The organism is Allosphingosinicella sp. (genome assembly GCF_059502505.1).
The window spans coordinates 105932-163602 of sequence record NZ_JCACEU010000012.1; the positions used below are offsets into that span (position 1 = coordinate 105932).

Here is a 57671-nt window from a genome sequence, read left to right on the forward strand (position 1 = left end):
CGGCACTGATACCCATCCCCGCGATTATCCTACCGTCCAGGCGTTCCGCTATTTCGGCGATCTCATCGAGCAGCGCAGCGGCGGACGGTTGAAGCTGAAGCTGTTTCCGGGCGGACAGCTGGGGGCGGAGCGCGACACGCTCGAGATCACCAGCTTCGGCGGCCTGGACTTCAACCGGGTCAACCTGGCGCCGCTCAACTCGATCGAGCCGCTCACGATCGTGCCCTCGCTTCCCTTCCTGTTCGAAAGCGAGGAGCATCTGCGCCGCTCGCTGGACGGCGAGCCGGGACGCCGGGTGCTCGCATCGCTGGAGAAGCACGATCTCATCGGCCTGTGCTTCTACGATTCAGGCGGCCGCTCCTTCTACAACACAAAGCGCCCGATCCGGCGGCCGGAGGACATGCGCGGCCTCAAGATCCGGGTGCAGAATTCCGATCTCTACGTCTCGATGATCCGCTCCATCGGCGCCGATGCGACGCCGATGGATCTTGGCGAGGTCTATCAGGGGCTGGTCCAGGGCGTGGTCGACGGGGCAGAGAATAACTGGCCCTCCTATCAGAGCGGGCGCCATTACGAGGTCGCGCCCTATTACAGCCTCACCAACCACGTGATGGCACCCGAAGTGCTGCTGATGTCGAAGACCAGCTGGGACGATCTCAGCGCGGCCGACCAAAGCATCGTGATGGCGAGCGCGCGCGACTCCGTTCCGTACATGCGGCGGCTGTGGGACGCGCGGGTGGCGGCGGCACGCGCCGCGTTGCTGGGGGAAGGCGTCAAGGTCAACGAAGTCGACCGTGAGACCTTCCGTGCGAGCATGCGGCCGGTGTGGGAGAGCTTCGTGAAGACGCCGGAACAGCGCCAGGTGGTCGACGCGATCCTGGCCATGGGAGCAGCAAATGCTTGAGCGGCTGAGACGGGTGAATGCGGCGGCCAGCGCGCTCCTGCTCCAGGCGGGCGCCGTCGGGCTGATCGCGATGACCGCAATCATCGGATGGCAGGTGTTCGGTCGTTACGTGCTCAGCTCCAGCCCCGCCTGGGCGGAGCAGGCGGCGCTGGTGCTGATGATCTGGTACGCCTTCTTCGCCGCCGCCGCTGGCGTGCGTGAGGGGTTCCACATTCGCATCCTCGCGGTGGAATCCGTGCTCTCGCCGCGCGGGCGCCACATCATGCGCTTCATCGCGCATCTCGTGGTCGGCTTCAGCGGCGTCGCGATCGCGATCTGGGGCGGGGAGCTGGTCGCCCGGACCTGGAGCCACGTCATTCCCACGCTCGGCCTGCCGCGCGGCGTCGCCTATCTGCCGCTGCCGCTGTCGGGCGTGCTGATGACCATTTTCACGATCGAGCTGATGCTCGAGGACGCTGCCGGCGAGGAGAGCGCCGACCAGGAGATGAGCCGGTGGAGCTAGCCATTCTTCTGCTGACGCTGGTGGCCCTGCTGGCGATGGGCGTGCCGGTGGCGTTCGCGCTGCTCGGCGCCACCATTGCCGCCTTCTTGGCGCTCGACATCCCGCTGGTCGTCGCATTCCAGCGCATGGCGGCGGGCATCAGCGTGTTCAACCTCATGGCGATCCCCTTCTTCATCTTCGCCGGAGACCTCATGTATCGCGCCGGCATTGCGACGCGGCTGGTGCAGGTGGCGGAGGCGATGTTCGGCCGCGCCCGCGGCGGCCTTGGCCAGGTCAATGTCGGCGCATCAATGCTGTTCGGCGCCGTCTCCGGCTCGGCCATCGCCAGCGCCTCGGCGATGGGATCGACGCTGATCCCGCTGATGAAGGACAAGGGGTATGACAGCGACTATTGCGTGAACGTCACCGTGACGGCGGCCATCGTCGGACTGCTGATCCCGCCGTCCCACAACATGATCATCTATGCGGCCGCGTCCGGCACGGGCGTCTCGATCGGCGACCTGTTCCTGGCGGGCGTCGTGCCCGGTATTCTCACCGGGCTGCTCCTGATGGCGGTGTCGTGGCTGGTGGCGGTCAAGCGCGGCTACCCCAAGGGCGTTTTCCCCGGCTGGCGCCCGTTTGTGCGCGCCGCAGTGTTCGCGATCCCGGGCCTCCTCACCGCCGTCATCATCATGGGCGGCATCCTCAGCGGCATCTTCACGCCGACCGAATCCTCGGCGATCGCCGTCATCTACACGATCGCCGTGGGCGTGCTGGTCTACCGGTCGCTCGGCTGGCGCAACTTCATGGAAGCTGCGATTCAGTCGGTGAAGACGGCGGCGATGGTGCTCCTCATCATCGCGGCGGCTACCGGCTTCGGCTTTGCGCTGGCCATTCTTGAGGTGCCTGCGCAATTGGCCGGGCTGATCGGGTTCATCACCGAGAACCCGATCCTGGTCCTGCTGATCGTCAACGTGATCCTGCTGCTCCTTGGCACGTTCATGGACATGGCACCGCTGATCGTGATCACCACGCCGATCTTCCTGCCGATCCTGATGCCGCTGGGCATCGATCCGGTGCATTTCGGGATCATCATGATGCTCAACCTCGGCATCGGCCTGGTGACCCCGCCGGTCGGCTCGGTGCTGTTCGTCGGCTCTGCGATCGGCGGCATTCCGGTCGAGCGGGCGGTGAAGACGATCTGGCCCTTTTACGGCGCGCTCGTCGTCGCGCTGATGCTGGTCAGCTACGTTCCCGAGCTGTCGCTCGCACTTCCCCGCTATTTCGGATGAGGATCCTCCCGTGAAGATGCTGCTTCCCCTTGCTCTCCTCGGTCTCGCGGCATGCGGAGGGGAGGCGGCTCCGGGCGAGGCCGTCGAGAAGGTCGAGACTTCAGGAAAGCGGGACGTGGCGTTGGCCGATGTGCCCCAGGAGGTGCTGGCCGCCGCCGCCGCGGAGCAGCCCGGCTTCACCCCTGCCGAAGCGGAAGCGGAGACGCGGGAGGGGCGCCGCTACTTCGACATCGAGGGCAAGCTCGCCGACGGGTCCGAAATTGAGTTCGACATCATGGAAGAAGGCGGACGCTGGCGCGTCGTAGAGACGCAGCGCGATATCGACTTCTCAGCCGCGCCTGCGGCCGTCCGAGAGGCGAGCGCCGCCGCCGACGCGACGTTGCAGCCGACGCGGGTGATCGAGAGCAGGCAGCAGGACGGCGTCGTGATTTACGAGCTTTACGCGGCTGCCAATGGCGACCCGCAGGAGCGCAAGCTGGAGGTCAAATGGGACGGCCGGAAGGCCGAGACCCTGACGCAGGAGTGGGCGCACTAGGCCTGCTGAGGCCGCGCCGCCTCCAGACTGCATTTGACGCTGTAGGCCTCGCCGAACCGCGCCTCGACCAACTGTCCCGGAAGTGCGTCGTGCACGCCGGTGACCGCGCCTGAGGAGATCCACTGGCCCGGCTGCAGCGCGATCCCGCGCCGCGCCATCAGCTCGAACAGGAAGCGCGCGGCGCCGATCGCGCCGTCGGGAAATGAAGTGGCGCGTCCGGTGCCCACTTCCTTGCTATCGATCAAGGTGGTCACATCCCACCCCTCGAAGCCGCTGGAGCGCCAGTCGGCAATCTCGTCGCCGAGCACCAGGCCGTTATTGTTGCCGAAATCGGATATGACGGCGATCGGTCCGAGCTTGTTGATGTCGCCGAGGGGAGAGCTCGCAATCTCGATGCCGACATGCACCGCATCGATCAGGTCGGCGGCCTCGTCGAGCGTGAAGTTGCGCTTGTCGCGCGGCGGGGTGCGGCCGATCCGCAGCAGATATTCGGCCTCCCCGGCGGCGAACCCCTCTGCGAAGACCGGCATCTTCGGCTCTTGTCCGTTCGCGACCGCGGTCTGGGGCGCGAAAATCGGCCCGGCCAGGCGATCGGTGCCGAACTGCTCCGACAGAGGCGGCAGAATCCGGCCGACCTTCCAGCCGATCACGGGCTGCGCCCATGCGGCAATCGCCTCGTCCTGGATTCGATACGCATCTTCGAGAGTCGACGGGAAGACGCCGGGATAATCGGCCAGGCCGCCTGCTGCGCGGCGCGCGGACAGGAAACGGCCGGCGATCGTCGCCGCGTCGTCGGACAGCACAGACACCTCAGAGCCCCTCAACAGGTCGTTTTCCGGAAGCCTATTGGAAACCGGTGTCATATGCAACAACTCCTGCGCGGCTCCGGGATCAAGATGCTGGCTTCAAGGCGTTTGTCCGGAGCGCAGCGGCCACTGCGGCACGGCGCCGGATCGCCTCCGGCTCGACCGGCTGCCCCGAGGGGACGAGCCAACTCCCGCCGACACAGGCGACCGACTGAAGCGCCAGCCACTCCGGCGCCGTCTCGGCAGTGATGCCGCCCGTGGGGCAGAAACGGACGTTGCCGAAGACCGCGCTCAGAGCCTTGAGGGCGGGGAGCCCTCCCGATGCGGTGGCGGGGAAGAATTTGAGGCGGGAGAAACCGAGATCGAGGGCGCGCATGATGTCGCCCGCACTGGCGATACCGGGCAGGAGAGGAATGGGCGACTGGGCCGCTGCCTCACCGAGCGACTGCGTGAGGCCGGGGCTGACGACGAACTCAGAACCCGCCTCGACGGCGGCTTCGAACTGCTGGGGATTGAGCACGGTGCCCGCGCCTACGATGGCACCCGCCACCTGCTTCATCGCGCGGATGGCATCGAGCGCGGCGGGAGTGCGCAACGTCACCTCCAGCACAGGGAGACCGCCGTCGACCAGGGCACGGGCGATCGGCAGCGCGTCGTCGACCCGCTCCACCACGAGCACGGGAATGACCGGAGCCGCGGCGAGGATGCGGTCGATGTCAGGCATGGCTTTCCTCTCGCGGCGTGAGGCAGGATCTGGCGCCTTCCTGGCGCATGATACTGACCGATTGCGCGACCGCGGTTCGGAATTCCGGCCGCCCGGCAAGACGGGTTGGGAAGATCTGGCGGATCGCGAGCAACTCGTCGACCAGATCACCGGCCCGCGCGGCGGCGATCAGCTTTTCCGAGAGCGGGTCGACGATCTCGGCTCTGGCATTCGCCTGGCGCCTGATGAAGACCATCCAGGCGGCGATGGGTACGGCCAGCCGCGCCAACGGCCGGCCGTGGTCGAGTGCATCGGAGACGGTATCCAGCAGCCGGTAAGGAAGCTTCTGCGAGCCGTCCCAGGCGATCTGCGAGAGCTTGTGGTGGATGGCGGGGTTGCGGAAGCGCCGCAGTATTTCCCCCGCATAGCCGCCCAGATCGAGCGGGGAGGGCGCGAGGCTCGGGATGATGTCGTCCCGGATCAGCCGCTCGACGAAGGCGACGAGCTCGGCGTCGCGCATAGCATCAGCCACCGTCTCATAGCCGATCAGCAGGCCTAGATAAGCAAGTGTCGAATGCGCGCCGTTGAGGATGCGAAGCTTCGCCTTTTCCCATGCGCCGACATCCTTCGCCAGCACGGCCCCGACCGATGCCAGGGCCGGTGATCCTGCGGGCAGGATGTCCTCGATAATCCATGCCGCATAGGCCTCCCGGCGCACAGGAATGGCGTCGTCGAAGCCGGTCGCCGCCTTCACCATCCGGCGGAGCGCGTCGTCCGCTGCGGGCGTGATCGAATCGACCATGGCATCGGGAAAGGCGACCTCTCCGGCGATCCAGCGCGCAAGCTCCGGGTCGAGCCGCTCAGCATAGTCGATCACGGCCCGCCGCAGCTTCTTGCCGTTCGAGACCATGTTGTCGCAGCAAAGCGCCGTGAATGGCGCGAGCCGCGCCTCCCGCCGGTCCTTCAGCCCGAGCGTGAGCCAGCCGATGATGCTGACCGGTGTTTCCGGCGAGGCGAGATCGTGCACGATGTCGGGATGAGCGAAGTCGAGCGTGCCGTCGCCCGCCAGGCAATAGCCCTTCTCGGTCACCGTGCTGGATACGATCCGGATTTCGCCCTGGCCGAGCAACTGTCGGACCTTCCCGGCTTCCCCGGGTCCCAAGAAACGGTTGTGCGCTCCGATGGTGCGATAACTCGTCTGCTCGTCAAGAATGGCGAGCGTGTAGAGGCCGTCCTGCCGCATCAGCCCATCGACTGTCTCGGCCGAGCGGAGGGACACGGCGGCGATGCCCCAGCGGGGATCTCCCGCGAGTAGGCGGTCGATATAGTCGGCCTGGTGAGCGCGGTGGAAGGCACCGGGGCCGAAGTGCAGGATTCCGGTGCCCAGCTTCGATCGATCGTAGGCAAGGGACGTCACAGGGTGACGCCACGTTTCCAGATCGCGATCTCGCGTTCGCCGTTGCGCTCGGCGGCGGTCTGCTGGCCGGACGCGATGCCGGCGATGCGCTCGAGCAGGCTTCCGGCGACTGGCTCGATCCCCTCCTCGAGCACCCGTCCGGCGTCGAAGTCGATCCACCCGCGCTTGCGCTGCGCAAGGTCGGAATTCGAGGCGATCTTTACGGTCGGCACTGGGAAGCCGAGCGGCGTGCCGCGTCCGGTGGTGAAGAGGATGACCGTCGCCCCGGCCGCTGCGAGCGCGGTGCAGGACACCGCGTCGTTGCCCGGCGCCTCGAGCAGGGTGAGGCCGCGGCGGCGCACCCGTTCGCCGTAGCGCAGGACATCCTCGACCCGTGCCCGTCCGGCCTTCTGCACGGCGCCAAGCGACTTTTCCTCCAGCGTGGTGATGCCGCCCGCAATGTTGCCGGGGGAGGGGTTCTCCGACACCGGCTCGTTATGCGCCAGAAAGTAGCGCTTGAAGTCGTTCACCACGCCCACGATGCCGTCGAAGACGTGGCGGTCGCGCGCACGCGCCATGAGCAGCCGCTCGGCGCCGAACACTTCCGGGATTTCGCTGAGGATGGCGGTGCCGCCCGCGGCGACCACCTGGTCCGCCATGCGTCCGACCAGCGGGTTCGCGGTAAGGCCCGAAAAGCCGTCGGAGCCGCCGCACTTCAGGCCCAACACGAGCTCCGACAGGCCCACCTTTTCGCGGCGTGCCAGCGAAGCCGTGGCGACAAGCCCGTCCACCGAAGCGAGGCCTTCCTGCACCTCGTCCTCGACGCCTTGGGCGCGCAAGGTGCGGACCCGGCCGCGAAGGTTCCCGGGTATCTCCTCGATCAATCGGTCGAGCTGGTTCGATTCGCAGCCGAGGCCGACAAGCAGGACGCCGCCGGCATTGGGATGACAGGCGAGCGCGGCGAGCACCGAGCGCGTGCCGGCGAGATCGTCGCCGAGCTGCGAGCAGCCGAACGGATGAGTGAAGGCGTAGACGCCGTCGATCAGCGTAGAATGGCGCGCATGAGCGACGACGGCGATCTTGTCGGCCGTGCGGGCGACGCAGCCGACCGTGGGCAGGATCCAGATCTCGTTGCGGGTGCCGACCCGCCCGTCGGCGCGGCGGTAGCCGTCGAAGTGCAGCGTCGAGGGGCTGTCGAGCGGCTCCTCGGCGAGCGGCTCATAGCTATAGCCCTCCACCCCGCTCAGCAAAGTCGCTACATTGTGGTCGTGGACATGCTCGCCGGGCTGCACGTCGGCTTTCATGGCCCCGATAGGCCAGCCGAACTTGCGCACCTTTTCGCCGCGGGAACGGGCGCGGATCGCGATCTTGTGGCCGTAGGGGATAGCCTCCTGTGCCTCGATCCAGTCGCTGCCGATTTGCAGGCGCTCACCCTTCGCGATTGGCCGCAACGCGACGGCGACATCGTCGCGCCCGTCGAGCCGGAGCAGGCTGCGTGTCTCAGCGGAGCGCTCGATGAGGTCGGCGTCGGTCATCCATTGTCTCGATTGGTAACCGGTGTCATATAACTGCTGTTGAAACGGCGGACAAGGCGCGGCCTTGCTTTTGTTTGGGCGGCGGCTCGGCTATCCACTGCCGCGGGAGACGAAGCGTGAGCAGCAAGGCAGACCAGGACTGGAACGGGCGCCGCACCAGCAAGCCAACGATCAACGATGTCGCGAGGCTTTCGGGTGTGTCGAAGAAGACCGTGAGCCGCGTCATCAACCGCTCGCCCTTGCTCAATGACGAGACCCGCCAGCGAGTTCTCGATGTGATCCGCGAGATCGGCTACGTTCCAAATCCGCAGGCGCGCGGGCTGGCGCTGCGCACCAATTTCCTGATTGGCCTGATCCACGACAATCCCAACGCGCAGATGGTGCTCAATGTCCAGCAGGGCATCCTGGAGGCGCTGCAGGGCAGCGAATATGAGATGATCGTGCGGCCGGTCGACCGCGGCTCCTCGGCCATGCTGGACGACGTCCGCCACTTCCTAGAGCGGCAGCGGCTCTACGGAGTCGTGATCCTGCCGCCTATCTCCGAAAACGATGCGCTGGCGCGGCTCTGCGAGGAGCTCGGTTGCCGCTATGTGCGGATGGGTTCCGCCGAGCTCGACGATCCCGACCATATGGTCGCTTCGAACGATCGGGAGGCGGTGCGCTCGGCGACAGCTTTTCTGATCGAGCAGGGGCATCGACAGATCGGCCTCATTGCAGGCCCGCATGGCTTCCGTTCTGCCGTCGAGCGGCGCCACGGTTTCGAGGACGCGCTCAAGGCTGCCGGCATCAAGCTGCCAAGGAGCCTCATTGCGGAAGGTAATTACACGTTCGAGTCGGGCATCGCCGCTGCCGAGAAGTTGCTGGATCTGTCGCCGCGTCCCACCGCGATCTTCGCGAGCAATGACGAGATGGCGGCCGGCACCGTCCACGCCGCCCGGCAGCGTGGCATCCAGGTGCCGGAAGAGCTCTCGATCATCGGCTTCGACGACACGCCGATCGCCGCCCACATCTGGCCGCCGCTGACGACGGTGCGCTGGCCGATCATCTCGATGGCTCGATCGGCCGCGCTGAAGCTTTTGGCCGGGGACGGCGACGGGGATGACGATGTCGCAGAGCCCTCGCTCTTTATCTCCCGCCTGGTGAAGCGGGCGTCCGTCGCGCCTCCGCCGACTATTTGACCCTTCAGGTTCGGTCTTGCTCTTCTTACTGACACCGGTTACCGATTATTATTGCCGAGGTGACGGAGATCACCCGCGCTGAAGCGTTCAGGATAGCGATGACCAGGCCCCTCAAGCTCGATCCGGACAGGCTGTTCCCGGCGGACCCCACCACACGCTCGATCGCCCGCAGCCTCTATGCCAAAGTGGCGGGCCTGCCGATCGTCAGCCCGCACGGCCATATCGATCCCGCCTGGTTCGCCGGGAACGCGCCGTGGACGAACGCGACCGAGCTGCTGCTGGCGCCGGACCATTATCTCTATCGGATGTTCTACAGCCAGGGCGTTCCACTCGACCGGCTCGGCGTGCCGAGCCGCTCCGGCCCGTCGCCCGCAGATCCGCGCGAGGCATGGCGGCTGTTCGCGCAGCATTATTATCTGTTCCGCGGCACGCCTTCGCGCCTGTGGCTCGACCATGTCTTTGCCGAGGTGTTCGGGGTCGAGGTGGCGCTGGAGGCGGGCACTGCCGACCTCTACTTCGACCGGATCAACGAAGCGCTCGCGACGCCCGCCTTCCGGCCGCGTGCCCTGTTCGAGCGGTTCAACATCGAGTTCCTGGCAACTACCGAAGGGGCGGACGACCCGCTTCAGCACCACGCCGCCATCCGCGCGTCCGGCTGGCCGGGACGGGTGGTCACGACTTACCGGCCCGATGCCGTCATCGATGTCGAGCATGAGGCCTTTGCCGGCGCGTTGCAGCGTTTCGGGGAGCTGACGGGCGAGGACGTCCACAGCTGGCGGGGGTATCTGGAGGCTCACCGCAAGCGCCGCGCCGACTTTCGCATTGCTGGCGCCACGGCAACCGACCACGGCTTTGCCACAGCGCAGACTGCCAACCTTTCGTCCGCCGAAGCCGAAGCGCTCTTCGGCCGGATCGTTGGCGGCGCATGGAATGCCGCCGACGCCGAGCTGTTCCGGGCGCAGATGCTGACCGAGATGGCCAGGATGTCGGTCGAGGACGGGATGACGATGCAGATCCATCCCGGCTCCTTCCGCAACCACAATGCCTGGCTGTTCGACGCCTATGGCCGCGACAAGGGCGCGGACATGCCGACCCGGACCGATTATGTCCGCGCGCTGAAGCCCATGCTCGACGTGGTCGGCAATGAGCGGAAACTCACCATCATCCTCTTCACGCTGGACGAGAGTGCCTATGCCCGCGAACTGGCACCGCTTGCCGGCCATTACCCTTGCCTGAAGCTGGGCCCCGCCTGGTGGTTCCACGACAGCCCTGAAGGCATGCGCCGCTTCCGCGAAATGACGACCGAGACAGCCGGCTTCTACAACACGGTCGGTTTCAACGACGACACCCGCGCCTTCCTCTCGATCCCCGCGCGGCACGACGTCGCCCGCCGCGTCGACTGCGCCTTCCTCGCCCGCCTGGTCGCCGAAGGGCGGCTGCAGGATTGGGAAGCCGCCGAACTCGCCCACGAACTCACTTACGGCCTCGTCAAGCGCGCCTACCGCCTCGACGAGCCCCACGCCCAAGCCGCCTGATCACGGAGAATTCAGATGTTCGAACGCACTTACTACGCCACGCACCCCGACATGATGGAGTGCGTCTCCAACGAGGAGCTGCGCGACCGCTACCTGATCGAGGGGCTGTTCCGCGAAGGTGAGTGCGTGCTCAACTACACCCATGCCGACCGGTTCGTGATCGGCGGTGTGGTGGTCGGCGGCGGCGACGTGCGGTTGCCAGATCAGGTCGAACCGACTTCCGCGGCGGGCAAGCCCTTCCTTGAGCGGCGCGAGCTCGCGGTCGTCAATGTCGGGAAGACCGCCGGTACCGTCACCGTCGACGGCGAGGCGTTCGAGCTCGGCAACATGGATTGCCTCTATGTCACCATGGGCGCGAAGGATGTTCTCTTCTCTGGCCAGGGCGCGCGCTTCTATCTCGCCTCTTGCCCAGCCCATAAGGCGTTCCAGACCCGCAAGCTCGGCATCGCTCAGGCCAACGCGCTGGAGCGCGGCAGCCTCGAGGAATCGAACGAGCGCACCATCTACCAGCTCGTCATTCCAGGCGTGTGCGACAGCGCCCAGCTTGTCATGGGTCTGACGGTTCTGAAGCCCGGCTCGGTGTGGAACACGATGCCGCCGCACATCCACGAGCGGCGCAGCGAGATCTATTTCTACTTCGGCCTGGACGGCGAAAACGATCGCGTCTTCCACTTCATGGGGCAGGGCGACCAGCTCCGCCAGATCACGATTGCCAATGAGGAGGCCGTGATCAGCCCGGTCTGGTCCGTCCATATGGGCGCCGGCACGAAGGCATATGCCTTCATCTGGGCGATGGCCGGCGAGAATCAGGATTACACGGATATGAAGGTCCTCGACATCTGCCAGCTGGCGTGAGCGCGATGTTCGACCTCAGCGGCAAAGTCGCCGTCGTCACCGGCGCGAATAGCGGCATTGGCCAGGGCATCGCCGTGGCGCTTGCCGAGGCGGGGGCGGACGTGGCGCTTGTTGGCCGCTCTTCTGCCGACGAGACGGCGGAGCTTGTCCGTGGGACGGGCAGGCGCGCCGCGATAATCGGTGCGGACCTGTCGACGATCGCTCCCGTGCAGGAGGTGGTGGACCGCACCCTGTCGGAACTTGGCGGGCTCGACATCCTCGTCAACAATGCCGGTATCATTCGCCGCGAGGATGCGGTGGACTTCACCGAGGAGGATTGGGACGCGGTGATCGACACGAACCTGAAGTCGGTCTTCTTCCTCTGCCAGGCGGCGGGGCGGCACATGATCCGGCAAGGAGGCGGCAAGATCATCAACATCGCCTCGATGCTCAGCTTTCAGGGCGGCATCCGCGTGCCGAGCTATACCGCGTCAAAGTCGGGCGTCGCGGGGCTCACGAAGCTGCTCGCATGCGAGTGGGCCGCCAAGTGCATCAACGTCAACGCGATCGCGCCCGGTTATATCGCCACCAACAACACCGCCGCGCTGCAGGCGGACGAGACCCGCAATCGGCAGATCATGGAGCGCATCCCCGCCGGCCGCTGGGGAAAGCCGTCCGATCTCGGCGGCGCGGCCGTGTTCCTTTCATCCGCTGCGTCCGACTATGTGAACGGGCATATTCTAGCCGTCGACGGCGGCTGGCTGGCTCGCTGATGGCGGCGGTCGCCTGTTTCGGGGAGCTGCTGCTGCGCCTGACGGCGCCGGGCCGCGAGCTCCTGCTGCAGCGGCCGCACCTCGACGTTCACATCGGCGGCGCCGAAGCGAACGTGGCGGTGGGGCTCGCCTCGCTTGGACATGCGACCAAGGTCGTCAGCCTCATCCCCGACAATGCGCTCGGCCAAGCGGCGGCGGGCTATTTGCGACGCCATGGGGTGGATGTCTCGGGCATCGACGCTGTGCCGGGGCGGATGGGTCTTTATTTCCTCGCTCCCGGTGCGGGCCTCAGGGCTTCCGAAATCACCTACGACCGGGAGGGGAGCAGCTTCGCCAACGCGACCGCCGCGGACTTCGACTGGGAGCGGCTGCTTCAGGGCGTCGACCTGCTTCACATGTCAGGCATCACACCTGCGCTCGGGCCGCGATCGGCCGATTCTGCGTTCGCGGCCACAGAGGCGGCGGTGCGGCTGGGCGTGCCGATCTCCTTCGACGGCAATTACCGCGCTCAGCTGTGGGAACGGTGGGACAGCAAGCCGCGCGAGATCCTGACCCGCCTCGTCGCCCACGCACAGATCATGTTCGGCAATCAGCGCGATATCTCGCTGCTGCTCGGCAAGACCTTCAGCGGCGAGGGAGCGGACCGCCGCCGCGAGGCTTCGGAAGCCGCATTCAAAGCCTTCCCGAAGCTCAAGCTGATCGCCTCGACCGCACGGCACATCGACGACGCCGACCGCCATCGCATCTCGGCACGAATCGACACCCCGGACCTGGTGGCCCAGACCGAGGAGGTGGTGGTCGCCGGCATCATCGACAGGATCGGCGCCGGGGACGCGTTCGCCACCGGCATCCTGCACGGACTGCGCACCGGGCGCGACCTTGAGTGGACGGTTCGCTCTGGTCTCGCGGTGACGGCACTCAAGCACAGCCTGCCGGGCGACGCCTCGCTCTTTACGCCTCGCGACGTCGAGGCATTCATGGCCGGAGAGCTGGACGTCCGTCGGTGATCGGCCGCCGCCGCTTCCTGATCGGCAGCGCGGCGCTCCTTTCGGCTCCGGCTCTCGCGCAGAAGCGGGCACCAGTGGTCCGCACGACCTTGGGCAGGGTGCGAGGCACGAGCGAAGGTGGCCTCCATGTCTTCCGCGGCATACGCTACGGCTCAGCCGAACGCTTCCGGGCTCCCCGTGCGCCTGCACCGGCTGCCGGTATCGTGGATGCGGTCCGGTTCGGCCCGTCCTGCCCCCAACGGGGCGAGCGCTACAATCCGCAGAGCGAGGATTGCCTGTTCCTCAATGTCTGGACGCCGGAAGCGCGGGCAGGGGCCCGGCGGCCGGTGATGGTCTATATTCACGGCGGCGCTTACTCCTCGGGCAGCGTCGTGGATCCCCTGAATGACGGCCGCCATCTCGCCGCGCGCGGGGACGTTGTCGTCGTCACCATCAACCATCGGCTGAACGCGTTCGGCTATCTCTATCTCGCCCGGCTCGATCCGCGCTTCCCGGACAGCGGCAATGCAGGGCAGCTCGACCAGATCCTCGCCCTCCAATGGGTCCGTGACAATATCGCAAATTACGGCGGCGACCCGTCGCGCGTGATGGTGTTCGGCCAGTCCGGCGGTGGCGCAAAGATCGCGACGATGATGGGTATGCGGGACGCCAAGGGCCTCTTCCACCGTGCCGCGACGATGAGCGGGCAGCAGGTAACGGCTTCGGGTCCGCTGAACGCGACTGCCCGCACCCGGGCCTATCTCGAGGCGCTCAAAGCCGCGCCCGCCGACCTCCTGACATTGCCCGCCGAGCGGCTGGTGGAAGGGCTTGCAGCGATCGATCCGATCATCGGCGGCGGTGTCTATTTCGGCCCGGTGCTCGACATGAAGTGGCTGACCCGCCACCCGTTCTGGCCGGATGCGAACCCGCAGTCGAACCACGTCCCGATGATCCTCGGCAACACGCGCGACGAGACGCGTGCCTTCATTGATCCCAAGGGAGCGAAGGTGCAGGGGCTCGACTGGTCGAACATCGCGGAGCGGATGGCGCCGGAGCTGCGCATGGACATCCATCCGGAATGGGTGGTTGCCCAATATCGGCAGCATTTCCCCGACTGGTCGGCCGAACGCGTCTTCTATGCCGCGACGACTGCCGGGCGGAGTTGGCCGGGGCAGGTGATCGAGGCGGATGAGCGGGCGCGGGCGAACACGCGCACCTGGGTCTACCAGCTCGACTTCCAGTCGCCGGTCGAGCCCTGGCGCGGAGCGCCGCACACGCTCGACATCCCGCTCGTGTTCGGCAGGCTTGATGCGGAGGGATCGATAACGGGCACGGGCTCGGCGTCCCGCCAGCTGAGCAGCCAGATGATGGACGCCTTCATCGCCTTCGCGTGCGGCGGCGATCCCAACCATCGCGGCATGCCCGCCTGGCCTGTCTACTCATTGCCCGACCGCCAGACGATGGTGTTCGACACCCAATCCCGCGCCGTCGCAGATCCGCGCAAGTGGGAGCGCGAGCTGTTCGCCCGCGTTCCCTACATCCAGCCGGGAACCTAGCGCGGCTGCTGCCGCATCTCGCGGTCGCGCGCGGTGCCCGGCTGCTGGATATAGCCGTCCTTCTGGCCGGGATAGCGGCTGGACTTCGGCTCCATCGTGTCGAGGTTCCAGTCGGCCTCGACAAATCGGGCATGGGTCGGCGCCACTTTCTGGAAGCCGCCGACCTGCTTCTCGTCGTCGATGATCTCGCCGCGCCCTTCAGCGACGTCGAAGGTGATGCGGATCTCCTGGTGATCGCGATCCCACGGGCGGGCGCCGGCCCAGGCGAGGACATGCGTTTCCACCTCCCGCGCGGGGAGCACGTCTAGTCCTTGGGGCCACACCAGCGCCCGATCGGTTTCGATGATCTTGGCTGTGCCTGTCGTGTAGCGGCCGAGCATGGTCAGCGACTTCCCTTCCTGGTCCACCGCGATGTTGTCGCGGCCGTGGAAGCGCAGATCGCCGACGCCGCCGATCGCGAGGAAGGACATGTCGCTGCGCGTGTCGGGGCCGCCGCGGAGGACATTGCCGACCGCGCTGAGCTCGCCAAGCTGGTAGGGCTGCTCGCCCCATTCCAGCGCCATCAGATTGTAGTGCACCGCGCGCTCGCCGGGGTTGTAGATGAAGTTGTTGACCAGCGCCGCGTGGACGCCGCCCTTGAGCAGCGGGTGCCGCTCCTGATTGTGGGCGTAGAGGTTGCGATAGATCAGGATGCCGGTGGCGTTGTCGTGGACGAGCGAGCCCTTGCTATGCTCGCCCTTCGGGTGGCTGGCGTAGCGGAGCCCCTCCGCCAGCAGATTGTAGGAGAAGGTGATGTTGTGGCTGGTGCCCCGGCGCCATTCCTCCACCGTCGTGCCTGTGAAGCGTGGCCCGGATGCGGAGAGGTTCTCGTCGACTGCCCAGATCATCGTGCAATGGTCGACGATCACGTTGCGCGCTCCGACCGTGGAGACCGCATCCGCCTCCCAGCCGCTGCGCTGCGGTTGACTGTCCACGCCGGTGTGGACGCGGATGTGGCGCATAATCACGTCATGCGTCTTGATGTCGATGCCGCCGCGGATGATCGTGATGCCGGGGGAGGGAGCGGTCTGGCCGGCGATGGTCAGGAACGGTTCCTCGATCGAAAGGGTGGTGCGGCCGAGATCGATCAGGCCGCCTACTTCGAACACGACGATGCGGGGCCCTTTGCGCTCGAGCGCCGCGCGGAATGAGCCGGGGCCGCTCGCGTTGAGGGTCGTAACCCTTACGATCGCGCCGCCCCTTCCACCGGGGGTCTCGGCCGCCCAGCCCACTGCGCCGGGAAAGGCCTGCGCCAAAGCGGGCGCGGGGGCGAGGCTCACGAACAGCAGAAGCAGGATCGCCAGGGGGCGCATCAGGACTCTCCGGGTCGCGCCGAGCGAGCGCCGGGAAACCGGTGGCAGCGCCGGCCAAGGGGGCTTCTAGAACGATCCAAAGGCGAGCCGCTTCAACATCTTGACCGCACCTTCAAAATCTGAGCTGATACCGGTGTCATAAGGGAGAGGGTGATGGAAGACAAGGAGAGGCCGGCTTTCGACCGACGCACCCTCCTCAAGGCCGCCGGGGCAGGCGGCGCGCTGCTCGGGGCCGCCGCCGGCGCGCAGGTGCTCGGCGACAAGCGGCGACGCCACGCGATCGTTGGCACCGGCCATCGCGCACGCGTCTATCAGGACGCGATCTGGGGCGATCATAAGGACCGGAACGTGCTGGTCGCGATCTGCGATACGAATCCCGGCCGGCTCGCTTTCACCGCCAGGCGGGCGCAATCCGCGGGAGCGCCGGCGCCCAAGCCTTATCTGGCGGACGCGTTCGATGCGATGATCCGGGAAACGCGCCCCGACACGATCATCGTCACCAGCACGGACGCCACTCACGACGAGTATATCGTGCGCGCGCTCGACGCCGGCTGCGACGTCATCACCGAGAAGCCGATGACAACCACGGCTGCAAAGGCGCAGCGGATCCTGGACGCCGTAAAGCGCAACAAGCGACATGTCCGCGTCGCTTTCAACTATCGCTACACGCCGCCCCGCACGCAGGTGAAGGAATTGCTGATGGAGGGGGCGATCGGAGACATCCTCTCCGTCGACTTCACCTGGCTGCTCGATACGACGCACGGGGCGGACTATTTCCGACGCTGGCACAGCAACAAGTCGATATCGGGCGGCCTGATGGTGCACAAGGCAACGCACCATTTCGACCTTGTCAATTGGTGGCTCGGCGCGGTGCCGGTGCGCGTCGACGCCGTCGGCAAGCGCGAATTCTACACGCCCAAGATGGCGCGGCGCCTCGGACTGGCCAGCCATCACGAGCGCTGCCGCACATGCCCGGAAAAGGACAAGTGCAGCTTCTATCTGGACATCGCGGCCGACCCTAGCCTGAAGGCCCTCTACCTCGATAACGAGCATTATGACGGCTACTTCCGCGACCAGTGCGTCTGGCGGCCGGAGATCAGCATCGAGGATACGATGAACGTGATCGTCGCGTACGACATGGGCGCGACGCTCTCTTATTCGCTCAACGCCTGCAACGCATGGGAGGGTTACCAGATCGCCTTCAACGGCACGAAAGGCAGGCTCGAACACTCCATTGTCGAGAAGACCTATGTCGCGGGCGGCGACATGGTACAGGGCGGGACCGATTCCAACCGGATCAAGACGCGGCTCTATCCGCTCCGCGGCGCGCCGACCGACATCAAGCCTCGCACCGGAACCGGCGGCCATGGCGGCGGCGACAAGGTGATGCTGGACGATCTGTTCGGTGCGCCCAATCCGGACAGCGCCGGCCGCGTCGCCGATGAGCGGAGCGGCTGCTACTCCATCTTGATCGGGGCGGCAGCCAATCAATGCTTCGAGACCGGCCGGCCTGTCCTGATCCCGGATATGGTGACCGGACTCACTCGCCCAGACATGCCGCCGATGCCGACCCGCGATGAGCCGGTGCCGATGCCGCCGCGCGCCATCCGCGCCTGAGAGGAACAGCCATGATCATCCGTCCTTCCCGCCGCGACCTCATCCGCTATGCCGGCGCCGGTGCCGCCGCCAGCCTGCTGCCCCGCTCCGTCCTGGCCGCGGCTGGCGACCCCTGGGACCGCGCGGCGGTGATCGCGCGAACCGTCCGTCCGCCGACCTTTCCCGCGCGGACCTTCAATATCGTCGAATTCGGCGCGAAGGGAGACGGCACGACGCTCAACACCGAGGCGATCACGAAGGCGATCGACACCTGCAACAGGGCAGGGGGCGGGCGCGTGCTCATACCTGCAGGCCATTTCCTCACCGGCGCCGTGCACCTCAAGTCGAATGTGGACCTCCACGTCTCGGAGGGCGCGACGCTCGCCTTCAGCACGAACCCCGCCCACTACCCGATCGTCTTCACGCGCTGGGAAGGGATCGAGCTGATGAACTATTCGCCCTTCATCTACGCCTACAAGCAGAAGAACATCGCGTTGACGGGGCGGGGCACGATCGACGGCCAGTCGGACGCACAGCATTGGTGGGCATGGAAGGGCCCGTGGCGAGGCACCACCGATCATGGCTGGCGCGAAGGAATGCCCGACCAGCGCAAGTCGCGGGCCGTGCTGTTCCAGATGGCCGAGGACGCGGTGCCGGTCGAGAAGCGGGTCTTCGGCGACGGCCACTATCTCCGCCCGAGCTTCGTCCAGCCCTATGCCTGCGAGAATGTGCTGATCGAGGGAATTCGCGTTCGCCGCTCGCCCTTCTGGAACATCCATCCGGTGCTCTGCCGAAACGTCACGCTTCGCGGCATTAACGTTGCCGGCCATGGGCCGAACAATGACGGCTGCGATCCGGAATCGATCGACATGATGCTGATCGAGAATTGTGAATTCGATACCGGCGACGATTGCATCGCGGTGAATTCCGGACGCAATGCGGACGGGCGGCGCCTCGCCACTCCCTCACAGAACATCCTGATCCGCAACTGCCATATGCGGGAGGGTCATGGCGGGGTTGTCGTGGGCAGCCAGATCTCGGGCGGCGCTCGCTGGGTCTTCGCCGAAAAGTGCCGGATGGACAGCCCTGATCTCTGGTATGCTATCAGGTTCAAGAACAATGCCTTGCGCGGCGGTCTGCTCGAGAATTTCTACTATCGCGACATCAGCGTCGGACGCGTGAGCCGGGCGGCGATCACCTGCGACTTCAATTATGAGGAAGGGGCGAAGGGGCGGTTCAAGCCGGAGCTGCGCAATGTCGTCATCGAGCGGCTACGGGCGGAAAATGCGGTACGAGTCCTCGACTCTCAGGGGCTTTCGGGAGCGCCCGTGGAGGGGATTACCCTTCGCGACTGCGACTTCAGAGGAGTGACCCAGCCGAGCATCATCCGCCACACGAACGGACTGAAGCTCGAAAATGTCAGGGTCAACGGCAAGCCCGTGGCATCGCTGGAGAGCGTCTGAGCCTCCAAGTGTTGCGACACCGCAACGGCTCGGCCAAAAAATGACACCGGTTTCCAATTTTTTCCTGCCCGAGGCCGTTCGCCCCTTGCGAGCGTGAGCGGGGCTGTGAGAGAGTGTTTGCCGTCTATATCGTGCCGTCGGGTGACACCGGTGTCACAAAGTTACACCGCGAAATGCGGGAACTTGGAAAGGGAGAGCGAATGTCGAGGAACGCCACAGGAGTCCTGCGCGCACGTTGGATGGGGGCTTCTGCCCTGGCGCTTGTAATCGGGGCGCTTTCGCCGGCGAGCGCAACAGCGCAGGAGGTGCCCCCCGCCGCTGAGCAAGGCGCGCCCACTCCCACCGAAGCCGACCAGGTTTCCGGAGAGGCCGATGCCGGCGAGGAAATCGTTGTCACCGGCTTTCGCTCCAGCATCGCATCCGCCCTGAATGACAAGCGACGCGCAACCGGTGTCGTCGACGTCATCAAGGCGGAAGACATCGCCGACTTCCCCGACAACAATCTCGCCGAGTCGATCCAGCGCGTGCCGGGCGTGGCCATTGCCCGAGATGCCGGCGAGGGCCGTACCATTTCCGTCCGCGGCCTGGGGCCGACCTTCACCCGTGTCCGCATCAACGGGATGGAGGCGATTGCCACCACGGGCAGCTCCGACGCAGGTGGCGGCGTCAACCGGGCCCGCAGCTTCGATTTCAACGTCTTCGCATCCGAACTGTTCAACAGCATCACCGTGCGCAAGACGGCATCAGCCGATGTCGAGGAGGGCTCGCTCGGCGCGACGGTCGATCTCCAGACCGCCCGGCCGCTGGATTATAGCGACGAACTCGTCGTCGCCGGATCGGCGCAGTTGGGATACAATGACAAATCCGAAGCTTACGACCCGCGCGTCGCCGGGCTGCTCAGCTGGCAGAACGCCGCAGGCACGTTCGGAGCTCTCGTCTCGGCCGCTTATTCCGAGCGGGAGGTGTTGGAGACCGGGCACAGCACCGTGCGCTGGAGCCCGACGGGCGCGAATGGCGGCTTCAACGCTGCCTCGACGCTGCCCGGCTTCACCATCGCCGACATCAATCGCGCGCCCGCCAGCAACGGCAGCAACTGGGATCAGCTCATCTATCATCCGCGCATCCCGCGCTATGACACTTGGCGATATTCTCTGAAGCGGCTGGGAATCACCGGCTCACTCCAGTTCAAGCCGAGCGATCGCACCCTGCTCTCGATCGACGGGCTCTATGCCGATTCCGATACGAAGCGGGCCGAAAACTATATCGAGGCGATCTCGTTCAGCCGTACCGGCGCGGCCGGCAAGCCGCAGACGATCATCCGGACGGGCGAGGTCAATGACGAGAATGAGCTCGTCTACGGGGTGTTCGACGATGTGGACATGCGCGTCGAGTCGCGCGAAGACGTGCTCGAGACCGAATTCTATCAGGTCAGCGGCACGCTGACGCACGAGTTCAGCGACGTCTTCCGCGGGACCTTGTTCGGCGGTTTCGCCAAGTCGGCATTCAGCAACCCCATCCAGACGACGATCACCCTCGACCGCGTCAATAGCGACGGCTTCTCGTGGGACTATCGAGAGAGCGACCGCGAGCCGGTGATCAACTGGGGCTTCGACATCGCCGATCCGGCGAGCTGGTCGATGACCAACGGCACCTCCGACATCCGCATCCGTCCACAAAGCGCCGACAACAAGTTCCGCAGCTTCAAGGCCATCGGTGAGTGGGACGTCGCTGAGAACCTCACCTTCGAGCTCGGCGGCGAATATCGCCGCTTCAACTACAGCGGCGGCGAGCAGCGACGCCTGGTCGCCGAGACACAATCGCCGACACTCAACGCGAGCCAGATTTCCTCGCTGACGCAGATCCTCCAGGGCGTCACGGGCGATCCGGCGAGCGACAGCTACGTCATCCCCGACTTCCGCGCCTTCGTGGATGCGCTCGATATCTATTGCAATTGCGTTCAGTCGATCAACGGCCAGAACATCGATTTCCGTCTGGGCGGTATCGAAAACCAGAATGCCCGCTCCAGCTTCGTGGATGTCCAGGAAGAAGCGAAGGCAATCTATTTCCAGGCAAATTTCAGCGTGCCGATCGGATCGATCACACTGCGCGGCGACGCCGGCATGCGCTACGTCGCCACCGATCAGGTGACGACCGGATTCACCGCTGCCGGGACCACGATCGCCGAAGTCACGGTGGAACGCGAATATGACGACTGGCTGCCGGCGTTCAACCTGGCCGCCGAGATCACGCCGGAGTTCCTGGTCCGGTTCGGCGTCTCGAAGGTCCTCACGCGGCCGGGGCTCACGGCGCTGTCGCCGGGCGGCTCGCTCACCATTCAGGCTTCGAATCGGTCCTACAGCCCCGGAAACCCGTTCCTCGACCCGACCGAGGCGACCAATATCGACCTTTCCGCCGAATGGTATTTTGCGCCCGGATCACTCATCGCGCTCGGCCTCTTCCAGAAGGACATCAGCACCCTGTCCGGATCGCAAATCCGGTCGCAGGTTCCGTTCAGCGAACTCAACCTGCCGCCTGAATTGCTGAACGGCACGGGCTTTGACCAGAATGCGATTTTCGATTTGACCCAGACGGTGAACGGCGAGGGTGGGCGGCTGCGCGGCCTGGAGGTCAACTACCAGCATCAACTGCGCTTCCTGCCAGGCTTCCTCAGGAATCTCGGCGTCCTCGCCAACTACACTCATGTCAAAGCGAATATCGAATATCCCGGACCCGGCGGCACCGCGGCCGTGACGGGCCCGCTTACGAATCTCTCGAAGGAGTCGGCCAACGCCACGCTCTTCTACGAGGACAAGGTGTTCAGCATCCGCGGCTCGGCCGCCTATCGCTCGGGTTATCTCACCGCCTTCGCCGGCGGCGCGCGTGAGAGCAGCACCGAAGAAGGCGTCAACTCGACCCTCAACTTCGACGCAGCTGCCTCGCTCAAGCTCACCGACAACTTCACCTTGACGCTCGAGGCGCTCAATCTGACGGACGAGCCCCAGGACCAGTATATCGACGAAGACAACCGGGTGGTGCTCTATCACCGCACCGGCCGCCAGTTCTGGGCCGGGGTCCGCGCGCGCTTCTGAGGCTTCGGGACGAGACCGGCGGCCGCCCCGGATGAGCCGGGGCGGCTGTTTTCGGGAGGCTGTGGTGCCGATCAATCGCCGTTCCAGCCTGAAGCTGATCGGCTCGTCAGGCTTGGCGGCGGTCGTCCCCGAATCAGCGCTGCTCGCTACGGGCCTGCACCCGTCTGGGTCGGCGGACGACCACCGGGATGGGGCCTGGGGTCGCGGCTTCGACAACCAGCGCATCGCCGATCGCGGCGACGGCACCTTCCTCAATCCGATCATGTCCGGCGACCATCCCGATCCGACGATCCTGAAGGACGGCGCCGATTACTACATGACCTTCTCGACCTTCGATTCCTATCCCGGCCTGGTCATCTGGCACAGCCGGGACCTGGTGAACTGGCGGCCGGTCACCGCCGCGCTCACGAGGAATGTCGGCTCGGTCTGGGCGCCGGAGCTGATCAGGCACAAGGGCCGCTACTTCCTCTACATCCCGGTCAAGGCGTCGCCCAACACGAGCTACGTGATCTGGGCGGATAGGATCGAAGGGCCGTGGAGCGATCCCATTGACCTCAAGCTCCCCAACCATATCGACCCAGGCCACGCCGTCGGCGAGGACGGCTCCCGCTGGCTGTTCCTGTCGGGCGGCGACAGGGTCCGGCTTTCCGATGACGGGCTGTCGCGGATCGGCGAGCTCGAGCATGTCTACGATCCCTGGCGCTACCCGTCGGAGTGGGTGGTGGAGGGCTTCTCGCCAGAGGGTCCCAAGATCACCCGCCATGGCGATTATTTCTACCTCATCACCGCGGTCGGCGGCACTGCCGGTCCGCCCACCGGCCATATGGTGATCGCCGCGCGCTCGCGCTCGATCCACGGCCCATGGGAAGATCACCCTCAGAACCCGCTGGTCCGCACCACCGATATCCGCGAGCAATGGTGGTCGCGCGGCCATGCGACCCTGGTGGAGGGGCCGTCCGGCGACTGGTGGACGGTCTATCACGGCTATGAGAACGGCTTCTGGACGCTCGGCCGCCAGACCCTGCTCGACCGGATCGAGTGGACGAGCGACGGCTGGTTCCGAATGACCGGCGGCGATCTCTCGCGGCCGCTCCCGAAGCCTGAGGGCGGCCACTCGGTGCGCCACGGGCAGCCGCTGTCCGACGATTTCTCGACGCTGGCGCTCGGCAGCAAGTGGAACTTCTTCAAGCCCGCGCCCGACGAGCGCGAGCGGGCCCGCGTCGCCAACAACCGGCTGCTGCTGAAGGCGCGCGGCAAGGCTCCGTCGAACTCCTCGCCGCTGCTGCTGATCGCGGGCGACCAGGCCTACCAGTTCGAGGCGGATGTGGAGATCGATCCGGGCGGCGTCGCCGGCCTCATCCTCTTCTACGACGAGCGCCTCTATTGCGGCCTCGGCTTCGACGAGACCCGCTTCGTCACCCACCAATATGGCATCGAGCGCGGCCGTCCCGCGAATCCGCACGGCCGGCGAATGCGGATCCGCGTCACCAACGACCGCCACATCGTCACCTACGATACGAGCGGCGACAACGGCCGCACCTGGCTGCGCTTCGACCGCGGCATGGAAGTGTCGGGCTATCACCACAATGTCCGCAGCGGCTTCCTGATGCTGCGGCCCGGCCTCTATTCGGCAGGGCGGGGGGAGGCGCGCTTCTCCAACTTCACCTTCAAGGCGCTGGCATGACGATCGACCGCCGCACGGCTCTCCTCGGCACGCTCGCCATGGGAGTGGCTGCAAAGGCGGTTGCGCAGACCCGGCCGCCCGCTACCCCCAATTCTCCGCACATGACCTGGCCGGAGCCGACCGAGACGATCGATCTCTGGCCGAACGGCGCCCCGGGCGCGCCCGCGAAGCTGCCGGTCGAGACGGTCAAGGAGCGGAGCACCGACCCCGCCTATAACGACCGCTATGTCTTCGGCATCAGCCGGCCGCGCATGGCGGTATTCCGGCCCGCCCGGCCCAACGGCGCGGCGGTGATGATCACGCCGGGCGGCGGCTACAATTGGGTGGTGATCGACAAGGAAGGCTATGAAATGGCGCGCTGGCTCGCCGCCCGCGGCGTCACCGCCTTCGTCCTCTTCTACCGCCTGCCGCACGAGGGCTGGACTGCCGGCCCGGACACGCCGCTTTCCGACGCCCAGCGGGGCATGCGCCTGATCCGCCACCGCGCCGCAGCCTATGGCGTCGATCCGAAGCGCGTCTGCGCGATGGGCTTCTCGGCCGGCGGGCATCTCTGCGCCGACCTCCTCGCCCGTTTCGACGCCAAGGTTTGCGAGCCGGTGGACGCGGCGGACCGGCTCTCCGCACGGCCCGATGCTGCCGCGCCAATCTATCCGGTCGTATCGATGACGCTTCCGACGGCTCATGGCGGCTCGCGCAAGAATTTGGTCGGGGAGAACGCTTCGTCCGAACGCGAGCGTGCCCATTCGCCGCATCTCAACGTGCGGCCCGATGCACCGCCCACATTCCTCCTCCACGCCGAGGACGACGCCTCCGTGGTCGTCGACAACAGCCTGCTGCTCCGTTCGGCCTTGCTGGCGGCGAAAGTGCCGGTGGAGACGCACCTGTTCGCCGATGGCGGCCACGGCTTCGGTCTGCGGCTCGCCAAGGGTAAGACGGTGGAAGGCTGGGAGGAATTGTTCTGGGCCTGGGGCCGCAAGAAAGGATTGTTCCTGTGAAGATGAGACTGATTGTCGCCATCCTCCTCCTGATCGGCCTCGCCGGACCGGCCGTTGCGCAAAGCCGCGCCGAGATCGAGCGCACGATGAAACGCGCGACCCAGTTCATGGTCGAGAAGGTCTCGACTAATGGCGGCTACGTCTGGTCCTACCTTCCCGACATGTCGCGCCGCTGGGGCGAAATCGAGGCCAAGCCGTCGATGATCTGGGTCCAGCCGCCGGGCAGCGCGACGATGGGTCACCTGTTCCTCGACGTCTATCACGCGACCGGAGACGAATATTATTACAAGGCCGCCGAGCAGGTCGCCGGCGCGCTCATCCGCGGCCAGCACCGCTCGGGCGGCTGGAATTATTTCATCGACTTTGCCGGCCCATCCTCGACCAAGCACTGGTACGGGACCATCGGCAAGAATGCGTGGCGCATGGAGGAATTCCAGCACTACGCCGACAACTCGACTTTCGACGATCTCGGCACGTCGGAAGCGGCGCAATTCCTCCTCCGCATCTATCTTGAGAAGCAGGACCCAAGGTTCAGGCCGGCGCTCGAACGGGCGGTGAACTTCGTCCTCAACAGCCAATATCCGATCGGCGGCTGGCCGCAGCGCTGGCCGTACGATCCGGGATATCCTGCTTATCAGAGCCTCATCACCTTCAACGACGACGTCATCGCCGAAAACGTGAAGTTCCTGACCCTTGTCTATCAGCATCTCGGCGACAACCGCGCGCTCGATGCCATCCACCGCGGCATGAACGTCTACCTGCTGACCCAGCAGGGTGCGCCGCAGGCCGGCTGGGCCCTCCAATATACGCTCGATCTCAAGCCCGCGGCGGCCCGCACCTACGAGCCCAACGCGCTCCACACCGCCACCACGGCCGCCAATGTCGAGCAGCTGATGACTTTCTACCGGATGACCGGCGACACGCGCTTCCTGGCGCGCATCCCCGAAGCGCTCGATTGGCTGGAATCGGTGCGCCTGCCGGAGCCGCGGCAGGGCAGGGCCTTCCCCACATTCGTGGAGATCGGCACCAACCGCGCGATCTACGTCCACCGCCGCGGCTCGAACGTCGTCAACGGCGAATATTACTGGGACTACAGCCCTGAAGCGACGCTCGGCCATTACAGCGCTTTCCGCAACGTCGACATCCCGAAGCTGCGCCGTGAGTATGAGGCGCTGCAGAGGACCTCGCCCGGCGAACTCGCAAAAAGCTCGCCGCTGCTGGCACCGGACCCGAAGCCGCTGCCCCGCTACTTCGTCTCGGGCGGCCTCACCGGCTCCGACCTCAACGCCGGCCAGCGCGACGCATCGCCACAGGATCTGATCCGTTCGCTGAACCGCGAAGGCTGGTGGCCGACGCCGCTGGTCGCGACCAGCAATCCCTATATCGGCCCCGGCTCGCCGACGCCCGCACCGGGCGACTACCGCACCACTCATGTAGGGGATACGAGCGACACGTCTCCCTACACTACGGGTAATCCGATCACCGGCATATCCACCTCAGCTTACATTGCGAACATGACGCGCCTGCTTCAGGCGCTTACTGAGCAACCGAAATCCTGAGGATGAACCGCCGCGTTTGGGAAGAGGGGGCACGCGCAGAGGAATTGCTGCCAAACCGCATACCGTTCGAACAACTTAGCTAGGTTGCAGCCTTCCTCCCTCTCCGCCACAATCGAGCTTCGACGGCCGCCCTGCCCAGGGGAATAGCGTCGCTCTGTATGCCCACCGCTCCAGCTAACGAACCTCCGTGTAGACATACTCGTGCTGGCTGTCGCGGATGGTGAGGGTTCGGGTGCCGTTGGCTTCTCCGATCAGTGCCTCAAGGCTGATGCCGCCCGGACCGGCCGACACGAGCGAGGTGCTGCCGTCGGGGTTGCTGCGCGTGGCGACGGGGCCTTCGACGAAGCCGGCCTTCATCCACTTGGTGCCATTCTGGTCGCTGAGCGCGAGGGTACCGACCTCCGGGTTGCGGTAGGTTGCCGCCAGCTTGGCCAGCACGGCAGGATCGCCCGGGACCGTCAGCCGGTCGCGCCGCGCTTTGGCCTGCGCCTTGATGCGCGCGGCGGCAGCGGCCACCTCCTGCGCGGCTTCGGGCTTGCCGTCGTAGACGACCTCCAGCAGGCGGCGGAGGAACGGCGCGAGCATCGCAGCGCCCGGATCGGCGTTGGTGAGGATCACGGCGCCGATGCCGGCCTCGGGCAGGACGTAGAAGTTGCTGTGATAGCCGAGCAAGGTGCCGCCGTGCGTCACGACCGGCACGCCCCAGGCGACGCGCTCGAACAGGCCCATGCCGTACCAGCTGTCCTCGCCGACCGGCACCCCGCGCTCGCGGCGTTCCAGGATGTTGGCTTCGCTCACCAGCCTCTTACCTTCGGGGGTGAGCCCCTTCGACAGTTCGAGCTGCGCATAGCGCGCCATGTCCGCCGCGGTCGACCAGACGCCGCCGGCGGGACGGTGCGGATAGACGGTCTCGTTGAAGGCGTTCGACATCGGCACCATGCGCCCGTCGACATCGAGGCCGTGCGGCCGCGCCCAATTGCCGCGCATGCCTTCCGCGAAATCGAAGGTGGTGTTGCGCATGCCGAGCGGCTCGAAGATTTTCTCCTCCATGGCCTTGTCAAAGGCGGCGCCGAGCTCCATGCCTGGGTAAGCCAGCGCGCCGCCGAGATAGCCGGCGGCCGAGGCCATCAGGTTGTTATACTGGAACAGCTCGCCGAAGCCGCTGGTCGGCTGGGTCACTGCAAGCTGACGGAAGGTGTCGGCGGCCGGTGCGCCCCGGTCGGCGAGGATGAAGGCAAAGTCCTTCCGCGGCAGGCCCGTGCAGGCGCAGACGAGGTGGCGGACCAGCGTCGACTTCGTCGTGGCGTCGCTGCCCAGGCGGAAAGAGGGGTAAAGCTCCGTGACCGGCTGGTCCCACTTCAGCTTGCCTTCGTCGGCCAGCACCGAGAGCAGCAAGGTCGCCATTCCCTTGGTGTTGGAGGCGACCATGAACTTGGTGTTCTCGTCTACCGGCGCCGGGGAGCCGAGCTGGCGCACGCCAACGCCGCCCTGCCAGACGACCTTGCCCTGATCGATCAGAGCGATCCCCACTCCCGGCACCTCAAGAGTGCGCGCGGACTCGGCGACGAAGTCGCGCAGCATCTGGATACGCTCGGGACTGAGACGGTGCGCCGCCTTGCCGGCGAAGCTCTCGCGCTGGAATCCGGCAGGCCGCAGGCTCTGCTGGATGATCGAAGCGGCGGCCGAGCGCTTGCCGAACGTCGCTTCCGACCCGTCGGCGATCATCACCGTCCAGGACGTGCCTTTTCGCATCGCCAGCGCTGAAGCGACGGCCTTTTCATTGGGCGAAGTTTCATAGGAGATGCTGACGCGCTCGTCCCAACCTTCGCCAGGCGGCCCTGCGGTGACCAGCCGCACCTTGCGCGCGGCGTCCGGCTTGTAGAGCGACCATGCCTTGGCCGCAGCCTCCTGCGCGCCGGCCGCGGTGCCGGCTTCGACGACGGCGATGCTGAGATTGCCTTCAGGGGCGGCGAAGATCGTCGCTGGGCCCCTGACCGTGGCCGTCCAGTCCCTGGGCTGGGTGTAGGCGACGCCGGAAGCGGTCTTGCCCGGCGTGTCCGCGGCCGCCGTCGTCTGCGCTACGAGCGCGGCGGGGAGGCTCAGCAAGGCGAGGGCAAGGATCGACTTCAGGGCGGACTTCTTCATGGCGCTCTCGATCTGATGGAGGGTGGGTCTGGATCGCTGCTCAGCGACTGGCGGTGTCCTTGACGGGCGTGAACAGAAGGTCGTGATAGTCCCAGCTGAAGTCGGCCAGCGGCGAGACCGCCTTCATCGTGATGCGATCGATCTTTCCGTCCGCATCGAGGCTGAAGGTCACGAAGGCCGGCTCGATCGACTTGTCGGCGAAGACGGTGCGGAACGTGTTATATTGCCAATGGTCGAGCGTGGCCTTCATCGCAGGACGATTGGGGAAGGCGACGGTGAGGTTGCCCCTGTCCTCGCGGATGGTGATCGTGCCGTACCAAGGATCGTTGTAACTTCCCGCATAGCGCGCGAGCGGCAGGGAGGGGCTGGATTTGGCGGGCCGCTTCCCGGGTGCCCGGATGACTTCGACCGCCTTGGCCGCTCGAGCAGCCTTGAAAGCGGCCAGCTTCTCGGTCCAGCCGGTCGCCGGAAGGCCGAGATAATGGTCGAGCAGCTCGTACAGCAGGCCGCGCACGACCTCGCCTTCCTCCGAGTTGGCGGCGACGTAGATCCCCACGCCCTGATCGGGCAGCAGAGCGACCGCGGCGAGCGAGCCGAGCACGGCACCGCCGTGCCAGACGAGCTTGGCGCCGCGATAATCCTGCACGGTCCAGCCGAGCGCATAGGTGGAGAACATCGGCTGCACCGGCTTGAGGTCGGGCGACAGCGCCGAATTGGGCGTCAGGACCACCGGCTGCCACATCTGCGCGGACTGGGTTTCGCTGAAGAGGCGCCCGCTTGGCAGCGCGCCGCGGGCGAGCTGGAGCTGGAGCCAATTGGTCATGTCGTTGGCGCTGATCGAGAGGCCGCCGGCGGGCGCGGCGTTGCTGCCGAGGTCGCTGGCGACCTCGTCGAGTGGAACCTGATCGCCGAGGCCGCGGATGGCGCCGTTGAGCCGTGCGTGCGGACGGGCACGGTTGGGGCTGGCGAGGCGATCGGCGCTCGATGAGGTCGAATTGACCATACCCGCCGGGCGGAAGATCCGCGTCTTGACGAACTCCTCCCATGTCTGGCCGCTGACCTCCTCGATCAGCTGCCCGGCGACCATGTAGAGCACGTTGTCGTAGGCGTAGCCGCTGCGGAAGCTGGTCGCCGGCTTGATGTGGCGGAGGCGCTTCACCGTCTCGGCCCGCGACAGGTCGCTCTTCGGCAGGAACAGGAGGTCGCCGGCGCCGAGGCCGAGGCCGCTGCGGTGCACGAGGAGGTCGCGGATCGTCAGCTCGCGCGTCACCCAGGCATCGTACATGCGGAAGTCCGGCATGTGATCGATCACCTTGTCGTCCCAGCGCAGCTTGCCTTCGTCGACCAGAATGGCGAGCGCCGCCGTGGTGAAGGCCTTGCCGGTCGAGCCGGTGGCGAAGATCGTGTCGGCGTTGACGGGCTGCCTGTTGGCGAGGTCGCGTACGCCATAGCCGCGGGCGAGCGCCGGCTGCCCGGTTTCGACGATGGCGATGGTGACGCCGGGAACGCCATATTTGCTTCGCAGCTGTTCGACGCGCTGATCGAGCTGGGCCGGCGGCGCCGCGGAGAGCGAGGTCGTCCAGCCGAGCGCGACGACCATTGCGAGCGACAGACGGTTCATGGCGAAACTCCTGGTGAGTAGGCAGGGGAGGGATCGGGAGCGCGGCTCAGCCTCCACAGGCCCAATGTGGCCAGCGGCAGGATGAACAGGCCGAGCATGATCCAGCCGAAGGCGCCGTATCCGCGAGCGATCAGGCCGACGAGGCCGATGGCGGAGGCTGCGAAGGCCGAGCCGAGGACGAGGGCGGCGCCAATCCCGAAGCGCGCGTTCAGCGAGAGCTTATTCTCGCCGCGGCGATTGGCGACACGTTCGTGGAAGGCGTTGACGATGCCGATGCCCGTTTCGAGCAGGGCACAGAAGATCATCAGCTGGAAGAGGAGCTGGAACCAGGTGAGGTCGATCCGGCGCAGCAGGAAGTCGGACGGGAGCGCCTCGGCCCCGACCTCTGGGTAGAAAGCCGCCATGCAGAGGAAGAACAGGATCGCCGGCAGCATCGCCAGCGGCCCGCTGAGCAGGCCGGCGACCACTGCGTCGCGGCGGCTGGTGAGGTGGCGCAGGAAGGGCAGGATCGCGACCGCAGCGACGACATTGTAGCTGGCATAGGTGACGCCAGCGACCACCCAGCCGTCGGTCGGGACCGGACGGGCGAGCTGCGGCCCGATGCGGTCGCCGAAGCTTGCCAAGGCGAGGATGAGGAAGAGGGCGTAGACGACGTAGATCAAGGTCGACGAGTAGCGGAACAGGTGCTCGGCCGCCTCGGTGCCGTAGGCGGTGACGCCGATGATGGCGGCGGAGAGGATCAGCGTGCCGACCCATTCCGGCCAACCGAACAAGGCGCCGCCGATCGAGCCCGCGGCGGCCGCGACCACCGCCAGGATCAGCACGAGCAGCAGCAGCCAGGCGATTTCGAAGATGATCCAGAAGCGGCCGAGCAGGCTGCGGAAGAAGCTTCGATAATCGGAGGTGCCGGTCATATGCGCGAAGGCGTAGGTGAGTGCGCAGACAGCGCTCCAGATCAGCATCGCGAGGATCATGCCCAAAAGGCCGCCCCAAGGGCCGCTCGGAATGAAGAATTCGGCAAGCTCGCGGCCGGTCGCATAGCCGCCGCCGATCACCACCGCCTTGAAGGCAAGCCCCGGTAGCAGGAACCGCTGGAACCAGCTCGGGCCTGCTTCCGTGCTCATGCGGCCGCCAGAATGAAGTCGATCATGCGATCGAGAGAGTGGCCTCCGCGCACCGGATCGGCAACCGGCAGGCCGAGGCGGTCGCTCTCGGCCGCGATCAGCCGCTCCGCCTCGCCCTCCGACAAGGCGCCGGTATTGAGGCTCACACCGCCGCACCGGATGGCCGGATTGGTGCGTGTGCCGAGATGGATATTGAGTGCGATCGTCTCGTCGATCTCGGGCACTCGATAGCCAGGATGGCCGAGAGTCGCTGTCCGGCCCGGCTCGTGACAGACGATGATCACGTCGGGCTGGCTGCCGTGAAGCAGGGACAGTGCGACGCCGGCATAAGCGGGATGGAACAGCGAACCCTGGCCCTCGATCACGTCCCAGTGACCGGGTGGAGCGTCGGGGCTCAGCAATTCCGCGGCGCCCGCCGCGAAATCGGCCACCACCGCGTCCATCGGAATGCCGCGGCCGGCGATCATGATCCCGGTTTGCCCGGTCGCGCGGAAGTCGGCGGGGACGCCGCGCCGCGCCAGCTCCCGGGCGACGGTGAGCGCCGTATATTTCTTGCCCAAGGCGCAGTCGGTGCCCACGGTGAGGAGGCGCTGGCCGCTGCGCTTGCGGCCGGTCGCCACCGGGATGTCGGGCGGCGGCTCGCGGACTTCGATCAGCCGGACGCCGCTGCGGTCCGCGGCCGCCTTGAGGCCCGGTATTTCGCGCAGCTTGCCGTGCATCCCGCTGACGATGTCGAAGCCGCACGCCGCGGCCTCGATCAGTGCCGGCAGCCATGCGGCGCTGATCACCCCACCGGAATTGGCGACGCCGATCACCAGCGACCGCGCACCGCGATCGCGCGCTTCGGCCAAGCTCAGCGTCGGCAGCCCCGTGCTGACCGTGCCGCCCGGCAGGACGAACTCGCCCACGCAGCGCTCGGCCGCCCAGTCGCGCAGGCCGAAGGCCGTCTTGGCATAGCCCGGCTCGGTCGTGTCGCCGAGGAAGAGCAGATAAGGCTGCGGCAGGTCGAGCCCTGCCGGGCTCGGGCGCCCCTCGCTGCCGCTGCCGGGCTCGAGCGCGAGCCCGGCTCGGTTCAAAACTCCGCCCCGAAGATGAGCCCGAAGGTGCGGGGACGGATCGTCGAAGCGGTCATATACTGGATGCTCGTTCCGCCCAGCGCCGGCTGCACCACGCTCGGGAAGCCGCCTGCGCTGACCACGCCATATTCGTCGAACAGGTTGCGGGCATAAGCCTGCACCGAGAAGCGGCCGAAATTGACGCCTGCACGCAGATCGACCGTCGTGTAGCCGTCGATCTCGATCCGCTCGCCGAAGGCAGCGCGATAGGCGGCGCTGAAGCCGGCGGTCTGGTCGCCGACGAGGCGAACGTTGCCGCCGACGAACGCCTCGACATCGGGGCCCACCGACCATTCGTAATCGGCCGACACATTGGCCGTGATCTCAGGTGTGTAGGGCAGCTGGTCGCCGGCAAGGCCGCCGGTGAGATTGAGACCCCCGCCGGGCGGAATGGTGTCGTCGCGGAGTTCCGCGTCGTTATAAGCGGCATTGGCGATTATCGACAGGCCCGGCGTCGGGCGCATCGTGGCCGTCAATTCGGCGCCCTTGCTGCGGGCGCGCCGGCCGTTGGAGTTCACGCCCACCGGAGTACCGTTCACGATCGCGGAGCTCAGGATCAGGATGTCGTCCCAGTCGATATAGTAGAGCGAACCGTCCAGCGCCAAAGTGCGGTTTGGCGTCTGAGCGCGGAAGCCGATCTCGTAGGAGACCACCGTGTCGGAATTGAACTGGGTCGGGAAGTCCGCGCCCGCGCCCGGCGGAATGAAGTTGGGACCGCCCGGACGGTAGCCCTTGGCGACGCGCCCGTAGAGAGACGCCCGGTCGTTGAACTCGAAGCGCGGGGAGATCGACCAGGTGAACACGCCTTCTGACGATTCGCCGGTCTGCGGTGCGCCCATACCTATCTGGATTACGGCCGTGGTCGCTTCCTGCTCGTTATGGCTGTACCGGCCGCCGGCGGTGATATCGAAGCGGTCGCCGAACTTGATCGTCGCGCTTCCGAAGGCCGCGATCTCCTCATATTTGGCGAGGATCTGCGAGGTGACGAACCGGTCGAAGGTGAAGGGGCCGAAGCTGCCCGGCGTCGGGATGAACGCCTGGGTCGCCAGGGTGAAGGGCAGGACCTCCTGGATCAGCCCGGTCTTCTCGTCGGTATAATAGCCGCCGATCAGCCACTCGAAGCGGTCGCTGTCGGGTGACTGCAGGCGGACTTCCTGCGTGAATTTCTCGACCTCGACATCGTTCTCGAACGACGCGCCGACGGTGTTCGGTGCGGTCGGGGCATAGATGGCATTGGCGAGGCCGCGGAACGCCTCCGTGGTGCTGACGTCGCCCAGTTCGTCGCGCTGCTGCTCGCTATAGCTGGTGATCGAGGTCAGGTTCGCGAAGCCGAAATCATAGTCGATCGTGCCGGCATAAAGTCGGTAGTCGATTCTGTTGAATTCGGCGATCCGCTCGTAGCGGCGGCGATTCGCTTCACTGAGCCTGGCGCCCGTCACCGGATCGACGGGCCGCAGCGTCTGCGGATTGACCGCAAAGCTCGAGGGCGAGTCGGTTTCGATATTCTGGAGCAGGGCGAACAGCCGCACCGAGAGGGCATCGTTAGGCGTGAACAGGAGCGACGCGCGTCCGCCGTAGCTGTCGCTGGCATTGACGTTGCGGCCGTCGCGGCCGGCGGCGTCGATATAGCCGCCATTCTTCTTGTAGAAGCCGCTCGCGCGGAAGGCGAGGGTGTCGCCGAGCGGGACGTTGACCATCGCATTGCCGGTATAGCCGGTCTCGCCGTAGCGCGTATCCTCGATGCCGGCCTGGGCGCGTGCCTCGAAGCGGTCGGTGCTGGGGAGGGCGGTCACGAACTTGAGCACGCCGCCCAATGCGTTTGCGCCGTAGAGCGTGCCCTGGGGCCCGCGCAGCACTTCGACGCGGGCGACGTCAAACGTGTCGAAGTCGCCGGCGAGGATGGCGGAATTGGACAGGCTCCCGCTGGCGCCGAAGGCGGTGTCGTCGACATAGGTGGCGACCGAGGAGGAGACGGAGCCGGTGTTGATGCCGCGAAGGATGAGCCGCGTCTCGCCGGGATTCTCCTGCGTGAGGGTCAGGCCGGGCACGAGCTGCGCATAATCGAGGAAGCTGCGCGCGGCCTGCCGGTCGAGCGTCTCGCCGCCGATGACGGAGACCGACTGAGGCACCTCGATCAGCGTCTGCTCGCGCCGTTGCGCGGTGACGATGATCTGGTCTGGCGCCGCATCCTGCTGTCCGGCTTCGCTGGTCGGGCTCTCGATGGCGCCGCTATCCTGCGCCCAGGCGGGCGCCGCCATGGCCGAAAGAGCGGTCGAAGCCGACAGCGCGGCGTAGATGGATTTCGACTTACGGCTGATCATTAGGCCCTCCTCCGATCGCGCGCCGCTGTTGCAGTCGCGCTGACGCTCCTCCCACTCCCGTTGCCTCACGGACAAGGAAAGCTTGATTGAGACACTATTGTCCCAACCGGAGAATTGTCAAACGATCTTGTAAGCAGGAGTCCTCAGGCGCGTCTGCGGCCGCCTCGTTCGCTCGGCTGACGCTTCGGCCGCTTGGCGCCGGAAGGCGCATCGGCCTCGTTGGCCGGAGTGGGAGGGCTCGCCACCTTGTCCGAGCCATGCAAGCCCAGCAGGGAGCTCATCAGGTCCTCTTCGGCGCTGGAGCAGACGCCGATCGTCGTCGCCTCGTCGCAGCCGGGGGCGGCGAGATAGGCGTGACCCATGTTCGAATCGATGTAGATCGACTCGCCTTCGTCCAGCAGCACGGGATCGTAGAATTCGGTGTGGACCTCGATCCGGCCGGTGAGGACGTAGACATATTCCTCCCCGGGGTGGCGAACGAGTTCGCCGAACTCTGCCAAGGACTTGGCGCGGATCGTCGTGATCACCGGGATCATCCGCTTCCGGCGCAATTCAGTGCAGAGGTAATGATAGTCGTAATTAGGCGTGGTCACGCGCACGGAGCGATCGATCTGGCCGATGCTGCGCCGCGCGGTGACCGGCGCCTCCTCAGGTTCGCTCGCCTCCGCGAACAACTCGGACATGCGGATCCGCAGGCGCTGGCTCAGCTGCAGCAGCTTGTCATAGGTCAGCGTCAGCCGGTCGTGCTCCACCTTGGACAGGGTCGACATCGGGATGCCGCTGCGCTCGCTCATCTCCTTGAGCGTCCACCTGTTGCGGGCACGCAGGCCCTTCATCAGCTGGCCCAGCGTGGGCTGTTCCTTCGATCGTCGCGCGTCCGCCATGACACCTGTTCCGATCTCGTTTGACATTTCTCTGTTCAGGATGATTATGGCCTGATCAGACAGAGATCCGTTGCTACGTGCATCCATAATGCGGGTTGAGCACGAAAAGCAAATGGGCGGCAGCAGGAGGAATGCGAGATGGGCCGTGCCAAGTATCTGATTGCGGCTGCTTTGGCGCTGGCGGGAATCGGCGCCACCGCGCAGCGCCTCAATCCGCTCGCGCCGCCGGTGACCACCGAATCGCCCGAGCGCGCCGAGGGGGCGACTCCGGTTCCTCAGCCCCAGCCGTCCTCTGCGCCGCAGCTCGTTTCTCAGGACGTCAACGCCTGGCTCGACGGCTACATGCCCCATGCCTTGGCGGAAGCGGATATCGCAGGCGCCGTCGTCGTCGTGGTGCGGGACGGCCAGATCGTCGCTCAGCGAGGCTATGGCTTTTCCGACGTGAAGTCGCGGCGACCGGTCGATCCGGCGCGCACCCTGTTCCGGCCGGGCTCGATCTCCAAGCTCATCAGCTGGACAGCGGTGATGCAGCAGGTCGAGCAGGGTCGGATCGATCTCGATGCCGACGTGAACCGCTATCTCGACTTCAAGATTCCCCCCTATGAGGGGAAGCCGGTCACGATGCGGCAGATCATGACCCACACCGCCGGCTTCGAGGAGCAGGTCAAGAACCTGATCGAGAACGTCCCGGCGACGATCCCGCCCTATGACGCGCTGCTCAAGCGCTGGATCCCGCATCGCATCTTCGCGCCGGGGACGACGCCGGCATATTCCAACTACGCCACGTCGCTTGCCGGCTACATCGTCGAGCGGGTCTCGGGCGAGCCGTTCAACGACTATGTTGACCGGCACATCCATGCGCCGCTCGGCATGCGTCATTCGACTTTCCGCCAGCCGCTGCCGCCGCAGCTCCGCCCAATGATGTCGAGCGGCTATCGTCAGGCATCGGGCGAGGTGGTCCCATTCGAGCTGGTTGGGCCGGCGCCGGCCGGTTCGATGTCTTCGACCGGCACTGATATGGCGCGGTTCATGATCGCCCACCTCAATGGCGGCGAGCTGAACGGGCAGCGCATCCTGAAGCCCGAGACGGCGCGGCTGATGCAAGAGACGGCCCTGACAATGATCCCGCCGCTCGACAGGATGCGGCTTGGCTTCTTCGAGACCAACATCAACGGTCGGGAGGTGATCGCCCATCTCGGCGATACCGGTGCCTTCCACTCGTCCCTGCACCTGTTCCGCAACGAGAATACGGGACTCTATTTGTCGCTCAACAGCGGCGGTGAGAATGGCGCGTCGAACGGGGTGCGGGTGGGACTCTTCTCGCGCTTCGCGGACCGTTATTTCCCGGCTCCGCCCGCACGGGAAGTCCCCGGCGTGCCAGAGAAGGTCGCGGCCGAACATGCTCAGATGATGTCCGGCAACTGGATGGCGTCGCGCCGCGCCGAGAGCACGTTCATCAATATCACGCAATTGCTCGGCCAGATGACCTTGTCGGCGGGGCCTGAAGGTCGGCTGGTCACGCCGGCGGAGTTCGGGCTGACCGGCTATCCCTCCCACTGGGTGGAGGTCAGCCCGTTCGTCTGGCAGGACCGCAACAGCCACCAGCAGCTTGCCGCCGTCGTCGAGGATGGCGAAGTGAAGAGGTGGAGCCTGTCGATCATGTCGGCCTTCACCGTCTTCGAGCGCCCGCCTTTCTATAAGAATGCGGCGCTCGTCATGCCGCTGCTCCAGATCAGCCTCCTGATCCTGCTGGTGACGGTGCTGCTCTGGCCGATCCGCTGGCGGGTGCGCCGCTACCATGGCGCGACGTTCCCTCTCGCTGGGCGGGAGCTGCTCGGCTACCGGCTTTCTCGGGGCGCCGCCTTGCTCATCCTGCTGGTCCTTGCCGGTTGGGCGACCCTGATGACCATGCTGTTCAGCGACCTGTCCAACCTCGCCGGCGCGTTCGATCCGCTCCTCATCCTGCTCCAGGTCCTCAGCTTCGTCGCCTTCCTCGGCGGCCTAGCCGTGTTCGTCTGGTATCTCGTGCAGGTGTGGCGCGGCCGGCGGAGCCGGTGGGCGAAGGCGTGGAGCATCGCTCTGGTCTTCGCAGGCCTGGTGGTGGTCTGGGTCGGCTTCGCCTTCCACCTCCTCGACTTCGGCACCAACTACTGATGCCGATGCCGATGCGGATGAGGATCGCGGTCAAGCGCCTCCAGCTCAAGGCGCCGTTCCGCATCTCCGGCTATGTCTTCGAGGGGTTCGACGTGATCGTCGTCACCGTCGAGGACGGCGCGCATCGCGGCCGAGGCGAGGCGGCGGGCGCTTATTATCTCGGCGAGACGGCCGAGACGATGCTGGCCGCGCTGGAACCTCACCGGGCCGCTATCGAGGCGGGGATCAACCGCTATGAGCTGCAATCACTGCTGCCGCCGGGCGGCGCCCGCAACGGCGTCGATTGTGCGCTCTGGGAGCTTGAGTCGGCACGGCAGGCGCGGCCGGCCTGGCAGATCGCCGGCATCGCCCCGCCGCGGCCGCTGGTGACGACCTTCACCTTGAGCGCCGACGATCCTGCGGCGGTCGAGGAGGGCGCCCGCCGCTATGCCACGGCACAGGCGATCAAGCTCAAGCTCAGCGGCGAGTTCGATCTCGATGCGGCGCGGGTGCAGGCCGTGCGCCGGGCACGCCCCGACGTTTGGCTCGGAGTGGATGCCAATCAAGGCTATCGGCGCGATGGTCTCGAACGCCTGATCGCCCTCCTCGCCGACCATCGGGTTTCGCTGCTTGAGCAGCCGCTGCCGCGCGGCTCTGAAGCAGATCTGGAAGGCGTAAGTTCGCCGATACCGATCGCCGCCGATGAGAGTGCGCTTTCTCTCGCCGACGTCGAAGGGCTCGTCGGACGCTTCGACGTGGTCAACATCAAGCTCGACAAGTGTGGCGGCCTTACCGAAGCGTTGCAGATGGCGCACCGAGCCCGCGAGCTCGGCCTCAAGGTGATGGTCGGCAACATGATCAGCACCAGCCTTGCGATGGCGCCTGCCTTTGTCGTCGGCCAGCTCTGCGACGTAGTCGACCTCGACGGCCCCACTTTCCTCGACCGGGACCGCGAGCCGCCCGTCACATATCGCGACGACGGCACGATCTGGTGCGACGAGGCGGTCTGGGCCGGCGGCGCGCTCGCCACCGCATGACGGACGCTGCGCGGGCAAGGGAGCCGACCTGGTTCGGCCAGCCGCGCGGCCTCACTGTCTTGTTCCTCACCAACATGTGGGAGCAATTCTCCTACTTCGGCATGCGCGCGCTGCTGGTCTATTACATGACCACGACCCTGCTGTTCGATCAGGAAGCGGCGTCCTCCACCTACGGCTTCTACACAGCCTTCGCCTATTTCACGCCGATCATCGGCGGCACCATCGCCGACCGCTGGCTCGGCAAGCGGCGTGCCGTGACGATCGGCGCCAGCATCATGGCGATGGGCCATTTCATGATGGCGTTCGAGCCGCTCTTCTACCCCGCGCTCGCCACCATCGCGCTTGGCAACGGTCTGTTCCTGCCGACCTTGCCGAGCCAGATCAACGACCTCTACGCCGCCGGCGACCCGCGGCGGCCGTGGGCGTACAACGTCTATTATGTCGGCGTGAATGTCGGCGCGTTCCTGGCGCCGCTCATCTGCGGGTTCCTGGGCGAGACCTATGGCTGGCACTGGGGTTTTGGCGCGGCCGGGGTTGGCATGCTGGCCGGCCTCGTCATCTACCTCGCCGGCGGTAAATACCTGCCGAAGGAGCGGCAGCCGGTCACCGGCGAGCCTGCGCCCGAGCGCTCGCATCGTGGCCGCGACACGCTCTTCCTGCTGCTCGGCATCGGCGCTGCGGTCACCGTGTTCCGCGGAGCGTACGAGCAGATCGGCAACACCGTAGCATTGTGGATGCGTGACGACGTCAACCGCTTCGTCGGCAGTTTCGAGATCCCGGCGACCTGGTTCTTCTCGCTGAACCCGCTGCTGGTGATGACCGTCACGCCGCTGCTGCTCACCTGGTGGCGGCGCCAGGCCGAACAGAGTCGTGAACTCACGGTGATGCAGAAGATGGCGGTCGGCGCGGTGCTGGTCGGCCTCTCCTACGCGCTGCTCGCCGCGGCCGAGAGCGCCGCCGGGGCGGGGCAGGCGAGCTGGCTCTGGCTGCTGGCCTTCATGATCATCTTCACTTTGGGCGAGCTCTACATCCTCCCCAACGGCCTCGGCATCTTCGCCCGGCTCGCGCCGCCGCGGCTCGGCGCCAGCACCGTCGCGGCCTGGTATTTCGCGATCTTCACGGGCAGCCTCGCCGCCGGACAGGTGGGGCGTCTCTGGAGCCGCATCCACCATGCGCCCTTCTTCCTGCTGATGGCGGCGATTGCCGGGGCGGCGGCCGTTCTGCTCCTGCTGCTGGATCGACCTGCGCGGCGTATTGTAGCGTCGTCGGAGGGACGCGAACGATGACCTTCGGGAGAGACAAAATGCTTCGCTCGCTTCGCTCCGTCCTCCTCGTCACCGCCTGCCTCGCCCTGCCGGCCTGCACCACCACGCAGCCCGCCGAGCGCTACGACCTGATCGTCCGCGACGGCACGATCTACGATGGCAGCGGCGGCGCGCCTTATGTCGGCGATGTCGCGATCCGGAGCGACCGGATTGTTCGTGTGGGCGGCGATATCGCCGGCACCGCCGAGACCGAGATCGACGCCACCGGCCTCGCCGTCGCGCCAGGCTTCATCAACATGCTGAGCTGGTCGACGGAATCGCTGATCGAGGACGGACGCGGCCAGAGCGACATTCGCCAGGGCGTGACGCTGGAGGTCATGGGGGAAGGGTGGTCGATGGGCCCGCTCAACCCCGAGATGAAGCGGCTGCTGGTCGAGCGGCAGGACGACATCAAATATCCGGTCAGCTGGACCAGCCTCGGCGACTATCTGCAGTTCCTCGAGCGCAAGGGCGTAGCGCCCAACGTCGCCAGTTTCGTCGGCGCCGCGACCGTGCGCATCCACGAGCTCGGCGAGAACGATATCGATCCGACGCCGGAACAGCTCGCCCGCATGCGCACGCTCGTCCGGCAGGCGATGAACGAGGGCGCGATGGGGGTCGGCAGCTCGCTCATCTACGCGCCCGGTAATTTCGCCGAGACCGACGAGCTGGTCGCGCTCACCACCGAATCCGCCCGTTGCGGCGGCATGTATATCAGCCACATGCGCTCGGAGGCCGACCGGCTGCTCGAGGCGGTGGACGAACTGATCGAGATCGCTCGCCGCAGCGGCGGCCCGGCCGAAATCTACCACCTCAAGATGGCCGGCCGCGACAATTGGGACAAGCTGCCCGAGGTCGTCAAACGCATCGAGGCAGCTCGTGCCGAGGGGCTGCGCATCACCACCGACATGTACACCTACACCGCCGGCGCGACGGGTCTCGACGCAGCGATGCCGCTGTGGGTGCAGGACGGCGGTCTCGAGCGCTGGGTCGAGCGGCTGAAGGATCCCGCGGTGCGCGCGCGCGTCGCAGCCGAGATGAAGCGGCCGGGGCAGGGGTGGGAGAATCTCTACCTCGGCGCCGGACCCGACAAGATGATCCTGGTCGGCTTCAAGCAGGAGGCGATGAAGCAATATACCGGGAAGACGCTGGCCGAGGTGGCGAAGCTCTGGGGCAAGAGCCCGGAGGAGACGGCGATGGAGCTGGTGATGCGCGACGAGAGCCGCGTCGGCACCGTCTATTTCCTGATGTCCGAGGACAATGTCCGGCGCCAGGTCCAGCTCCCCTGGATGAGCTTCGGCTCGGACGCGGCCGGCCAGGCTCCGGAAGGCGCGTTCCTGAAATCGGGCACGCATCCGCGCGCCTACGGCAACTTCGCCCGCCTGCTCGGCCGCTACGTGCGCGACGAGAAGCTGGTGCCGCTGCCCGAAGCGGTGCGGCGCCTGACTTCGTTTCCAGCTGAAAATCTCGGCATCAAGGATCGGGGGGCGCTGAAGGCGGGCTTCTTCGCTGACCTCGCCATCTTCGATCCCGCGACCATCGCCGACCATGCCACATTCGAGAAGCCGCAGATGTATGCGACCGGCATGCGCCACGTGCTGGTGAACGGCGTCCCGGTGCTGCGGGACGGCGAGCATACCGGTGCAACTCCCGGCCGCTTCGTCCGCGGACCGGGCTGGCAGCGCTGCAGCTGAACGCTCGCGGAGCGGCTCCTGTCCGCCGGGCCCGGACAGAAGGCGGGTTGATGGCGCGCTAGCGCCTTGCCATTCTTTCGAGATGATGATCCTGCCGGTGCTCAAGAGGATCTTTCTCGCGACCCGGTTTCGGCGCGTCGAGAAGAGGCTGGAGACGCTCAGTCGGCGCATGCGGCTGCTGCAGCTGGGCGGAAGCGTCCAGCTGTTCGAAACCGTGCCGGGGCTTTCCGACATGGCGACCGCCGGTCTCGGCGCCAGAAGAAGCCTCTCTGCCATCAGGCAGGTGATGGAGAGCGGAGCCAACGTGAACTGGAACTCCGTCGGAGACGCGATGGACGCGATCGAGACCTTCCTGGAAGACGCCGAAAGCGTGCTCGACGCCTACGATCGCGACCGGCCGAGGAAGGAAAAGCTGTTTGTCGTCCGCAAAGGGCTCAAGGGTTTGTTCTAGTGCTGAAGAGCAGCCCGACGTCCGCTTCCGGCGGCCCTGGATCGCTTAGGGTCGTTCTGCATCGACGAGATAGCTGAGCTCCGGGACCTCACGAACAGTGCCGATCTTGCAGCCGCTGAAGCTCACCAGCCAAGTGTCGCTGATCGGCGTATAGTTGCTCGTCGCAACGGAACCTCGATCGAACCAGGCTGACCTCGTCGTGCTCACCACATAGGCTGCGTCGTGCCGCTCTGCGCCGTTGAATTGAAGGCGTCGAATTGCTCTCACGACCAGCGCAGACTCATCCTCCCGAGCGTCGTGGAAGTTCGCGCGCAGAACGAAGTCGTCGATCGGGATGAAGCCTCGGTCGGCCGAATAGAAGCGCACATTGGAGGCGAACAACTCCCGAACCTGCATTCGATCCACCCGATCGAACAGGGTTCGTATCTGCGCCGGGTCTTCCTTCATGTCCCGGATGCATGTCACCGGGAGCGGGCCGGCCACAGACGGCCAAGCCATGCAGAGCAGGACCATGACAAGGCTGACGCGCAAGAACATCGGTTGCATCCTCGCCAGGATGTCGACTGCTCCGCGGGCGGTCAATTTTCTTATGACGTCCCGTCGCCGCACAGGTTTCACTGACAAGGAGGCCATTGTTATAAGCTTAAAACAAATTCTCGGTCTCGATTTCCTGTGCTACGCCGGGCTGGGACGAGAGTCGCCATGTGTCCCGGAAGCGAGAGGTCCCCGTTGAACGATATCCCGGCTGTTGATCGCGAAAGTGGTCTGAACAAGGGGCTCACCAAGGCGCAGGTCGTGATGATCGGCCTGGGCGGCGCGATCGGGACCGGGCTCTTCATGGGGAGCGGGATCGCGATCAATTATGCCGGCCCCGCCGTCATCCTCAGCTACATCATCGCCGGGTTCGCGGCGGTGGTGATGGTGTTCAGTCTGTCCGAAATGGCTGTGGTTCACCCGACCGCCGGCTCCTTCGGCACCTACGCCGAGACCTATCTCAATCCCTGGTCGGGCTTCGTCGTCCGCTACACTTACTGGATCGCGCAGGTGATCGCCGTCGGAGGCGAGGCGGTCGCGGCGGGCGTCTACATGACTTTCTGGGTACCGGACGTCCCGGTCTGGATGTGGTCGCTCGGCTTCGCCTTCATCCTCCTCTACGTCAATTCGCGCTCCGTCTCCGATTTCGGCACGTTCGAATATTGGTTTGCCTTCATCAAGGTGGCGGCGATCGTGTTGTTCATCATTCTCGGGGCGGCGACGATCTTCGGCATCGGCACGGCTCCCGTCGGCATGCGGAACCTTACGGGGCTGCCGGGCGGCTTCATGCCGAACGGCTTCACCGGTGTATGGATGGGCGTGCTGATCGGCATCTTCTCCTTCGTCGGCATCGAGGTGATCGCCGTCACGTCTGGCGAGACCAAGGAGCCGGAAAAGGCGATCCCCGCCGCGCTCCGCACCATGGCGGCGCGGCTCATCCTCTTCTACCTGCTCGCGCTCACCATCGTCGTCAGCTTCGTGCCCTGGACCGAGTCCGGGGCGCAGGTGGTCGAGCAGAGCCCGTTCGTGAAGGTGCTCGCCTATACCGGCATCCCGCATGCCGCCGGGATCATGAACTTCGTCGTGATCAGCGCGGCGCTGTCGAGCATGAACACCAACATCTATCTCGCCTCGCGGATGCTGTTCTCGCTGTCGCGCGGCAATCATGCACCGGGCTATCTCGGCAGGCTCAGCGCCAACGGTACGCCGGTCGGCGCGATCCTGACCTCGGGCCTCTGCATCCTGCTCGCGGCCAGCGTCTCGATGTTCACCCCGCTCGCCTATAATTACCTGTTCGGCATCGCGATCTTCGGAGCGATCACGGTGTGGATGTTCATCCTCGTCAGCCATCTTCGGTTCCGCCGCCACCATGCGGATGCGGAGCTGCCGGTGCGGATGCCTTTCTTTCCCTATCTGCAGATTGCGGGACTGGTGCTGCTCGCCGCGATCCTGCTGACGATGCTGTTCGACACCGAGTTCTGGAACATCGCCTGGATTGTCGGCGTGCCCTGGCTGGTGATCATCTCCGCCGTCTACTTCATCCGCAAGCGGCAGGGGCATTCGCCCGTGCCCGCGACCGGTCAGTCGAGCTGAAGGCCGATCCGGAAGCTTCGGCCGGGGAGGGGGAGGCCGAGCTGTGGGGTGATCAAGTCGTCGGTGACGTTGTCGATCGAGGCGGTGAGGAAAAGGCGGTGGCCGCCGAGGCTCTGCAACAGACGGTAGCGGCTGCGCAGGTTGATCTCATTGCCTGACGGCAGTTCGGCGCCCTCGCCGTCTGGGCCAAGATCGACGGCTGGCCCCACCCGGCGAAATTCGGCGCGAAGCGATAGCTTCTCGCTGGGCCGGTAGTCCAAGGCGCCTCCCACTTCATAGCTCGGCCGCTGGGGGAGTCGGCGGAAGGTGGCGTCGCCGGCATCGGCACGGGCGCGCAACAGCGTGCCGTACAGTTCCGCGCTCACCTGTGCAGACAGTTCGGCGTCCATCTCGAAATCCAGCCCGTAGCTGGTGGAGCCGGACAGGTTGAAACGCTGCCTGAGGCTGCGGCCGTTCACAGATACGACCCGCTGGCTGATCGTATCTGTGCTGCGCGAGTAGAAGGGGTTGAGGACAAGCGAGAAATCCGGGCGGCGCCAGCTCAGCTCGAGATCGGCGAGCCATGCGGTCTCGGGGCTCAGGTCGGTGTTCGGGAGGAAGCGGCCAAGCGCTTCCCCGAACAATTCGCGGGAGGAGGGGAAGCGGGTGCGCCGACCGCCCGACAGCTTGAGCGCAAGATCGTCGCCGATCGGCGTAGCGAAGGCGCCCGAAAAGGCGATGGCGTCGTGGTCCGGCTGAGCGGGCTTGTCGCCGGTCAGCGGGTTTTCGGCGCGGTCGTACGCTGCGCCGAACGTGGCTCGGCCCGCGCCGACGGGCAGGTCAGCCTCGGCGCCGAGCGTATAGAGATTCTGGCGATAGGTGAGGCGCGGCCCGGGTGCCGCGGGGAAAGCTGTGTCGACTTGGCGGTGGCGGCTGGTCTGCGCGGTCGCGGCCAGTCGCAGCGTGACCGGATCAAGCTCGGTCCTGAAGATGAGGCGGCCGCCATGCGTGTCGTCCTCATCCTCCTGTCGCCCGCGGAGCGCCGTGTAGGTGACGTCGCGATATTGATCGATCCGCTGCTCGAACCACTGCCTCCAGCCGACCAGCGACAAGGCCGTGCCAGCGGCGAGATCGACCGACGAGGAGAGGCTGAACTGGGTCTGCTCGATATGCGGGTAGCGCCAGTAGCGGGGAGCGGCGAGTGCGGGGTCGCGATCGGATTCCGGGGCGATGCCGCGGCGGGCGCGAAGGTGCAGGAGATAGGCGCGGAGGCTGACTGGCCCGGCTGCGAAGCGTGCGGCGCCGAAAAGAGTGCCGGAATCGAGATCCGTGTTCGTGCGCCCTTCCGAGGGATCCTGGCTGAACGGCAAGGCCGCGTAGCTCGCCACCGCCTCGTGATCCCGCGTCAGGCCGGAGGCTGCCAAGGTCAGCGCGACGTCGCCTGCGGGAAGGGTGGCGACGGCGGCGGCTTCGCCGAAGCCGTTCGTGCCGGCGGAAAGGATGGCACGCAGATTGCGCTCGCCTCCCGAACGCGTCTGCAGGTCGACCGCGCCTGCGACCGTATTGGTGCCGAACTCAATCGGCGCCGCGCCCTTGATCACGCGGATGGCGCCGATCAGGCCGGCCGGAATGATGCCGATGTCGGCGCGCCCGTCCCACGGGACGGCTAGCGGTGCGCCGTCGAGGAACACCTGAGTTTGACGCTCCTCCGAACCGCGAACGCGAGCGACGGTCTCGCCGCGTGAATTGGTTCGGGCGGAGACGCCAGGGAGAGGGCGCAGGGCTTCCGCGACATTGCGGGGCTGCCGCTCGAGCAGCGCCTCTTCGCTGATCTCGACCGCCGGCGGAAGCACCCGATCAGGGGCAGGGCTGGCGGTGACGATGATCGTCGTCCACTTCTCCTCGCCGGGCGGGACCATCGCGGCCGCCGCCGCAATGATCAACGGGAGCTCGGCGATCACTGGTTGGGCGGAAGGCTGTTGAAGAAGCGGGACATCCGGCCCATCGCCTCGTCGATCTCGCCATGGGTCACCGACCCGAAGCAGACGCGCAGATGTCCTTCGCCGGCGCCGCCGTAGAAGCTGCCCGCCTCGACCACGACGCGGGCCCTCTCGAGCAGCGCGTCGGCCAGCGCCTGCGAGGACCAGCCGGTCTGGCTGACGTCCGGGAACGTGTAAATCGTGCCCTCTGGGAGCGCGCAGCGAACTCCGGGCATCTGGTTCAGCGCCTGCACCACCCTGTCCCGCTTCACCCGGTCGTCGGCCACCATCTCCGACACCGCCGCGTCGCCTTCGGTGACGGCGGCGAGGCCGCCATATTGGATGAAGGTGTTGACGTGGGTGACCTCGTTCGCGGTGATCTTCATCAGCGACGGGATCAGAGAGGCATCGGCAGCGATATAGCCGAGCCGCCAGCCGTCCATCGCATAGGCCTTGGTGAAGGCGAACATCGAGACGGTGCGTTCCCCCATTCCCGGCAGCGAGGCGATGCTGACATGCTCGGCGCGGTCGAAGGTGATATATTCGTAGACCTCGTCGGAGACGACGAAGAGATCGTGCGCAACGGCGATACGGGCGACCGCGTCCAGTTCCTCGCGGCTGTAGACGCGGCCGGTCGGGTTGCACGGATTGACGAGCACGATCATCTTCGTGCGCGGGGTGATCTCAGCCTCGATCCAGTCGCCCCTGATGCTGAACCCGTTCTCCGCGTCTAGCGGAACCGTGACGCAGGTGCCGCCGGCAAGCTCGATCTTGCCGATATGCTGCGGATAATAAGGCTCGAGCAGGATCACTTCGTCGCCCGGGTCGATCAGCGCCATGAAGGCGGCGAACGACGCCTGGGTCAGCCCGTTGACGACCAGCACTTCGTCGGGCGACGCGTCGATCCGGTTGAAGCTTTGCAGCTTGTCCGCGAGCGCCTCCCGGAAAGCGCGTTCGCCCTGGAGGTCGCCATAATGGACCTTGCCGGAGCGCAAGGCGGCGATCGTGGCCTCCTTGATATGCGCCGGCGTGTCGTGGATTGGCTTACCGAGCTCGAGATGGATGAGATCGGCGCCCGCCGCTCCCATGGCGGCCGCGCGCGCATACATACCGAAGCTCTTCTTCGACGTTTCGCTGATGCGGCGCGCGACCTTGGGCAAGTGAGTGAGCTTAACGCTGGTCGCGTCGAAGTGGGCGCCTGCCGCCGGCGAGCGGCAATTTGTCCTCCTCGACCAACTGCCCGCCTTTCATCACCCAGACAATCTGCTTGGCATTGTTGATGTCGACCGTGGGGTCGGCGCCGAGCAGCACCATGTCAGCGAGCTTGCCGGGCTCGATCGATCCCAGCTCGTTCTCCTTGCCGAGATGTCTGGCGCCGTTGAGGGTGGCAATGGTGACGATCCGTGCGGCCGGCACCCCGGCCGCCTGGAGCAGCTCCATCTCGCGATGCACGGCCGGCCCCAGGGTTTGGTCGGTGGCGATGGCGATGACGCCGCCGGCAGCGTCGATCATGCGCATGTTTTCCTGCGCCACAGGCGTCATCAGCTTCATCCACCAGGTCCAGCCGCGCTCCTTCCAGGCGGGGAGGGTCTCCGTGCGCAGCTTTCCGATCTCGGCTGCGCTGTAGGAAGCTTGGTAGAGCGGCTGGTCGAGATAGTCGGGATGCTCGACCAGGCGGCTATAGCCTTCGCCGATCGTCAGAGTGGTCGCCATCGGCGTCTTCTTGGCCGCCATCAGCTTGGCGAATTCTTCCGTGATCGGTCCCTGGATCACCGGATGGGCGAGGCTGTCGATGCCGGCGAAGATCGCCTCCGTTGCGCGCAGCTCGCTGGAAGTGTGCGCAGTCGTGGCGATGCCGTGGCGGTTCACCTCGAGGATGATCTCCTGCATGAGGTCCAGCGGAAGCAGCGTGATCAGCGGTCGCGTGCCCCAGCCATGCTCGTCCAGCGTCAGCTTCACGATGTCCGGCTTCTGCTCCTCCAGATATTTGAGAAGCTTCGGCTTGTCCTCTGACCAATTGTCGATCTCGATCGCCATGCTGCCGCCATGGCTGCCGGGATAGGTGACGAGGTTGCCGGTGGCGAAGATGCGGGGGGACAGGATCCGCCCCGCCCGCTCATCGGCGCGCAGGCCGAGAATGTGGTCGGGTACGTTGCCGGCGTCGTAGACGGTCGTGACGCCCGAATAGAGGTAGCTGGCCAGCGCCTGCATGCCAGCCTCGCGCGCGGCCCTGGCGTCGGCGCTCACCGCGGGCGCAACGGGGGGCGACGAGTTGCCCGGACTAACTCCGACCATCCTTCGCCCGTCGCCGCCGCGGGCGCCCTTCAGATGGATGTGTACGTCCATCAGGCCCGGGATCAGGTAGCGGCCGGTGCCGTCGATGCGCCGTCCCGACACCCGCGGCGCGGCGGCGGTCGGGGTGACGAAGGTGATCCGGCCCTTGTCCACGCCGATCGACATGTTCGCCTGCTTCGGCTGACCGGTGCCATCGACGAGCGTGACGTTCTCGACCACGAAATCCTCGGCCGATGCCGGGCCCGCCAAGGCGAGCGCGGCGACGCTTGCGCAAGCGGCGAGGCGGCGGACGATACGCTTGCTGATCATGGTCACTTCTTCTCCTCCGAACCGTTGCGCTTGAAGACGATGCCGTCGCGCATCACGAAATCGACGTCGAGGACAGCGTTGATGTCGGCCGTCGGATCGCCGTTGAGCGCGATCACGTCGGCTGCAAGCCCCGGCGCGAGGCGGCCGCGATCGGCCAGGCCTGCAGCCGCGGCCGCATTGACCGTTCCGGTCTTGAGCGCCTCGACCGGGCTCATCCCGGCATCGACATATTCGAGAAATTCCTGGGCGTTGGTGCCGTGCGGGTTGATGCCGGTGTCAGTGCCGAGCGCGACCGGCGTGCCGATGCGGATCGCGTCCCGCACCAGCTTCTTCGGCTGCGACCCCAGGCGGATCAGCTTCTCCATTGAGTTTGGCGGGAGGTCCTTGAACGGCCCGCGGCGCATCGCCTCCGGCGTCGTCCCGACCCAACTGATCGGCCAGACGGTGGGGATCAGCCATGTGCCGCGCTGCTTCATCAGCCGCAGAGTCTCGTCGTCGGCCCACATGCCGTGCTCGATCGAATCATAGCCCGCGCGAACTGCGGCATCGATGCCGCCCTTGTCGTGGGCATGGGTGGTGACCTTGCGGCCGAGCGCGTGCGCCGTCTCGGCGATCGCCTGCAGCTCCTCGTTGGTGAATTGCTGGCCCGTGCCGGAGTTGGAGTCGCTGAGCACGCCGCCGGTAACGGTCACCTTGATGACGTCCGCGCCATATTTGACGGCGTTTCGGACCGCGCGGCGGCAATCGTCGGCGCCGTCGCAGACGCCCGGCCGGACCTGCGTCTCGAGCAGGTCGCGGCGCATGCCGTGCGCGTCCCCATGGCCGTTGGTCGGGCTGATCGCGCCACCCGAGACAATGAGGTTGGGCCCGGGCACCACGCCCATCTTGATCGCGTCCCGAAGCGCAAACACGCTGTCGCCCGGTGATCCGAGGTCGCGCACGGTGGTGAAGCCCGCCATCAAAGTGTCGTAGGCGTTGGAAAAGGCGCCGAGCGTGTAGAACTCGTCCGGCTGGCGAATGCGAAGCCCGGGATTTCGGCCGACGATGCCGCCATTGGTCAAATGGACATGGAGGTCGATGAAGCCTGGCATGACGAACTTCGAGCCGAGGTCGATCACTTGGGTGTCGGCCGGAAGTCCGAGAGCGCCCGCGGTCTGGAAGCCGTCGTGAACGGCCTGCACGCGGCCGCCGCTCGTCACCAAGGTGGCCTGCCGCCGAACGCGTTCGCCCGGCGCGGTGAGCAAGGTGCCGGCGTGGATGATCGTCGTCAGCGGCACGCGCGCACTCTGATGCGGCGGCTGGCCGGGTTCGATGTTGCGCTGGGCGTTGGCAGGGGCGGTCATGGCGAGCCCGACCAGGGCCGCACCCACGAAGAATCTCGATACCCGCATTGGCCGCTCCCGCTCCTCGCATCGCCTTTGTGGCAATTGCTATAAGCCTAAAGTAATTCTATCGGAGACGGTATGTCCAGCCATGAATCCGCACAGCCTGAGTCGAGCCGCTCATCGGAGGGCGCATTCACACTCGCGCGGGGCCGGTTTCCGGCGCTGGAAAGGCTCGCTTACCTCAACAGCGGGTCTTACGGTCTGCTCGGGGACAGCGTCCGGGCGGCATTCGACGAATATCTCGATCTGCGTGTGCGGGTCGGCGCCGACTGGGATGCCTGGGTGGAGCGGTCGCTCAGCGTGCGGGGCAAGCTGGCGCAACTCCTCAATGCACAGCCTGACGAGATCGCCGTCACCGCCTCCGCCTCGGCGGGGATCAACGCGGTGGCGAGCGCGCTGGGCTTTTCGGTCGAGCGCAATCGTATCTTGGTCAGCAATTACGAGTTCCCGACCAGCGGGCAGATCTGGCACGCGCAAGAACGGCGCGGCGCGGTCGTCTCCCACGTGGCCGAGGACGAGTCGGGACGGATTCCGGTCCAGCATTTCGCGGATCTGGTGGACGAGCGGACGCGGATCGTCGTCCTCTCCCACGTCTGCTTCAGGCACGGCGGCAAGTTCTCTGACGAGGACATCAAGGCGATCGTCGAGCTTGCGCATCGCAATGGCGCGCATGTTATCCTCGACGTGTTTCAGTCGATTGGAGGGCAGCCCGTCGATGCCGACGCGCTCGGCGTTGATTTCATCGTCGGCGGCATGTTCAAATATCTGCTCGGGACGGCGGGGATCGGCTTCCTCTACGTTCGCCGCGGGCTGATCGAGCAGCTGGTCCCGACCACCAGCGGCTGGTTCGCGCAGCAGCAGATGGGATCGATGGACATCTTCGCCAACGATCCCAGCCGGACCGCTGCCCGTTTCCAGGGGGGAACACCACCGGTGCCGAGCTGCTATGCGGCCGATGCGGGGCTGGCGATGATCCTCGAATATGACCCCCGGCAGATCGCCGCCCGCATAAGAGAGCTCACCGGTTACGCGCTCGAGCAGGTTTCGGCAGAGGGCTTTAAGCTGGCGACGCCGCAGGAGCGGGGGCCGATGCTCGCGATCCGCGCCAAGGATGCTCCGGCTCTCGTCCAGAAGCTGATTGAGCGGGACGTGGTCACCTCGCATCGCGACGGCAACGTTCGTGCCGGCTTCCACTTCTACAACGACCGGGAGGACGTCGATCGGCTCGTCGCCGGCCTTTCGGAGAACCGGCCACTACTCGCCTAGTAGTTGATCCCGGGATTATCGCCCGGGTGGATCACGCCGACGACGTCCATGCCGGCGGCGGCGGTGCATTCCAGCGAATGGGCCTGCTTGCGCGGGAGGAAGATGACGTCGCCCGCGCTGACCGTGGCGCAGCTCTCCTCGGTCCAGAGGATGCCCGCGCCCGACAGGATGATCAAAGCCTCCTCGTAGAGGTGTCGGTGCATTTCGGCCTGCGACTGCGGGATGTGTCCGATGAATTGCGCGGCGGACGTGGAGCCGACGCTCTTGTCGACCAGCATCTGAAAGTAGCGAGGCCCCATTTCGGTTCGCTGCGCCGTGTCGACGCCGCAGACTCGCTCTGGATGGGCTGCGTCGAACTCGCTGGTGGAAGAGGCGAGCTCGTGGAGGGTATCGATGCCGGGAAGGGCGGAGATGAAGACCTTCAAACCTCTCAGGGTGAGAAGCCGGAAGCTTTCGCCCGGTCGGACGTAGACGCCGTCGCCTTCCATGATCCGGAAGGGGCGACCCGCGATCTCGACCGTGCCACTCCCTTCCGAGACGAACAGGATGACGTTGGCAGCGCCCGCGCCGAAAACGGGGGCGGCGCCTTGTTTCAGCTCGGCATAGAATTGCGATTGATGCTGAGCGCCGAGGGAGGGGGCGATGATCTTACGCAGCCAGAAATCGCCTTGGGTCGCTGGCGCCGCCGCCGTGGGCGTGATCACGTAGCATGTGCCGTCGAGCTGCTTGATTCCCTCCGCATCCGGCTGCGCCCTGCGCAGAAGCTCGCGCTCCTCCCGGCTGCGTTCGTCGCCCCGATAGCCGCTTGGCAGGTTGCTGTGCGTTCCGTCGCAGAACGGCGGCGTGGCGGTGTGCTTGCAGCCGCACAGCAGCACCTCCTCGGGCTGGTCGCCAGCCCGATAGATGAGCGGCTCGAAGCCGGTGCCAAGGTGCGAGCGCCCGTCGCAGAAGGGCTGGCGCTTGGACCGTCCGCAGCGGCACCAGGCGATCGGCCGGTTGGCCTTGAGCTCGCACAGGAAAGGCTTGCGGCTCGCGATGACGGGTTGCGGCGCGTCCGGTTCGGGGCTCATCACTTGTCCTTCGCGCCGTTAGCCAGCGAATGCTTCAGCTCGGCGAGCAAGTCATAGAGCTGCTGGCTGTGATCGGCGGACATTCCGGCGAACATGCCGGCGATCCAGTGATGGTGCTCGGTCGCGACATCCTGGAAATGCTTGCGGCCCGCCTTGCTGATGCTGACGACCCACGACCGCCGGTCGTTGGGATCGCGCTGCATCGTCAGGAAGCCCTGCCGCTCGAGCTGGCGAACTAACGCGGTGAGGTTGCCGCCAGAAACAAGCAGGGCTTGGGACAATTCGCCCATGGTCATCCCGTCCTGGCGCCGATCAAGCGCCGCGAGCACGTCGAACCGGGGAAGGGTCGTGTCGAATTCGTCCGCGAGGCGGCGCCGCACCCTTTTCTCGATGGTGAGCGAGCAGGTGAGGAGACGGAGCCACAGCCGGACAGCCGCCGGCTCGGAGACCGCATCGTCATGCTTTTCAGGCAGGGCATTGGCCGCCTCGCTCGGCGCCGGTTGCGATAACTCCATTCGTTACTCCCTCTTGGCTGCCCCGTGCAGTCCCTTGCATTTCAAATTCGCGTCGGCGGCTGCCACATTTTTTAAACTTAAAGAATCATGCTTGCACCTGACCCCAGATAGTTTACACATAAAGTAATAGCTAGCGGGAGCGGAAGCCCGCTCCCTGGCGAAGGGGGTCACGGCTGCATGATCCTTGTCGGAAGACAGGACAGGTCCAGGAATAAAGACGGCAGCCGCTCGTGCGGTTCCTCTTCGCATCGGCGGGGTCCCGCCCGATCCATCTTGCCGGCCTCTGCCGGCTTCAATCCCGCCCGGCATCATAGCCCATCGCTAGAATGGGATCGCGGGCCAGCCAGCTCGAGGGGTATTTAGGATGAGGAACACGAACATGAACCTGCGCGCACGGCTCCTGACGGGGGTGGCATCGACATTGTTCCTCGCGGGCGCGGCGGCTCCGGCGTTTGCGCAGGACGCGGGTCAGCAGGCGCCGCAGGACGAGCAGGCGCCGCCGGCGCTGCCGACCGAGGAAGAGAATGAGCAGTCGGCACCGGTCGGCGCCGACGGCAGCGCCCCGCAGGGCGAAGCGATCGTGGTCACAGGATCGCGCATCGCCAGCCAAGCGCTGACGGCGCCGAACCCGATCTCGCAGGTCTCATCGGAGGAGTTCACCCTCACCAGCTCCGCGACCGCCGAGAACCTGCTCAACAGCCTGCCGCAGGTGGTGCCGGGCGAGTCCGGCTTCACCAACAACGAGGCGAGCGGCGTCGCCACGGTCAACCTTCGTGGCCTCGGCGAGCAGCGCAACCTCGTCCTCGTCAACGGCCGCCGCTACATCTTCTTCGACGCGCGACAGGTGACCGACCTCAACACCATCCCGACCGCGCTCGTCGACCGTGTCGAGCTGGTCACCGGCGGCTCCTCGGCGGTCTACGGCTCGGACGCGGTCAGCGGCGTCGTCAACTTCATCCTCAAGAAGAATTTCGAGGGTGTCGAGGCGACCGCCCAATATGACATCACCGCACAAGGCGATGCGGCCAAGGCCAACCTCGACCTCATTCTCGGCGCGAACTTCGCCGACGACCGCGGCAATGCGACCATCTATTTCAACTATTTCGACCGCAATCCGACCTTCGCCAGCGCCCGCGACCGCTCCTTCTGCTTCCTCGAGGATGTCGTGGTGAACGGCACGCCGGCGCTCCAGTGCGGCGGCAGCGCGGGTATCCCGAACGGCCGCTTCGCGGGCCTGCCGCTCGGCACCGCACTTGCCGCCCGTCCGCAAGTGGTTTCCGCATTGGCGGCGTTGGGGCTGACCGGCATCGACGCGAACGGCTTCAAGTTCGACAATACCGGCACCCAGGTCAGCCGCTTCGTGGTCCCGGGCGACCGCTACAATTTCAACCCCGACAACTATCTCCAGCTGCCGCAGGAGCGGCGCATCGTCGGCGGCATGGCAAACTACAAGATCACCGACGGTATCGAAGTATATGCCGAGGGTATTTTCACCAACAACATCGTCGACACGCAGTTCGCGGCGACGCCGGTCGGCGGCAGCTACCCGTTCCAGGTCAACAGCCCGTTCCTGACGCCGGGCCTCCAGAATCTGCTGCGCGCACTCGATGAAACGGAGACCACCGCAGCGACGCGCGGCGACGGCTTCACCACGCTCAGCATCGGCCGCCGCATCGAGGAAGGCGGCGTCCGCACCTCGACCTTCGAGCGCAACGCCTATCGCATCGTCACCGGCCTGCGCGGCGACATCGGCTCGGCCAGCGAGAACTTCCTTACCAACCTTGAATTCGACACCTATTATTCGTTCGCTCGCACGCGCAACGTCACCAATTCGGAAGGCGTGATCCTGCAGGCCGCCTTCACCCAGGGCGTCACCACGGTATTCCGCAACCCGACGACCGGCGCGACCAGCCCGTTCCCATTCGCCGGCGTGCCCGGCGGCGGGCAGCTGGTCTGCCAGAACCAGTCCAACGGCTGCGTGCCGCTCAACATCTTCGGCCCGAACATCTCGCAGGAAGGCCTGACCTTCATCACCGGCCGCACGACGAGCAGCATCGAGGCCGAGATGCAGGTCGCCAGCGGCATCGTCACCGGCGAGCTGTTCCAGCTTCCGGAAGGGCCGGTCGGCTTCGCCGCGGGCGTCGAGTGGCGTGACGTGTCGGCCTTCTTCATCCCCTCCACCGGGGGCGTCGGCGACGTCGGCCAGATTTCCGGCGGCGGCTATGACGTGAAGGAGATTTTCGGCGAGGTCCGCATCCCGGTCTTCGCCGGCCTCGAGCTCAACGGCGCCTTCCGCTTCTCGGACTATTCGCTCGACAATGTCGGCGGCGTCTGGACCTATGGCGGCGGCGCCACCTGGCAGATCATCCCCCAGCTGATGATCCGCGGCCAGTATCAGCGCGCGGTCCGCGCGCCGAGCGTCGACGAACTCTTCCGCGCCCAGTCGGGCATCTCCGAAGCCGCCACCGATCCGTGCGCGCTGCCCAGCGCCGCGGCGCCGGGTCCGGTTCGCGACCTCTGCATTGCCACCGGCGTTCCGCCCGCGGCCGTCGGCAACAGCGGCATCCAGCCGAACTTCCAGCTGCGCGGTATCGTCGGCGGCAACCCCGACCTGCAGGAAGAGACCACCGACACCTACACGCTCGGCGCCGTGCTGCGCCCGATGCGGCGCGTCGCGGTGACGGTCGACTACTACAAGATCAACATCAAGGACGCGATCTTCCGGGCGCCGCTCAACAGCGTCCTCGACCTCTGCTATAACCAGTTCCAAGACATCAACGACTTCTACTGCCAGTCGATCATCCGCCTGCCGGACGGCACGATCGGCAACCCGGGCGGCATCGAAGCGCCGTTTGCCAATATCGGCAGCATCAAGACGGACGGCATCGACGTCGGCGTCACCTACTCGATGGACGTGAGCTCGGTGTTCGGAGAGGACAGCACGCTCGGCCTCGCCGGATCACTGAACTGGCTCAACAAGTTCGATCGTAACCCAGTCGCGGATCTGCCGGACCTCGTAAACAGGTGCGCGGGCGCCTACGGCCTGACCTGCAGCGAGCCGCTGCCCGAATGGAAGGGCACAGCCCGTGCCACGCTCGAAATTCGGGAATTCACCGCCAGCCTGCGCTACCGCTACATCGGCGAGGTGACCGACGACCGCGTCACCAGGGGCCTGCTGCCAGCCTCGGGTCTCGCGGTACCGGAGATCCATCCCGAGCATTATTTCGACCTCTCGCTGAGCTGGGATCTCGAGGACAAGCTCACCGTGTTCGGCGGGGTCATCAACTTGACGAACAACAAGCAGGAACTGATCGGCAGCTCACAGGAGCAGCTCAATACCTTCCCGAGCACCTACGACCCGCTCGGCATCCGCTATTATGCAGGCGCTACCTTGAGGTTCTGAGCGCCCGCCGAGTTCTCCCTGGGGCGGCGGGTGCGATCTGCCGCCCATTCAAGACAAGCGAGGATTCTATGCTTGCAGGCGCGCGCCCCCTTATCCTCGGAACGTTGCTGTTCCTCCCGTTGGCGGGACTACCCCAATCCGCGCTCGCCGGCGGGAGGGACTCGGTGCCGGAGAGCAGCTACCAGGCGCTGCAGTGGCGGCTGATCGGACCGTTCCGGGGCGGGCGCGTCACTGCGGTCGGCGGCCATCCCGACCATCCCCAAACCTTCTACATGGGTGCGACCGGCGGCGGCGTCTGGAAGACGAGCGATGCGGGCCAGAGCTGGCAGAATATCTCGGACGGTTTCTTCAAGACCGGCACCATCGGCGCCATCGCGGTCGCGCCTTCCAATTCGAACATACTCTATGTCGGCACAGGTGAGGGCCCGGTTCGGGGCGTCACCACCTCGCACGGCGACGGCGTCTACAAGTCGCTGGACGGCGGCAAGACCTGGCGCCACGTCGGCCTCAAGCAAAGCCGGCAGATCGCCCGCATCGTCGTCGATCTGGCGGACCCGAACCTCGTCTATGCCGCGGTCCAGGGCAATCCCTGGGCGCCGAGCGAGGAGCGCGGCGTCTATCGCAGCCGCGACGGCGGCGCGACGTGGCAACGCATCCACTTCGTCGATCCGAGCACTGGGGCCACGGACCTGGATGTCGACGCGAGCGACAGCCGCACCCTCTATGCGGCGATGTGGGACCATCAGCGCGAGCCCTGGACGATCCGCAGCGGCGGCCCCGGCAGCAGCCTCTGGAAATCGACCGATGGCGGCGACAGCTGGACGCGGCTGACTCGAGGGTTGCCCGCGCTTATGGGCAAGACCTCGATCGTCGTCTCGCCTGCCGATCCGAAGCGGCTCTGGTCGATGATCGAGGCGACCGAAGGCGGCGTCTATCGGTCAGATGATGCGGGCCAGAGCTGGAGGCGCGTCAATCAGGATCCCGGCATTCGCGACCGCGGCTGGTATTACACCCACATCTTCGCGCATCCGAAGGACCACAACGGCGTCTATGTGCTCGCCGCCCTGATGGTGGTGTCGAAGGATGGCGGCGTCACCTTCGAGGAGATCGAGACCCCGCACGGGGACAATCACGATCTTTGGATCAACCCGCGCAACCCCGACCTCATGGTTCAGGGCAATGACGGCGGCGCCAATGTCAGCTTCAACGGCGGCAGGACCTGGTCCACCCAGATGAACCAGCCGACGGCGCAATTCTACCGC

Annotated in this window: 43 protein-coding genes (2 of these 43 running past the window's edge); 25 read left to right on the forward strand and 18 right to left on the reverse strand. The window is 66.1% G+C overall.

Annotated features, from left to right (window positions below):
• The 4 genes in view from AC5JBD_RS01040 to AC5JBD_RS01055 are tightly spaced (at most 10 nt apart) and all read left to right on the forward strand, a layout consistent with a single transcriptional unit that may run on beyond the window.
• Positions 1-904, forward strand: partial view of a TRAP transporter substrate-binding protein gene (locus AC5JBD_RS01040; protein WP_495719895.1) — the 3' portion only. 101 nt of this gene lie to the left of the window's left edge; only the last 904 of its 1005 coding nucleotides appear in the window; its start codon lies off the left edge, out of view; its stop codon occupies positions 902-904.
• Positions 897-1406 carry a TRAP transporter small permease gene (locus AC5JBD_RS01045; protein ID WP_495719896.1) on the forward strand — a complete coding sequence of 170 codons (510 nt, stop codon included), beginning with the start codon at positions 897-899 and terminating at the stop codon, positions 1404-1406. The genes AC5JBD_RS01040 and AC5JBD_RS01045 overlap by 8 nt, the downstream gene beginning before the upstream one ends.
• Complete coding sequence (locus tag AC5JBD_RS01050) at positions 1397-2677, forward strand: TRAP transporter large permease (RefSeq protein ID WP_495719897.1); 1281 nt, start codon at positions 1397-1399, stop codon at positions 2675-2677. The genes AC5JBD_RS01045 and AC5JBD_RS01050 overlap by 10 nt, the downstream gene beginning before the upstream one ends.
• 10 nt (positions 2678-2687) lie before the next feature.
• The gene (locus AC5JBD_RS01055) at positions 2688-3212 is read left to right on the forward strand and encodes a hypothetical protein (RefSeq protein WP_495719898.1); all 525 of its coding nucleotides are present in this window, start codon (positions 2688-2690) and stop codon (positions 3210-3212) included.
• Here the strand turns inward: AC5JBD_RS01055 and AC5JBD_RS01060 are convergent.
• The 4 genes from AC5JBD_RS01060 to AC5JBD_RS01075 form a co-directional block, all read right to left on the reverse strand.
• Entirely contained in the window at positions 3209-4021 is an 813-nt protein-coding gene (locus tag AC5JBD_RS01060; protein WP_495719899.1) for a 2-keto-4-pentenoate hydratase, read from the reverse strand. The two genes, AC5JBD_RS01055 and AC5JBD_RS01060, sit on opposite strands and share 4 nt — an antisense overlap.
• Positions 4022-4103: 82 nt before the next feature.
• The gene (gene eda, locus AC5JBD_RS01065; protein ID WP_495719900.1) at positions 4104-4742 is read right to left on the reverse strand and encodes a bifunctional 4-hydroxy-2-oxoglutarate aldolase/2-dehydro-3-deoxy-phosphogluconate aldolase; all 639 of its coding nucleotides are present in this window, start codon (positions 4740-4742) and stop codon (positions 4104-4106) included.
• Positions 4735-6138, reverse strand: a complete 1404-nt coding sequence (locus AC5JBD_RS01070) for a mannitol dehydrogenase family protein (protein WP_495719901.1) — start codon at positions 6136-6138, stop codon at positions 4735-4737. Before AC5JBD_RS01070 ends, eda begins: the two co-directional genes overlap by 8 nt.
• On the reverse strand, positions 6135-7652 hold the full coding sequence (locus AC5JBD_RS01075; protein WP_495719902.1) for a UxaA family hydrolase: 1518 nt from the start codon (positions 7650-7652) through the stop codon (positions 6135-6137). Before AC5JBD_RS01075 ends, AC5JBD_RS01070 begins: the two co-directional genes overlap by 4 nt.
• A 116-nt stretch (positions 7653-7768) precedes the next feature.
• Here AC5JBD_RS01075 and AC5JBD_RS01080 point away from each other — a divergent pair, with 116 nt between their 5' ends.
• The 6 genes from AC5JBD_RS01080 (at position 7769) to AC5JBD_RS01105 (ending at position 14514) form a co-directional block, all read left to right on the forward strand.
• Positions 7769-8830 (forward strand): LacI family DNA-binding transcriptional regulator, encoded by a 1062-nt coding sequence (locus AC5JBD_RS01080; RefSeq protein ID WP_495719903.1) that lies wholly within the window; start codon positions 7769-7771, stop codon positions 8828-8830.
• Between the two features lie 98 nt (positions 8831-8928).
• Complete coding sequence (uxaC, locus tag AC5JBD_RS01085; protein WP_495719904.1) at positions 8929-10365, forward strand: glucuronate isomerase; 1437 nt, start codon at positions 8929-8931, stop codon at positions 10363-10365.
• Between the two features lie 15 nt (positions 10366-10380).
• Positions 10381-11220: a 5-dehydro-4-deoxy-D-glucuronate isomerase gene (gene kduI, locus AC5JBD_RS01090; protein WP_495719905.1), complete on the forward strand. Its 840-nt coding sequence runs from the start codon at positions 10381-10383 to the stop codon at positions 11218-11220.
• Positions 11217-11972 (forward strand): 2-dehydro-3-deoxy-D-gluconate 5-dehydrogenase KduD, encoded by a 756-nt coding sequence (gene kduD / locus AC5JBD_RS01095; protein WP_495719906.1) that lies wholly within the window; start codon positions 11217-11219, stop codon positions 11970-11972. The genes kduI and kduD overlap by 4 nt, the downstream gene beginning before the upstream one ends.
• The gene (locus AC5JBD_RS01100; protein ID WP_495719907.1) at positions 11972-12979 is read left to right on the forward strand and encodes a PfkB family carbohydrate kinase; all 1008 of its coding nucleotides are present in this window, start codon (positions 11972-11974) and stop codon (positions 12977-12979) included. The genes kduD and AC5JBD_RS01100 overlap by 1 nt, the downstream gene beginning before the upstream one ends.
• Positions 12979-14514 carry a carboxylesterase/lipase family protein gene (locus AC5JBD_RS01105; RefSeq protein ID WP_495719952.1) on the forward strand — a complete coding sequence of 512 codons (1536 nt, stop codon included), beginning with the start codon at positions 12979-12981 and terminating at the stop codon, positions 14512-14514. Before AC5JBD_RS01100 ends, AC5JBD_RS01105 begins: the two co-directional genes overlap by 1 nt.
• Here the strand turns inward: AC5JBD_RS01105 and AC5JBD_RS01110 are convergent.
• On the reverse strand, positions 14511-15866 hold the full coding sequence (locus AC5JBD_RS01110) for a pectate lyase family protein (RefSeq protein WP_495719908.1): 1356 nt from the start codon (positions 15864-15866) through the stop codon (positions 14511-14513). The genes AC5JBD_RS01105 and AC5JBD_RS01110 overlap by 4 nt on opposite strands.
• Before the next feature lie 153 nt (positions 15867-16019).
• Here AC5JBD_RS01110 and AC5JBD_RS01115 point away from each other — a divergent pair, with 153 nt between their 5' ends.
• The 6 genes from AC5JBD_RS01115 to AC5JBD_RS01140 all read left to right on the forward strand — a co-directional run bounded on the left by AC5JBD_RS01115 (position 16020) and on the right by AC5JBD_RS01140 (position 26252).
• Complete coding sequence (locus AC5JBD_RS01115; RefSeq protein ID WP_495719909.1) at positions 16020-17483, forward strand: Gfo/Idh/MocA family protein; 1464 nt, start codon at positions 16020-16022, stop codon at positions 17481-17483.
• A gap of 11 nt (positions 17484-17494) precedes the next feature.
• Positions 17495-18925: a glycoside hydrolase family 28 protein gene (locus tag AC5JBD_RS01120; RefSeq protein WP_495719910.1), complete on the forward strand. Its 1431-nt coding sequence runs from the start codon at positions 17495-17497 to the stop codon at positions 18923-18925.
• Between the two features lie 305 nt (positions 18926-19230).
• Entirely contained in the window at positions 19231-22014 is a 2784-nt protein-coding gene (locus tag AC5JBD_RS01125; protein ID WP_495719911.1) for a TonB-dependent receptor, read from the forward strand.
• Positions 22015-22045: 31 nt separating this feature from the next.
• On the forward strand, positions 22046-23698 hold the full coding sequence (locus tag AC5JBD_RS01130; protein ID WP_495719912.1) for a family 43 glycosylhydrolase: 1653 nt from the start codon (positions 22046-22048) through the stop codon (positions 23696-23698).
• A complete protein-coding gene (locus AC5JBD_RS01135) occupies positions 23695-24693 on the forward strand; it encodes an alpha/beta hydrolase (protein ID WP_495719913.1) in 999 nt (332 codons plus the stop codon). Before AC5JBD_RS01130 ends, AC5JBD_RS01135 begins: the two co-directional genes overlap by 4 nt.
• Positions 24694-24695: 2 nt before the next feature.
• Positions 24696-26252, forward strand: coding sequence for a pectate lyase (locus AC5JBD_RS01140; RefSeq protein ID WP_495719953.1), 1557 nt, complete (start codon positions 24696-24698; stop codon positions 26250-26252).
• 174 nt (positions 26253-26426) lie between these two features.
• Here AC5JBD_RS01140 and AC5JBD_RS01145 read toward each other — a convergent pair whose 3' ends face one another.
• From AC5JBD_RS01145 to AC5JBD_RS01170, 6 genes are all read right to left on the reverse strand, one after another.
• Entirely contained in the window at positions 26427-28397 is a 1971-nt protein-coding gene (locus tag AC5JBD_RS01145) for a serine hydrolase domain-containing protein (protein WP_495719914.1), read from the reverse strand.
• A gap of 40 nt (positions 28398-28437) precedes the next feature.
• Complete coding sequence (locus tag AC5JBD_RS01150; protein WP_495719915.1) at positions 28438-30018, reverse strand: serine hydrolase; 1581 nt, start codon at positions 30016-30018, stop codon at positions 28438-28440.
• The gene (locus AC5JBD_RS01155; RefSeq protein ID WP_495719916.1) at positions 30015-31142 is read right to left on the reverse strand and encodes a YkvI family membrane protein; all 1128 of its coding nucleotides are present in this window, start codon (positions 31140-31142) and stop codon (positions 30015-30017) included. Before AC5JBD_RS01155 ends, AC5JBD_RS01150 begins: the two co-directional genes overlap by 4 nt.
• Complete coding sequence (locus tag AC5JBD_RS01160; RefSeq protein WP_495719917.1) at positions 31139-32218, reverse strand: N-acetyltransferase DgcN family protein; 1080 nt, start codon at positions 32216-32218, stop codon at positions 31139-31141. Before AC5JBD_RS01160 ends, AC5JBD_RS01155 begins: the two co-directional genes overlap by 4 nt.
• Entirely contained in the window at positions 32215-34578 is a 2364-nt protein-coding gene (locus AC5JBD_RS01165) for a TonB-dependent receptor (RefSeq protein WP_495719918.1), read from the reverse strand. The genes AC5JBD_RS01160 and AC5JBD_RS01165 overlap by 4 nt, the downstream gene beginning before the upstream one ends.
• 143 nt (positions 34579-34721) lie before the next feature.
• A complete protein-coding gene (locus AC5JBD_RS01170) occupies positions 34722-35489 on the reverse strand; it encodes a helix-turn-helix domain-containing protein (RefSeq protein ID WP_495719919.1) in 768 nt (255 codons plus the stop codon).
• Positions 35490-35600: 111 nt separating this feature from the next.
• On the opposite strand from AC5JBD_RS01170, the gene AC5JBD_RS01175 reads away from it, so the two are divergent.
• The 5 genes from AC5JBD_RS01175 (at position 35601) to AC5JBD_RS01195 (ending at position 42081) form a co-directional block, all read left to right on the forward strand.
• On the forward strand, positions 35601-37616 hold the full coding sequence (locus AC5JBD_RS01175; RefSeq protein WP_495719920.1) for a serine hydrolase domain-containing protein: 2016 nt from the start codon (positions 35601-35603) through the stop codon (positions 37614-37616).
• 11 nt (positions 37617-37627) lie between these two features.
• Positions 37628-38632, forward strand: coding sequence for a dipeptide epimerase (locus tag AC5JBD_RS01180; RefSeq protein WP_495719954.1), 1005 nt, complete (start codon positions 37628-37630; stop codon positions 38630-38632).
• A complete protein-coding gene (locus tag AC5JBD_RS01185; protein ID WP_495719921.1) occupies positions 38629-39918 on the forward strand; it encodes a peptide MFS transporter in 1290 nt (429 codons plus the stop codon). The genes AC5JBD_RS01180 and AC5JBD_RS01185 overlap by 4 nt, the downstream gene beginning before the upstream one ends.
• A gap of 17 nt (positions 39919-39935) precedes the next feature.
• On the forward strand, positions 39936-41630 hold the full coding sequence (locus tag AC5JBD_RS01190) for an N-acyl-D-amino-acid deacylase family protein (RefSeq protein ID WP_495719922.1): 1695 nt from the start codon (positions 39936-39938) through the stop codon (positions 41628-41630).
• An 82-nt stretch (positions 41631-41712) separates the two neighbouring features.
• On the forward strand, positions 41713-42081 hold the full coding sequence (locus tag AC5JBD_RS01195; RefSeq protein ID WP_495719923.1) for a hypothetical protein: 369 nt from the start codon (positions 41713-41715) through the stop codon (positions 42079-42081).
• A gap of 45 nt (positions 42082-42126) precedes the next feature.
• Here the strand turns inward: AC5JBD_RS01195 and AC5JBD_RS01200 are convergent, their stop codons facing one another.
• A complete protein-coding gene (locus AC5JBD_RS01200) occupies positions 42127-42528 on the reverse strand; it encodes a hypothetical protein (protein WP_495719924.1) in 402 nt (133 codons plus the stop codon).
• A 282-nt stretch (positions 42529-42810) separates the two neighbouring features.
• On the opposite strand from AC5JBD_RS01200, the gene AC5JBD_RS01205 reads away from it, so the two are divergent.
• Positions 42811-44208: an amino acid permease gene (locus tag AC5JBD_RS01205; RefSeq protein WP_495719925.1), complete on the forward strand. Its 1398-nt coding sequence runs from the start codon at positions 42811-42813 to the stop codon at positions 44206-44208.
• Here the strand turns inward: AC5JBD_RS01205 and AC5JBD_RS01210 are convergent.
• Genes AC5JBD_RS01210 through AC5JBD_RS01225 form a run of 4 tightly spaced genes read right to left on the reverse strand, consistent with a single transcriptional unit; the run spans position 44196 to position 50161 of the window.
• The gene (locus AC5JBD_RS01210; protein ID WP_495719926.1) at positions 44196-46148 is read right to left on the reverse strand and encodes a TonB-dependent receptor plug domain-containing protein; all 1953 of its coding nucleotides are present in this window, start codon (positions 46146-46148) and stop codon (positions 44196-44198) included. The two genes, AC5JBD_RS01205 and AC5JBD_RS01210, sit on opposite strands and share 13 nt — an antisense overlap.
• Positions 46145-47326 (reverse strand): pyridoxal phosphate-dependent aminotransferase, encoded by a 1182-nt coding sequence (locus AC5JBD_RS01215; protein WP_495719927.1) that lies wholly within the window; start codon positions 47324-47326, stop codon positions 46145-46147. Before AC5JBD_RS01215 ends, AC5JBD_RS01210 begins: the two co-directional genes overlap by 4 nt.
• A gap of 10 nt (positions 47327-47336) precedes the next feature.
• Positions 47337-48770 (reverse strand): amidohydrolase family protein, encoded by a 1434-nt coding sequence (locus AC5JBD_RS01220; RefSeq protein ID WP_495719928.1) that lies wholly within the window; start codon positions 48768-48770, stop codon positions 47337-47339.
• A gap of 2 nt (positions 48771-48772) precedes the next feature.
• Entirely contained in the window at positions 48773-50161 is a 1389-nt protein-coding gene (locus tag AC5JBD_RS01225; RefSeq protein WP_495719929.1) for a metal-dependent hydrolase family protein, read from the reverse strand.
• 72 nt (positions 50162-50233) lie between these two features.
• On the opposite strand from AC5JBD_RS01225, the gene AC5JBD_RS01230 reads away from it, so the two are divergent.
• Positions 50234-51421 (forward strand): aminotransferase class V-fold PLP-dependent enzyme, encoded by a 1188-nt coding sequence (locus AC5JBD_RS01230; RefSeq protein ID WP_495719930.1) that lies wholly within the window; start codon positions 50234-50236, stop codon positions 51419-51421.
• On the opposite strand, the gene AC5JBD_RS01235 is transcribed toward AC5JBD_RS01230, so the two are convergent.
• Entirely contained in the window at positions 51418-52491 is a 1074-nt protein-coding gene (locus AC5JBD_RS01235) for a CDGSH iron-sulfur domain-containing protein (RefSeq protein ID WP_495719931.1), read from the reverse strand. The genes AC5JBD_RS01230 and AC5JBD_RS01235 overlap by 4 nt on opposite strands.
• Positions 52491-53006 (reverse strand): MarR family winged helix-turn-helix transcriptional regulator, encoded by a 516-nt coding sequence (locus AC5JBD_RS01240; RefSeq protein WP_495719932.1) that lies wholly within the window; start codon positions 53004-53006, stop codon positions 52491-52493. The genes AC5JBD_RS01235 and AC5JBD_RS01240 overlap by 1 nt, the downstream gene beginning before the upstream one ends.
• A 364-nt stretch (positions 53007-53370) precedes the next feature.
• Here AC5JBD_RS01240 and AC5JBD_RS01245 point away from each other — a divergent pair, with 364 nt between their 5' ends.
• Positions 53371-56409, forward strand: coding sequence for a TonB-dependent receptor domain-containing protein (locus tag AC5JBD_RS01245; protein WP_495719933.1), 3039 nt, complete (start codon positions 53371-53373; stop codon positions 56407-56409).
• A gap of 164 nt (positions 56410-56573) precedes the next feature.
• Positions 56574-57671, forward strand: the beginning of a protein-coding gene (locus tag AC5JBD_RS01250) for a WD40/YVTN/BNR-like repeat-containing protein (protein ID WP_495719934.1). Its footprint extends 1920 nt past the window's final position; only the first 1098 of its 3018 coding nucleotides appear in the window; its start codon is at positions 56574-56576; the stop codon falls past the right edge of the window.

What these genes read in the sequence shown, in the direction of transcription:
- AC5JBD_RS01045 (WP_495719896.1), top strand. Translation starts at nt 897, where the DNA reads ATGCTTGAGCGGCTGAGACGGGTGAATGCGGCGGCCAGCGCGCTCCTG.
- eda (WP_495719900.1), bottom strand. Translation starts at nt 4,742, where the DNA reads ATGCCTGACATCGACCGCATCCTCGCCGCGGCTCCGGTCATTCCCGTG.
- AC5JBD_RS01075 (WP_495719902.1), bottom strand. Translation starts at nt 7,652, where the DNA reads ATGACCGACGCCGACCTCATCGAGCGCTCCGCTGAGACACGCAGCCTG.
- uxaC (WP_495719904.1), top strand. Translation starts at nt 8,929, where the DNA reads ATGACCAGGCCCCTCAAGCTCGATCCGGACAGGCTGTTCCCGGCGGAC.
- kduI (WP_495719905.1), top strand. Translation starts at nt 10,381, where the DNA reads ATGTTCGAACGCACTTACTACGCCACGCACCCCGACATGATGGAGTGC.
- AC5JBD_RS01100 (WP_495719907.1), top strand. Translation starts at nt 11,972, where the DNA reads ATGGCGGCGGTCGCCTGTTTCGGGGAGCTGCTGCTGCGCCTGACGGCG.
- AC5JBD_RS01110 (WP_495719908.1), bottom strand. Translation starts at nt 15,866, where the DNA reads ATGCGCCCCCTGGCGATCCTGCTTCTGCTGTTCGTGAGCCTCGCCCCC.
- AC5JBD_RS01115 (WP_495719909.1), top strand. Translation starts at nt 16,020, where the DNA reads ATGGAAGACAAGGAGAGGCCGGCTTTCGACCGACGCACCCTCCTCAAG.
- AC5JBD_RS01120 (WP_495719910.1), top strand. Translation starts at nt 17,495, where the DNA reads ATGATCATCCGTCCTTCCCGCCGCGACCTCATCCGCTATGCCGGCGCC.
- AC5JBD_RS01130 (WP_495719912.1), top strand. Translation starts at nt 22,046, where the DNA reads ATGAGCCGGGGCGGCTGTTTTCGGGAGGCTGTGGTGCCGATCAATCGC.
- AC5JBD_RS01135 (WP_495719913.1), top strand. Translation starts at nt 23,695, where the DNA reads ATGACGATCGACCGCCGCACGGCTCTCCTCGGCACGCTCGCCATGGGA.
- AC5JBD_RS01140 (WP_495719953.1), top strand. Translation starts at nt 24,696, where the DNA reads ATGAGACTGATTGTCGCCATCCTCCTCCTGATCGGCCTCGCCGGACCG.
- AC5JBD_RS01145 (WP_495719914.1), bottom strand. Translation starts at nt 28,397, where the DNA reads ATGAAGAAGTCCGCCCTGAAGTCGATCCTTGCCCTCGCCTTGCTGAGC.
- AC5JBD_RS01150 (WP_495719915.1), bottom strand. Translation starts at nt 30,018, where the DNA reads ATGAACCGTCTGTCGCTCGCAATGGTCGTCGCGCTCGGCTGGACGACC.
- AC5JBD_RS01155 (WP_495719916.1), bottom strand. Translation starts at nt 31,142, where the DNA reads ATGAGCACGGAAGCAGGCCCGAGCTGGTTCCAGCGGTTCCTGCTACCG.
- AC5JBD_RS01165 (WP_495719918.1), bottom strand. Translation starts at nt 34,578, where the DNA reads ATGATCAGCCGTAAGTCGAAATCCATCTACGCCGCGCTGTCGGCTTCG.
- AC5JBD_RS01170 (WP_495719919.1), bottom strand. Translation starts at nt 35,489, where the DNA reads ATGTCAAACGAGATCGGAACAGGTGTCATGGCGGACGCGCGACGATCG.
- AC5JBD_RS01175 (WP_495719920.1), top strand. Translation starts at nt 35,601, where the DNA reads ATGGGCCGTGCCAAGTATCTGATTGCGGCTGCTTTGGCGCTGGCGGGA.
- AC5JBD_RS01180 (WP_495719954.1), top strand. Translation starts at nt 37,628, where the DNA reads ATGCGGATGAGGATCGCGGTCAAGCGCCTCCAGCTCAAGGCGCCGTTC.
- AC5JBD_RS01185 (WP_495719921.1), top strand. Translation starts at nt 38,629, where the DNA reads ATGACGGACGCTGCGCGGGCAAGGGAGCCGACCTGGTTCGGCCAGCCG.
- AC5JBD_RS01190 (WP_495719922.1), top strand. Translation starts at nt 39,936, where the DNA reads ATGCTTCGCTCGCTTCGCTCCGTCCTCCTCGTCACCGCCTGCCTCGCC.
- AC5JBD_RS01195 (WP_495719923.1), top strand. Translation starts at nt 41,713, where the DNA reads ATGATGATCCTGCCGGTGCTCAAGAGGATCTTTCTCGCGACCCGGTTT.
- AC5JBD_RS01200 (WP_495719924.1), bottom strand. Translation starts at nt 42,528, where the DNA reads ATGAAGGAAGACCCGGCGCAGATACGAACCCTGTTCGATCGGGTGGAT.
- AC5JBD_RS01220 (WP_495719928.1), bottom strand. Translation starts at nt 48,770, where the DNA reads ATGATCAGCAAGCGTATCGTCCGCCGCCTCGCCGCTTGCGCAAGCGTC.
- AC5JBD_RS01225 (WP_495719929.1), bottom strand. Translation starts at nt 50,161, where the DNA reads ATGCGGGTATCGAGATTCTTCGTGGGTGCGGCCCTGGTCGGGCTCGCC.
- AC5JBD_RS01230 (WP_495719930.1), top strand. Translation starts at nt 50,234, where the DNA reads ATGTCCAGCCATGAATCCGCACAGCCTGAGTCGAGCCGCTCATCGGAG.
- AC5JBD_RS01235 (WP_495719931.1), bottom strand. Translation starts at nt 52,491, where the DNA reads ATGAGCCCCGAACCGGACGCGCCGCAACCCGTCATCGCGAGCCGCAAG.
- AC5JBD_RS01240 (WP_495719932.1), bottom strand. Translation starts at nt 53,006, where the DNA reads ATGGAGTTATCGCAACCGGCGCCGAGCGAGGCGGCCAATGCCCTGCCT.
- AC5JBD_RS01245 (WP_495719933.1), top strand. Translation starts at nt 53,371, where the DNA reads ATGAGGAACACGAACATGAACCTGCGCGCACGGCTCCTGACGGGGGTG.